The 55,109-nt window shown below is 61.2% G+C and carries 57 protein-coding genes and 2 pseudogenes (1 of these 59 cut by a window edge); 28 read left to right on the forward strand and 31 right to left on the reverse strand.

The features are described 5' to 3' along the window. A protein-coding gene (locus tag PQ627_RS01565; protein WP_274258063.1) for an aldehyde dehydrogenase family protein crosses the window boundary here: on the reverse strand, positions 1 to 191 show its start. Its footprint begins 1,219 nt before the window's first position; only the first 191 of its 1,410 coding nucleotides appear in the window; the start codon lies at positions 189 to 191; the stop codon falls past the left edge of the window. Beyond that, positions 184 to 1,230 (reverse strand): homoserine dehydrogenase, encoded by a 1,047-nt coding sequence (locus PQ627_RS01570; RefSeq protein WP_274258064.1) that lies wholly within the window; start codon positions 1,228 to 1,230, stop codon positions 184 to 186. The genes PQ627_RS01565 and PQ627_RS01570 overlap by 8 nt, the downstream gene beginning before the upstream one ends. A gap of 277 nt (positions 1,231 to 1,507) precedes the next feature. Here PQ627_RS01570 and PQ627_RS01575 point away from each other — a divergent pair, with 277 nt between their 5' ends. The 3 genes from PQ627_RS01575 to PQ627_RS01585 all read left to right on the forward strand — a co-directional run bounded on the left by PQ627_RS01575 (position 1,508) and on the right by PQ627_RS01585 (position 4,980). Then, the gene (locus PQ627_RS01575) at positions 1,508 to 2,953 is read left to right on the forward strand and encodes an amino acid permease (RefSeq protein ID WP_274258065.1); all 1,446 of its coding nucleotides are present in this window, start codon (positions 1,508 to 1,510) and stop codon (positions 2,951 to 2,953) included. Positions 2,954 to 3,021: 68 nt separating this feature from the next. Further along, positions 3,022 to 4,176, forward strand: coding sequence for an alanine racemase (gene alr / locus PQ627_RS01580; RefSeq protein ID WP_274258066.1), 1,155 nt, complete (start codon positions 3,022 to 3,024; stop codon positions 4,174 to 4,176). 33 nt (positions 4,177 to 4,209) lie between these two features. Then, positions 4,210 to 4,980, forward strand: a complete 771-nt coding sequence (locus PQ627_RS01585; protein WP_274258067.1) for an IclR family transcriptional regulator — start codon at positions 4,210 to 4,212, stop codon at positions 4,978 to 4,980. On the opposite strand, the gene PQ627_RS01590 is transcribed toward PQ627_RS01585, so the two are convergent. The 4 genes from PQ627_RS01590 to PQ627_RS01605 form a co-directional block, all read right to left on the reverse strand. Beyond that, entirely contained in the window at positions 4,977 to 5,735 is a 759-nt protein-coding gene (locus PQ627_RS01590; protein WP_274258068.1) for an IclR family transcriptional regulator, read from the reverse strand. The two genes, PQ627_RS01585 and PQ627_RS01590, sit on opposite strands and share 4 nt — an antisense overlap. Positions 5,736 to 5,799: 64 nt before the next feature. Continuing rightward, positions 5,800 to 6,528 carry a cyclase family protein gene (locus PQ627_RS01595; protein WP_274258328.1) on the reverse strand — a complete coding sequence of 243 codons (729 nt, stop codon included), beginning with the start codon at positions 6,526 to 6,528 and terminating at the stop codon, positions 5,800 to 5,802. Between the two features lie 8 nt (positions 6,529 to 6,536). Further along, positions 6,537 to 6,998, reverse strand: a complete 462-nt coding sequence (locus tag PQ627_RS01600; protein WP_144658617.1) for a hypothetical protein — start codon at positions 6,996 to 6,998, stop codon at positions 6,537 to 6,539. A 127-nt stretch (positions 6,999 to 7,125) separates the two neighbouring features. Continuing rightward, on the reverse strand, positions 7,126 to 8,067 hold the full coding sequence (locus tag PQ627_RS01605) for a LysR family transcriptional regulator (protein ID WP_144658616.1): 942 nt from the start codon (positions 8,065 to 8,067) through the stop codon (positions 7,126 to 7,128). 120 nt (positions 8,068 to 8,187) lie between these two features. On the opposite strand from PQ627_RS01605, the gene PQ627_RS01610 reads away from it, so the two are divergent. Genes PQ627_RS01610 through PQ627_RS01620 form a run of 3 tightly spaced genes read left to right on the forward strand, consistent with a single transcriptional unit; the run spans position 8,188 to position 10,822 of the window. Then, positions 8,188 to 9,180, forward strand: a complete 993-nt coding sequence (locus tag PQ627_RS01610) for a DUF1852 domain-containing protein (protein ID WP_274258069.1) — start codon at positions 8,188 to 8,190, stop codon at positions 9,178 to 9,180. 20 nt (positions 9,181 to 9,200) lie between these two features. Continuing rightward, positions 9,201 to 10,247, forward strand: a complete 1,047-nt coding sequence (locus PQ627_RS01615) for a methionine synthase (RefSeq protein WP_274258070.1) — start codon at positions 9,201 to 9,203, stop codon at positions 10,245 to 10,247. 2 nt (positions 10,248 to 10,249) lie between these two features. Next, positions 10,250 to 10,822: a flavin reductase family protein gene (locus tag PQ627_RS01620; protein ID WP_144658613.1), complete on the forward strand. Its 573-nt coding sequence runs from the start codon at positions 10,250 to 10,252 to the stop codon at positions 10,820 to 10,822. Positions 10,823 to 10,939: 117 nt separating this feature from the next. Here the strand turns inward: PQ627_RS01620 and PQ627_RS01625 are convergent, their stop codons facing one another. Then, positions 10,940 to 11,251 (reverse strand): putative quinol monooxygenase, encoded by a 312-nt coding sequence (locus PQ627_RS01625; protein WP_144658612.1) that lies wholly within the window; start codon positions 11,249 to 11,251, stop codon positions 10,940 to 10,942. 274 nt (positions 11,252 to 11,525) lie between these two features. On the opposite strand from PQ627_RS01625, the gene PQ627_RS01630 reads away from it, so the two are divergent. The 5 genes from PQ627_RS01630 to PQ627_RS01645 all read left to right on the forward strand — a co-directional run bounded on the left by PQ627_RS01630 (position 11,526) and on the right by PQ627_RS01645 (position 13,846). Further along, positions 11,526 to 11,876 (forward strand): hypothetical protein, encoded by a 351-nt coding sequence (locus PQ627_RS01630; RefSeq protein WP_274258071.1) that lies wholly within the window; start codon positions 11,526 to 11,528, stop codon positions 11,874 to 11,876. A 47-nt stretch (positions 11,877 to 11,923) separates the two neighbouring features. Then, positions 11,924 to 12,544: a PAS and ANTAR domain-containing protein gene (locus PQ627_RS01635; RefSeq protein ID WP_274258072.1), complete on the forward strand. Its 621-nt coding sequence runs from the start codon at positions 11,924 to 11,926 to the stop codon at positions 12,542 to 12,544. A gap of 81 nt (positions 12,545 to 12,625) precedes the next feature. Then, entirely contained in the window at positions 12,626 to 13,174 is a 549-nt protein-coding gene (locus PQ627_RS19960) for a TetR/AcrR family transcriptional regulator (RefSeq protein ID WP_400418427.1), read from the forward strand. After that, positions 13,171 to 13,521: a DMT family transporter gene (locus PQ627_RS01640; RefSeq protein WP_274258073.1), complete on the forward strand. Its 351-nt coding sequence runs from the start codon at positions 13,171 to 13,173 to the stop codon at positions 13,519 to 13,521. Before PQ627_RS19960 ends, PQ627_RS01640 begins: the two co-directional genes overlap by 4 nt. A 1-nt stretch (position 13,522) precedes the next feature. Further along, complete coding sequence (locus PQ627_RS01645; RefSeq protein WP_144658607.1) at positions 13,523 to 13,846, forward strand: DMT family transporter; 324 nt, start codon at positions 13,523 to 13,525, stop codon at positions 13,844 to 13,846. A gap of 37 nt (positions 13,847 to 13,883) precedes the next feature. On the opposite strand, the pseudogene PQ627_RS01650 reads toward PQ627_RS01645, so the two are convergent. The 5 genes and pseudogenes from PQ627_RS01650 to PQ627_RS01670 form a co-directional block, all read right to left on the reverse strand. After that, positions 13,884 to 14,171: pseudogene (locus PQ627_RS01650) on the reverse strand (FCD domain-containing protein); the annotation flags it as partial. A 35-nt stretch (positions 14,172 to 14,206) separates the two neighbouring features. Continuing rightward, complete coding sequence (locus tag PQ627_RS01655; RefSeq protein WP_274258074.1) at positions 14,207 to 14,629, reverse strand: Dabb family protein; 423 nt, start codon at positions 14,627 to 14,629, stop codon at positions 14,207 to 14,209. A 7-nt stretch (positions 14,630 to 14,636) separates the two neighbouring features. After that, entirely contained in the window at positions 14,637 to 14,777 is a 141-nt protein-coding gene (locus tag PQ627_RS01660) for an SDR family oxidoreductase (protein ID WP_274258075.1), read from the reverse strand. A 65-nt stretch (positions 14,778 to 14,842) separates the two neighbouring features. Beyond that, on the reverse strand, positions 14,843 to 15,247 hold the full coding sequence (locus PQ627_RS01665; RefSeq protein WP_274258076.1) for a FadR/GntR family transcriptional regulator: 405 nt from the start codon (positions 15,245 to 15,247) through the stop codon (positions 14,843 to 14,845). Positions 15,248 to 16,293: 1,046 nt separating this feature from the next. Next, on the reverse strand, positions 16,294 to 16,743 hold the full coding sequence (locus PQ627_RS01670) for a DUF1003 domain-containing protein (protein WP_274258077.1): 450 nt from the start codon (positions 16,741 to 16,743) through the stop codon (positions 16,294 to 16,296). Positions 16,744 to 16,935: 192 nt separating this feature from the next. Between PQ627_RS01670 and PQ627_RS01675 the strand changes: the two genes are divergently transcribed. Next, complete coding sequence (locus PQ627_RS01675) at positions 16,936 to 17,706, forward strand: SDR family NAD(P)-dependent oxidoreductase (protein WP_274258078.1); 771 nt, start codon at positions 16,936 to 16,938, stop codon at positions 17,704 to 17,706. Between the two features lie 73 nt (positions 17,707 to 17,779). Then, positions 17,780 to 18,013 carry an SHOCT domain-containing protein gene (locus PQ627_RS01680; RefSeq protein WP_274258079.1) on the forward strand — a complete coding sequence of 78 codons (234 nt, stop codon included), beginning with the start codon at positions 17,780 to 17,782 and terminating at the stop codon, positions 18,011 to 18,013. Between the two features lie 13 nt (positions 18,014 to 18,026). On the opposite strand, the gene PQ627_RS01685 is transcribed toward PQ627_RS01680, so the two are convergent. Together PQ627_RS01685 and PQ627_RS01690 are read right to left on the reverse strand one after the other, a co-directional pair. Further along, positions 18,027 to 20,432: a phosphoketolase family protein gene (locus PQ627_RS01685; RefSeq protein WP_274258080.1), complete on the reverse strand. Its 2,406-nt coding sequence runs from the start codon at positions 20,430 to 20,432 to the stop codon at positions 18,027 to 18,029. Then, positions 20,432 to 21,577 carry an acetate/propionate family kinase gene (locus PQ627_RS01690; protein ID WP_274258081.1) on the reverse strand — a complete coding sequence of 382 codons (1,146 nt, stop codon included), beginning with the start codon at positions 21,575 to 21,577 and terminating at the stop codon, positions 20,432 to 20,434. Before PQ627_RS01690 ends, PQ627_RS01685 begins: the two co-directional genes overlap by 1 nt. Before the next feature lie 158 nt (positions 21,578 to 21,735). Between PQ627_RS01690 and PQ627_RS01695 the strand changes: the two genes are divergently transcribed. Further along, positions 21,736 to 22,542: a universal stress protein gene (locus tag PQ627_RS01695; protein ID WP_274258082.1), complete on the forward strand. Its 807-nt coding sequence runs from the start codon at positions 21,736 to 21,738 to the stop codon at positions 22,540 to 22,542. A 49-nt stretch (positions 22,543 to 22,591) separates the two neighbouring features. Here PQ627_RS01695 and PQ627_RS01700 read toward each other — a convergent pair whose 3' ends face one another. Then, complete coding sequence (locus PQ627_RS01700) at positions 22,592 to 23,128, reverse strand: pyridoxamine 5'-phosphate oxidase family protein (RefSeq protein ID WP_274258083.1); 537 nt, start codon at positions 23,126 to 23,128, stop codon at positions 22,592 to 22,594. 147 nt (positions 23,129 to 23,275) lie between these two features. On the opposite strand from PQ627_RS01700, the gene PQ627_RS01705 reads away from it, so the two are divergent. Both PQ627_RS01705 and PQ627_RS01710 read left to right on the forward strand, forming a co-directional pair. Next, positions 23,276 to 25,876, forward strand: a complete 2,601-nt coding sequence (locus PQ627_RS01705) for a cation-translocating P-type ATPase (protein ID WP_274258084.1) — start codon at positions 23,276 to 23,278, stop codon at positions 25,874 to 25,876. Between the two features lie 51 nt (positions 25,877 to 25,927). Beyond that, positions 25,928 to 26,383 (forward strand): universal stress protein, encoded by a 456-nt coding sequence (locus tag PQ627_RS01710; protein ID WP_274258085.1) that lies wholly within the window; start codon positions 25,928 to 25,930, stop codon positions 26,381 to 26,383. Between the two features lie 15 nt (positions 26,384 to 26,398). On the opposite strand, the gene pta is transcribed toward PQ627_RS01710, so the two are convergent. Beyond that, complete coding sequence (gene pta / locus PQ627_RS01715; protein ID WP_274258086.1) at positions 26,399 to 28,468, reverse strand: phosphate acetyltransferase; 2,070 nt, start codon at positions 28,466 to 28,468, stop codon at positions 26,399 to 26,401. Between the two features lie 169 nt (positions 28,469 to 28,637). Between pta and PQ627_RS01720 the strand changes: the two genes are divergently transcribed. Further along, complete coding sequence (locus tag PQ627_RS01720; RefSeq protein WP_274258087.1) at positions 28,638 to 29,060, forward strand: pyridoxamine 5'-phosphate oxidase family protein; 423 nt, start codon at positions 28,638 to 28,640, stop codon at positions 29,058 to 29,060. Here PQ627_RS01720 and PQ627_RS01725 read toward each other — a convergent pair. From PQ627_RS01725 to PQ627_RS01740, 4 genes are read right to left on the reverse strand one after another with little or no spacing between them, the layout of a single operon-like run. Next, the gene (locus tag PQ627_RS01725; RefSeq protein WP_274258088.1) at positions 29,005 to 30,942 is read right to left on the reverse strand and encodes a heavy metal translocating P-type ATPase; all 1,938 of its coding nucleotides are present in this window, start codon (positions 30,940 to 30,942) and stop codon (positions 29,005 to 29,007) included. The genes PQ627_RS01720 and PQ627_RS01725 overlap by 56 nt on opposite strands. Next, positions 30,935 to 32,002, reverse strand: a complete 1,068-nt coding sequence (locus PQ627_RS01730) for a zinc-dependent alcohol dehydrogenase family protein (protein WP_274258089.1) — start codon at positions 32,000 to 32,002, stop codon at positions 30,935 to 30,937. Before PQ627_RS01730 ends, PQ627_RS01725 begins: the two co-directional genes overlap by 8 nt. Positions 32,003 to 32,026: 24 nt before the next feature. After that, complete coding sequence (locus PQ627_RS01735) at positions 32,027 to 32,491, reverse strand: pyridoxamine 5'-phosphate oxidase family protein (RefSeq protein ID WP_274258090.1); 465 nt, start codon at positions 32,489 to 32,491, stop codon at positions 32,027 to 32,029. Positions 32,492 to 32,551: 60 nt separating this feature from the next. Continuing rightward, entirely contained in the window at positions 32,552 to 33,019 is a 468-nt protein-coding gene (locus PQ627_RS01740; protein ID WP_262278324.1) for a pyridoxamine 5'-phosphate oxidase family protein, read from the reverse strand. A gap of 135 nt (positions 33,020 to 33,154) precedes the next feature. Between PQ627_RS01740 and PQ627_RS01745 the strand changes: the two genes are divergently transcribed. Further along, positions 33,155 to 34,864 carry a sensor histidine kinase gene (locus tag PQ627_RS01745; RefSeq protein WP_274258091.1) on the forward strand — a complete coding sequence of 570 codons (1,710 nt, stop codon included), beginning with the start codon at positions 33,155 to 33,157 and terminating at the stop codon, positions 34,862 to 34,864. Between the two features lies 1 nt (position 34,865). Here PQ627_RS01745 and PQ627_RS01750 read toward each other — a convergent pair whose 3' ends face one another. Further along, positions 34,866 to 35,561 carry a response regulator gene (locus PQ627_RS01750; protein ID WP_262278323.1) on the reverse strand — a complete coding sequence of 232 codons (696 nt, stop codon included), beginning with the start codon at positions 35,559 to 35,561 and terminating at the stop codon, positions 34,866 to 34,868. Between the two features lie 230 nt (positions 35,562 to 35,791). Between PQ627_RS01750 and PQ627_RS01755 the strand changes: the two genes are divergently transcribed. The 3 genes from PQ627_RS01755 (at position 35,792) to PQ627_RS01765 (ending at position 38,594) form a co-directional block, all read left to right on the forward strand. Further along, entirely contained in the window at positions 35,792 to 36,154 is a 363-nt protein-coding gene (locus tag PQ627_RS01755) for an SPW repeat domain-containing protein (RefSeq protein ID WP_262278322.1), read from the forward strand. A gap of 81 nt (positions 36,155 to 36,235) precedes the next feature. Then, on the forward strand, positions 36,236 to 37,618 hold the full coding sequence (locus tag PQ627_RS01760) for an MBL fold metallo-hydrolase RNA specificity domain-containing protein (RefSeq protein ID WP_274258092.1): 1,383 nt from the start codon (positions 36,236 to 36,238) through the stop codon (positions 37,616 to 37,618). A gap of 112 nt (positions 37,619 to 37,730) precedes the next feature. Then, positions 37,731 to 38,594, forward strand: a complete 864-nt coding sequence (locus PQ627_RS01765; protein WP_274258093.1) for a universal stress protein — start codon at positions 37,731 to 37,733, stop codon at positions 38,592 to 38,594. 18 nt (positions 38,595 to 38,612) lie between these two features. Here the strand turns inward: PQ627_RS01765 and PQ627_RS01770 are convergent, their stop codons facing one another. The 4 genes from PQ627_RS01770 to PQ627_RS01785 all read right to left on the reverse strand — a co-directional run bounded on the left by PQ627_RS01770 (position 38,613) and on the right by PQ627_RS01785 (position 41,871). Beyond that, positions 38,613 to 39,467, reverse strand: coding sequence for a universal stress protein (locus PQ627_RS01770; RefSeq protein ID WP_274258094.1), 855 nt, complete (start codon positions 39,465 to 39,467; stop codon positions 38,613 to 38,615). Between the two features lie 37 nt (positions 39,468 to 39,504). Beyond that, positions 39,505 to 39,948 carry a pyridoxamine 5'-phosphate oxidase family protein gene (locus tag PQ627_RS01775; RefSeq protein ID WP_274258095.1) on the reverse strand — a complete coding sequence of 148 codons (444 nt, stop codon included), beginning with the start codon at positions 39,946 to 39,948 and terminating at the stop codon, positions 39,505 to 39,507. Next, on the reverse strand, positions 39,945 to 40,484 hold the full coding sequence (locus PQ627_RS01780; RefSeq protein WP_274258096.1) for a flavodoxin family protein: 540 nt from the start codon (positions 40,482 to 40,484) through the stop codon (positions 39,945 to 39,947). Before PQ627_RS01780 ends, PQ627_RS01775 begins: the two co-directional genes overlap by 4 nt. Before the next feature lie 64 nt (positions 40,485 to 40,548). After that, a complete protein-coding gene (locus tag PQ627_RS01785; protein WP_274258097.1) occupies positions 40,549 to 41,871 on the reverse strand; it encodes a GAF domain-containing protein in 1,323 nt (440 codons plus the stop codon). Between the two features lie 512 nt (positions 41,872 to 42,383). Here PQ627_RS01785 and PQ627_RS01790 point away from each other — a divergent pair. The 4 genes from PQ627_RS01790 to PQ627_RS01805 all read left to right on the forward strand — a co-directional run bounded on the left by PQ627_RS01790 (position 42,384) and on the right by PQ627_RS01805 (position 44,132). Beyond that, positions 42,384 to 42,686, forward strand: coding sequence for a DUF3040 domain-containing protein (locus PQ627_RS01790; RefSeq protein ID WP_274258098.1), 303 nt, complete (start codon positions 42,384 to 42,386; stop codon positions 42,684 to 42,686). Next, complete coding sequence (locus PQ627_RS01795) at positions 42,683 to 43,147, forward strand: universal stress protein (protein WP_274258099.1); 465 nt, start codon at positions 42,683 to 42,685, stop codon at positions 43,145 to 43,147. Before PQ627_RS01790 ends, PQ627_RS01795 begins: the two co-directional genes overlap by 4 nt. A 155-nt stretch (positions 43,148 to 43,302) precedes the next feature. Further along, on the forward strand, positions 43,303 to 43,431 hold the full coding sequence (locus tag PQ627_RS01800) for a hypothetical protein (protein WP_274258100.1): 129 nt from the start codon (positions 43,303 to 43,305) through the stop codon (positions 43,429 to 43,431). A gap of 230 nt (positions 43,432 to 43,661) precedes the next feature. Further along, entirely contained in the window at positions 43,662 to 44,132 is a 471-nt protein-coding gene (locus PQ627_RS01805; protein ID WP_274258101.1) for a pyridoxamine 5'-phosphate oxidase family protein, read from the forward strand. A gap of 156 nt (positions 44,133 to 44,288) precedes the next feature. On the opposite strand, the gene PQ627_RS01810 is transcribed toward PQ627_RS01805, so the two are convergent. Both PQ627_RS01810 and PQ627_RS01815 read right to left on the reverse strand, forming a co-directional pair. Next, positions 44,289 to 44,750, reverse strand: a complete 462-nt coding sequence (locus tag PQ627_RS01810) for a universal stress protein (protein WP_274258102.1) — start codon at positions 44,748 to 44,750, stop codon at positions 44,289 to 44,291. A gap of 885 nt (positions 44,751 to 45,635) precedes the next feature. After that, positions 45,636 to 45,809, reverse strand: coding sequence for a hypothetical protein (locus tag PQ627_RS01815; protein ID WP_274258103.1), 174 nt, complete (start codon positions 45,807 to 45,809; stop codon positions 45,636 to 45,638). Between the two features lie 414 nt (positions 45,810 to 46,223). Here PQ627_RS01815 and PQ627_RS01820 point away from each other — a divergent pair, with 414 nt between their 5' ends. Beyond that, positions 46,224 to 48,707 (forward strand): hypothetical protein, encoded by a 2,484-nt coding sequence (locus tag PQ627_RS01820; RefSeq protein ID WP_274258104.1) that lies wholly within the window; start codon positions 46,224 to 46,226, stop codon positions 48,705 to 48,707. A gap of 343 nt (positions 48,708 to 49,050) precedes the next feature. Beyond that, positions 49,051 to 49,770 carry a GntR family transcriptional regulator gene (locus PQ627_RS01825; RefSeq protein ID WP_274258105.1) on the forward strand — a complete coding sequence of 240 codons (720 nt, stop codon included), beginning with the start codon at positions 49,051 to 49,053 and terminating at the stop codon, positions 49,768 to 49,770. Here PQ627_RS01825 and PQ627_RS01830 read toward each other — a convergent pair. Together PQ627_RS01830 and PQ627_RS01835 are read right to left on the reverse strand one after the other, a co-directional pair. Beyond that, the gene (locus PQ627_RS01830; protein WP_274258106.1) at positions 49,747 to 50,271 is read right to left on the reverse strand and encodes a DUF5943 domain-containing protein; all 525 of its coding nucleotides are present in this window, start codon (positions 50,269 to 50,271) and stop codon (positions 49,747 to 49,749) included. The genes PQ627_RS01825 and PQ627_RS01830 overlap by 24 nt on opposite strands. After that, the gene (locus PQ627_RS01835) at positions 50,271 to 51,266 is read right to left on the reverse strand and encodes a dipeptidase (protein WP_274258107.1); all 996 of its coding nucleotides are present in this window, start codon (positions 51,264 to 51,266) and stop codon (positions 50,271 to 50,273) included. Before PQ627_RS01835 ends, PQ627_RS01830 begins: the two co-directional genes overlap by 1 nt. Before the next feature lie 331 nt (positions 51,267 to 51,597). Between PQ627_RS01835 and PQ627_RS01840 the strand changes: the two genes are divergently transcribed. Then, the gene (locus PQ627_RS01840; protein ID WP_274258108.1) at positions 51,598 to 52,875 is read left to right on the forward strand and encodes an MFS transporter; all 1,278 of its coding nucleotides are present in this window, start codon (positions 51,598 to 51,600) and stop codon (positions 52,873 to 52,875) included. A 570-nt stretch (positions 52,876 to 53,445) separates the two neighbouring features. On the opposite strand, the gene PQ627_RS01845 is transcribed toward PQ627_RS01840, so the two are convergent. Next, a complete protein-coding gene (locus PQ627_RS01845; protein ID WP_274258109.1) occupies positions 53,446 to 54,381 on the reverse strand; it encodes an HIRAN domain-containing protein in 936 nt (311 codons plus the stop codon). Between the two features lie 531 nt (positions 54,382 to 54,912). Beyond that, positions 54,913 to 55,077: pseudogene (locus tag PQ627_RS19965) on the reverse strand (DUF4236 domain-containing protein); the annotation flags it as partial. Positions 55,078 to 55,109 lie beyond the last annotated feature (32 nt).

Consider the following 55,109-nt stretch of genomic DNA (forward strand, 5'->3'; position numbering starts at 1 on the left):
AGGATTCTGCCCCGGTCGTTGCGGGAGAGCGCTGCCGATGCCTTGGCTCCGGTCCGTGCGGTGGCAAGTACATCTGCCACGTCGTCGAGGTCAGTGAGTTTGATACTGCCCACTGTGCGGTGGTCGAAGGGACTGGTGACGTCCAGGATGCCGGTTTCGGTGGGAAGCACTGCGGTGAGGGTCTCAGACATGGGAATCAACTTTCTTGGCTGCGTGCATGGCGATGATGTCGGAGAGCAGTGCATAGGCGGTTTCGACCCTTCCTGCGCCGGGGCCTGAGATCGTTACCGGGCCTAACAGGTCCGTTGTGATAGAGACGGCGTTGGTGGCACCGGAGATACCCGCCAAGCCGTGATCCAGGGGCAACGCCATAGGTTTGACTGAAGCCGACACGGTGCCGTCGGTGTTCCTGATTGCTGATCCAATCAGCTTCCATCGACGCCCCTCCGCAGCCGCCTTGGCGATGTCTGCAGGGGTTAGGGAGGAGATGCCTTCGCGGCTGACGTCCTCGAGTGTGATTCCGGCTCCCAGCAGTTCATTGGCCAAAATCAGCACCTTGAGTTGGACGTCGAATCCTTCTATATCTGCAGTGGGGTTGGCTTCTGCGTAACCGAGTTCCTGCGCTTCACGAACGGCGGACTCCAGGTCGAGACCTGCTTCCATTCGGCCCAACACGTAGTTACAGGTGCCGTTCAGGATGCCCTCGAAGCCCTCGATGGCGAGCCCGGTGAACATCTGCTTTGCGAGCCTGATGACGGGGGTGCCACTCATGACAGCACCTTCAAACTCGAACCTGGCTCCGTTTGCCGTGGCCAGGCGGGTCAGCTCCCGTCCCTGAAGCGCCACGGGGCCCTTGTTGGTAGTGCAGACGCTCTTGCCGGATTCCAGCGCCCAGCGGACGTGGGATACGGCTGGTTCCCCGTCTTCCGGGTTGGTGAAGGTGGCTTCACAAATAATGTCGGCCGTGCAGTTGCGGATTACCTCCTCGTTGTTGGTGTCCCGCGATCCCCCGTGGTCTGCGAATGTTTCACCGGCCCGGAGGTGCAACGCCATGTCGAGGTCGATTCCGCCGGGGACCATCAGCGAGCCCAACCGAAGGTCCGTGATGGCAACAATCCGCAAACCGAACCCGAGATCCGCGCGGAGTTCTGCACCGCGTTCGTGGACGATTTCGGCAAGCGTGCGGTTGACTCCGCCGAAGCCAATGAGGGCGAGATCGTAGGTGGTCATGGTGCTCCTTTGAGGTGGTGTGGCTTGATGAGTCAATCCTGCGGTGGCCTGGTGTCAGCGCGGCCATGTCGATATGGCAAAGAGCCTGGTCAGTCTGACCATTCGGCGGACATCTTGGGAGAGAGCGGTCCATAATCGTGCGTTATAGACATTCACAGTTGTCTTTAATGACCATTTAATGATGATGTGTGTTACCTTCATCACTACGGACTTCAGCGGGCGATACCCAGCCCGCCCGGCTCTTCCCCTTCGCATCCGTCATCGACCGGAGAATCACATGGAATCTTCAACACCCCTCCAATTGGACCAACAGTCCGAAACACCCGGCACCGAACCTGCCCAGAGCGGACTTCGCAGGTCTATGGGCACCAGACACCTGATCATGATTGCGATGGGAGGCGTGATCGGGTCAGGGCTCTTCCTGAGCTCCGGGTACACGATCTCCCAGGCAGGCCCGTTGGGCGCCGTCATTGCTTACCTGGTGGGCGCGTTCGTCGTTTACTTGGTCATGGCCTGTCTTGGCGAACTTGCGATCGCCTATCCGGTCTCCGGGGCGTTCCACATCTACGCCGCAAGATCAATCGGACCGGCAACGGGATTCACCACCGCCTGGTTGTACTGGCTCTGCTGGGCCGTTGCCATCGGTTCGGAGTTCACGGCATCAGGATTGTTGATTCAGCGCTGGTTCCCCGATGTCGAGGTTTGGGTCTGGTGTCTTGTCTTCGCGGCAATCCTCTTCGGATTCAACGCGGTCTCTTCACGGTTCTTCGGTGAATCCGAGTTCTGGTTTGCCATCATCAAGGTGGGCGCGATCATTGGCCTCATCATCCTCGGTGGTGCAGCCCTCTTTGGCTTCCACCCGCTATCCACTTCGGGCAACCATCCGTTCCTCCTTGAGAACTTCAACACTTCCGCCGGCCTATTTCCCAACGGATTCACCGGTGTCCTGGTGACTGCCCTTGCAGTCTTCTATGCCTTTTCAGGATCCGAACTGATCGGTGTCGCGGCAGGAGAAACGGCTGATCCATCCCGTAACATCCCCAAGGCCATGCGGAGCACCGTCATTCGTTTGCTGATCTTCTTCGTTGGCGCCATCGCTGTCATCGCGGCAACGGTCCCCTACGACCAGGTAGGCCTGGACGAAAGCCCCTTCGTTACGGTGTTCTCTTCCGTGGGAATTCCTTTTGCCGCAGACATCATGAACTTCGTCATCATCACCGCCCTGCTTTCGGCCGGCAACAGCGGTTTGTTCTCCTGCGCCCGCATGCTCTACTCCCTGGCCGACGAGGGCCACGCCCCGCAGGCATTCAAGAAACTGACCAGCCGGGGCATTCCCCTGATCGCACTCTCCGTTAGCATGCTGGGTGGCCTCGCATCCCTCATCAGCAGCGTCGTGGCCCCTGAATCCGTCTACCTCGCGTTGGTGTCCGTGGCCGGTTTTGCCGTAGTGGGCGTGTGGATGTCCATTGTGGCCTCCCACTTTTTCCACCGGCGTGCGTTTGTCCGCAACGGCGGGAAGGTGACCGAGCTCGCCTACAAAGCTCCGCTCTATCCGGTGGTGCCGATCCTTGCCTTCGTCCTGTGCCTCGCTTCCCTCATTGGCATTGCCATGGACCCGTCCCAGATCGCAGCCCTGTACTTCGGGATTCCATTCGTGGCCGCCTGCTACCTGTTCTTCCGGCTTCGGTACAGCGGCAGAAGCCGCAAGGACCAGTCGGCCTGACCCCTTCCATCCTCCGCGGCCGGGCAACTTGTTGCCCGGCCGCGGAGCCGTCTTCAAAGGAACCCACCATGTTGCATCCGGCTCCCCCAGTACGCCGCACAGACAATCTCGCCAGCTGGTTGGAGGTGGACGGAGACGCTTTCGAAGCCAACGTCCGTGCAGTGCGGGAACTTTTGCGCGACCGTGCCAGCCTCTGCACTGTCATTAAGTCCGACGCGTACGGGCACGGGGCGGAGCTCCTGATGCCGGCGCTCGTGCGGTCCGGCGTTCCTTACATCGGCGTAGGATCCAACAGGGAAGCCGCAATTGCCAGAAGCCACGGATTTACCGGCAAGCTGCTGCGTGTCCGTGCAGCAGCGCCACAAGAGATCGCGGCCGCCGTCGGGTATGGCGTGGAAGAACTGGTTGCCGACCCCCAAAGCGCATGGGAGATCAACCGGATCGCAGCTGCTGCCGGGCGCGTTGTCCGCATCCATCTGGATATCAACTCATCGGGCATCAGCCGTCACAGCCTGGATGTCTCCAGCGCATTGGGGCGGGCAAGCGCAGCGGGAATACTGAGTCACGGGAACCTGGAACTCGCCGGCGTTATGACGCATTTCCCGCTGGACGACGTTCGGGACATCGAAGCAGGCCTGGTCCGCTTCCAGGAGCAGGCGACGTCCATCCTTCAGGCCGCCGGGATCCCACGCGAGCAAGTCCTGCTGCATGCAGCAAATTCCTACGCAACGCTCAACGTCCCCTCCGCATTGCTGGATATGGTCCGGACAGGCGCGTTGCTCTACGGAGACTCCGACCTGCGTCACCCGGGATACCGGCGCTGTTTGGCGTTCAAGGCGAGGATCGGCTCGGTGAACTGCTATCCCGCTGGAAGCAAAGTGGGGTACGGCCACCTGCACACGCTGCGCTCCGAGGCACGGCTGGCCACCGTCACTGCCGGGTACGGTGACGGCTACAGGCGTGCGCTTGCGATGGGAGGCAGTGTGCTTGTCCGGGGACAACGGGTTCCCGTTGTGGATGCGGTCTCCATGAACTCGATGGTGGTGGACGTTTCCGACGTCGCAGACGTCTGCCCGGGTGACGAAGTGGTCCTCTTCGGCCGCCAAGGCAGCCAGGAGATCACGGTGGATGAGCTGGAGTCTGCCAACGGGAACATCCTGGCCCATCTGTACACCGTGTGGGCGGGCGGCTCCCGCGTTCTCGCCTCGGAGGCGGCCATGTGAGAATGGCTTGAGCTTTCTGAAAGGAGCCGATCCGTGGATCTACCATCCGAAGCCTCGTCTTTGGCCCAGGGCCTGCGCTTGGTGCGGTTGGTGGCGGACCGGGAGAAACAGGGCAGGCAGTTGCTGGGAGTCTCGCAATTGGCCGCCGAACTGGACATGGAACAGAGCCGCGTGTCCCGGCTAGCCCAGGAGCTTTGCGATCTTGAATTGTTGGAGCGGGAAGACCGGGGACCCTTCAGGGTGGGCCGGCGCTTCTTCGCCCTGGCTGGTTCCCTCAACCGGAACTGGGTCAAGGAGTCGAAGGCGGAGTTGGAAGAGCTGGTGGCCGGTTTTGGTCTTCGGGCCCGCCTCTCCGTCCGGGACGAAGTGCGGGTGCAGCTCCTGCGCTCCTCAAGTAACAATGCCGCTTTCGGTGGTTTTGCCAAGCCTGGAATGGTGACACCGGTTTGGTGCACGGGTGCTGGCAGGGCCCTGCTGTGGGATCATGACGCCGGCGCCTTGGACTCGTTGCTTAGGGACGTGAACTTCATTGGTGTGGGTGGACCGGCCGCTGCCCACTCTCCGGCCGAAGTCCAGGAACTGATGGCGCGCGACAAACCGGCAGGATACGTCTTGGCGACCGAAGAATATGAGCACGGTGTGTGGGAACTGGCAGTCCCTGTGCGCTCAGCCCGAGGAGAAATCCTTGCAGCGCTCAGCGTGCTGGGCAGCCGGTCCGGAGCAGAACCGGACATTGCGGTGGTGGCCGATGCCCTGCAGGCCGCGTCCAAACGTTTGGGCTCGGCACACGGGCAGGTTTATTAGACTCCCCCGACCCGGGTTTCGAGCCAGTCGCGCCACGAAGCCAGTACCAGTGCATGCTGATCCCGCTGGGGTTCCAGCCGCGATTTTGGGCCAACTATCTGCAGCGCTGCGGCCACATCACCCTTGAAGTCACGGATGGGCGCAGAGAGCGAATAGAGGCCCGGTTCGGCCTCCTCGTCGACAATTGAGTATCCCCTGCTTCGGGCGCCTTCCAAGCGCTCAAGAAAGTCGTCCACGGACGACGGCGTGTTGGGCCCGTGCCGGACGAACTCCACGTTCTGGAAGATCCTCCGCACCTCCTCTTCGGGTGCGTCCCACAGGAGGGCCTGGCCGGCGTCGCTGCAGTAGGCAGGGTAAGGGCGGCCGAGCCAGGAACCAACAAGGTTGGCAGCGGGAGGTACGTGCTCGGCTATGGTGACGGTGCTGTTTCCGCTGAGGACACCCAGGAAGCAGGCCTCGGTGGTCTCGGCCGCCAAACCTTCCAAGGCTGCGAGGCCATCAGTCCGCAGGCGTTGTTCCGTCACCAGTTGGGCGTCGGTGAGCAACGACCAATCGAGGCAGTATGCCCGGTCCGACGTGCGTGCCAGGAATCCTTCCTGGAGTGCTCCTTTGAGGCTCCGCGAGACCTGGCTGCGGTCTTTGTCCAGGCGGGCCGCGACTTCGGCGACCGTACCGCCGTCGTACCCTTCGGTGTGACGCTCGCCGACGGCGAGGATGGCCATCATGCCGCGGCCCATGCTGGAGGTCTTTGACATTTCTCGATTCTAGCCAGTCCGCGGCCAAGGTCGCCGCAGGCAAGAACGACGGCGACCTGCCGCCTCAGTGGATCGCGAAGACGCGGGCGGGGAATCCGCTTCCGCCCAGCGGCTTTGCCCAAGTGGCTATGACTGCGGCTCCGGACTCCGGCAGTCCGTCCAGGTTGGCGAGGAGTTCGATCTGCCACTTGTCCTTGGCCAGGATGTACGTTTCAAGGCTGAAGTCCTGGCGGGATGTGGAAAGGCCGGGGTCGGTATCGGTCTGTTCGTGTCCGATCGCCGCTGCGTTGCGTTCTTCGACCAGGAACTCCAGGACTTCCCGCGACCATCCCGGCGTGTGGCTGATGCCGTCTGAATCCCGGTTGGCCATCTCTTGGGCATTGGGCCAGCGATGGCTCCAGCCCGTGCGCAGCGCGACGAAGGATCCAGCCGGGATCTTGCCATTGCGCTCCTCCCAGGCGTCAATGTCGGTCAGAGTGGGCGTTGCATCGGCGTCGACAGCCGCGCGGCTGGCGATGTCCAGGACCACCAGCGGCAGCACCATGTCCTGGACCGGCAGTTGGTCCAGGGTGCGGCCGTCCCGGATGAAGTGCGACGGCGGATCGACGTGGGTGCCCCACTGGCCGACGATTGAGTACCTGTGTGCGGTGAAACCATCGCCCTTGTCCATGTCGAAGAGGGCTTCGCGTTGCTCATCGGGAAACGCCGCAAAGTGTGGCTGGCCAGGGTGGAAGGCGTGGGTCAGGTCGGTGAAGCTCCTGTTGGCGAGCAGCGGTGCCAATTGCTGCCACATCGAAGTGCTCACGAGGCGATCCTTTCCTGCAGGATGTTCGCAGCGTTGGAGGTGCCAGCGCTGGTGGAAACGCTAAGCGGCCCGGAGACTTCAATGACGGGAACCTCCCAGGGATGGATGTCCACGATGCGCTGCACCAATCGCTGGACGGTTGGTTCATCCATGGCGGCGTCGAAGTAGGAGGTGAAAACGAATGTGGGCGAGATGGTCCGCTGGCCGACATGGCCCAGCGTTGGATTCGCGCCCTCCGCTACGGTGAAGCCCTCAAAACCGGCCGAGGATTCGAAGACATGGTGGTAGTTCCCGAAACCGCCGAGTTCAGGGGAAGACTTGAGGGTGTCCAGAAGGCGGGCGATACCAGCGTCCGCTTCGAGGGCGCTGGGCTCCCCCTGACCAAGGCGGGTCATCGTCTCCACCGAAATGGGCCAGTGGATGCGCAGCTTCCGAACACTTTTGAGTTCAATGATCACGGTTGAATTCCTTGCTTGAGGGTAGATGCCAAGGATCATCGTGACATAGGCGACTGTGCATTACAAGCATCTGAAGATGTTAATAGTGCACATTCACCATTGTTGGCGTCTAGCCGCTCAACTGCTCTCAGTCCAGGAGCGCTACGCCGAATTCAGCGACTACGGCCCGCAACTCCTTCAGGTAGCGCTGCGCTTGGTCGGTGAGCGGAATCGCGGCGTGGCCGATCCAGCCGATCTCGATGCGTTCGTCAACGTCGAGCGGGATGGCGACGATCTCCGGGTCGAGCTCGCCGCTGATGATGCCAGTTGAGATCGTGTAACCGTGGAGCCCGATCATGAGGTTGAAGATCGTCGCACGGTCAGAGACCCGGATCTCCTGCTTACTGGACAAAGTGGAGAGAATCTCCTCGGCGAAGTAGAAAGAGTTGTTCGCACCTTGGTCGAAGGTCAGACGCGGCAAACCGGCGAGATCGGCGAGAGTCGCCCGCTCTTTTGAGGCAAGCGGGTTCTTACGCGAAACGAAAATGTGCGGATCGGCGAGGAAAAGAGAAGTGAACGCGAGCCCGGATTCCCGGAGCAGCTTGTCGATGACCTTCCGGTTGAAATCGTTTCGGTAGAGGATGCCTATCTCGCTGCGGAGCGTCCGGACATCCTCGATGATGTCCCAGGTACGGGACTCACGCAGTGAGAACTCGTATTCGGCCACCTCAGTGGCCTTGACCATCCGGACGAAGGCATCCACCGCGAATGAGTAGTGCTGCGTTGAGACCCCGAGCAGACGGCGCGTCGGTGGCCTGCCAAGGTAGCGCTGCTCGAGGAGAGCGAACTGCTCGACGACCTGCCTCGCGTAGCCGAGGAACTCCGCCCCGTCTGCGGTGAGGGTGACCCCGCGGGCGGAGCGCACCAGAAGCGCACGTCCCACCCGGGCCTCAAGGTCCTTCATCGCGGCGGACATTGTCGGTTGCGCTACGTAGAGAAGATCGGCAGCGGCGGAGATCGACCCCTCGGCTGCAACTTCTATGAAGTACCGGAGCTGCTGCAGGGTCAGTCCACTGGAAAGCTGTGCCATAGGCAAAGTCTATATGAATGCATAGTAACGCTGAGTTACCCGATACCCCGGGGAAGGTTGCACCATTGATACATCCCCTTCTGAAAGGCCGTCTCCGGCCATCATCAACGGATTGGCATCATGGCAGACGACTTTACCTTCAGCATCACCACCACCCGCTTCGACGAGGACTACTCGCCGTCGGAAGGCTCCCGGATCACGACGAACTTCGCCAACCTGGCACGCGGCGAGCACCGCCAGGAGAACCTCCGCAACGCCTTGACCATGATTCGGCGACGTTTCAACGATCTGGCAAGCTGGGACAACCCGGACCGGGACCGATACTCGCTCGAGCTTGAGATCGTTTCCGTGCAAATAGAATTCACAGCGGAAGGTACGGACCGGCAGTTCCCCCTGTTCGAGGTTCTCGACATCCAGATCGTCGACCAGCTGAACGGGGTCCGCCACCAAGGGATCGTAGGGAACAACTTCTCCTCCTACGTCCGTGACTTCGACTTCAGCGTTGTACTGCCGGCGGCCGCAAGTGACTCGGGCAAGCCCACCGTTCCCGAAAACTTCGGCGATCTCCACGGCAAACTGTTCCAGCACTTCCTCGATTCCCCGGCGTGCCAGGAGCGCTTCCCGCAGCCGCCCGTAGTGTGCATCAGTGTCTCCACGAGCAAGACGTACCGGCAAACGGAGAACCGCCACCCGGTGCTGGGCGTAGAGTACCAGCAGGACGAGTTCTCGCTGACCGACGCGTATTTCGCCAAGATGGGGATGCAGGTCCGATACTTCATGCCACGCGGCAGCGTTGCGCCGCTCGCCTTCTATTTCCGCGGCGACCTCCTCAACGACTACTCCAACCTGCAGCTCATCGGCACCATCAGCACCATGGAGACGTTCCAGAAGATCTACCGCCCGGAAATTTACAACGCGAACTCCGCCGCCGCTGCAATCTACCAGCCAAGCCTGGGCGAGCAGGATTACTCGCGGACCCAGATCGCCTACGACCGCGTCGAGCGCAGTCAGCTCGCGGTCACTCAGGCGAAGTACACGGAGGAACACTTCATCACGCCCCACAAAGATCTGCTGGATCAGTGGACCGCCCAATACCCCGCTCTCGTCAACTGACCCACGGAGAATCGTCAATCATGAACACACTTTTGCCCACCACCGTTGTCGGAAGCCTGCCGAAGCCATCGTGGCTCGCACAGCCGGAGACCCTTTGGTCCCCGTGGAAGCTGGAGGGAGATGCGCTGGTCGAGGGCAAGCAGGATGCGCTGCGCATCGCCATCCACGAACAGACCCGACGCGGGATCGACATCGTCAGCGACGGCGAGCAAACCCGCCAGCACTTCGTAACGACCTTCATCGAGCACCTGGCCGGGGTCGACTTTGAACAGCGCAAGACCGTGCGCATCCGCGATCGCTACGACGCGAGCGTGCCGACCGTCGTCGGACCTGTGCGCCGCGAGCGGCCGGTATTCGTCGAAGACGCAGAGTTCCTCCGCAAAACCACGGACCAGCCAATCAAATGGACTCTTCCCGGCCCGATGACGATGGTGGACACGCTCTATGACGACCACTACAAGAGCCGCGAGAAGCTGGCCTGGGAGTTCGCCGCGATCCTGAACGAGGAGGCGAAAGAACTGGAGGCGGCCGGCGTCGACATCATCCAGTTCGACGAGCCAGCGTTCAATGTCTTCCTCGACGAGGTCAAGGACTGGGGCGTGGCGGCGCTCGAGCGAGCGGCAGAAGGACTGCGTGCGGAGACCGCCGTGCACATCTGCTACGGCTACGGAATCAAGGCGAACAATGACTGGAAGGCGACGCTCGGCTCACAGTGGCGGCAGTACGAGGAAACGTTCCCGCTGCTGCAGAGCTCCAGCATCGACATCATCTCGCTCGAGTCCCAGAACTCCCATGTGCCTATGGACCTCATCGACCTCCTCCGCGGCAAGAAAGTCATGCTCGGGGCAATCGACGTCGCAAGCGAGACCATCGAGACCCCGGAAGAGGTCGCCGACACCCTCCGCAAGGCCCTGCAATTCGTCGATGCGGACAAGCTCATCCCCAGCACCAACTGCGGCATGGCACCGTTCCCCCGGGATGTCTCACTGGCCAAGCTGAGTGCTCTCAGCGCAGGGACGAATATCATTCGCGAGGAACTGGCCGTCTCCGCCACCAGGGTGTCATAACGATGTTTCACGCCTACCCCACAGACACGTGGCTGGAGGCTCCGAAGCAAAGCTTCCCGTCTTCCCTCACGGCCGACGAATTCAAGGCACTGTTCCGTGGCCACCCGGGAGGTGTCGCCGTCGTCACGGCGGATGCCGGCGAAGGTCCGGTGGCACTGACGGTATCGTCGGTCGTCTCGGTGAGCGCTGATCCTCCGTTGCTGATTTTCTCGGTCTCGGCACTGTCCTCTGCGTCGAAAGTGCTTTCGCGCGCCGAAACCGTCGTCGTGCACCTGCTGGACGCGCACGACGTCGATCTGGCCAAGTTTGGAGCGACGCCCGGCGTTGACCGCTTTGACCAGACGCACCGGTGGTCGGCCCTTGCAACCGGCGAGGCGGTATATGACGATGTCCGCGCCTGGGTGCGCTGCGCCGTCATCAATCGCATGGAGGTGGGGACCTCCACAATCATCGCCGTTCACGCGCTGGAGTCCCGCGTAATGCGTGACGTCCAAGCGGGCGAACCTGGCGACGCCCTGGTCTACCACAACCGTTCATGGCACCGTCTGGGCGAGCACTCCAGGCTTGAAGCCTGAGCGGCGTGCGGAGTCCGGGACCGAAAGCCTAACGGCTCACGACGGCGGGAGGACAACTCCCGCCGTCGGGAGGCAAAGAAGCTGTCATCGAAGTCATGCAGCGCGTCAGCCGCAGCCTTATACGCTTTCACCGGGTAGCTTGAAGGCGAGCACGTCGACGTTCTGAATGTTGGGTTCGACGCTGAACAGCTCTGCCCCCTGAGCGGCAAGAGCTTGCCCGACACCCCCCGACAGGTGGGTCTGGCGGGCTTCGTCATCAGGGAACACGTCGAAGACTCCGAAAGTCGACTCGTCGAACTGAAGTGCAAACCATGCGCGCGTGCCTTCCTCTTGTTCAACGATGGAGCGCGCGCTGCGAAGAAATTCCGCGACTTCCTTTTCCTTGCCGGCCCTGGCTTTCAGGGTCACCAACAATGCAACTTCAATCATTTTCCTGCACCTTCCGAATCTGGACGATTTCCTACTGCACGACGATTCTCATGACGAGTCATCGTGGAACGGTATTGCTGCGAAGGTGGTGCGTGGCCTCCCAACTTATCGAGGGAGCGGCGAGACGATCTGCCCAGTTTCCCAGTGATCGCTGGTCACTACAAGACACACTGGGTAAACGAGTCAATGCGGATGGACGGCATCAACGCGAGCTGTAACTGAGGGGCATGTCGGGACTATTGACCCTGAGCCGGCGTCAAGATAGCTTGACACCATGACTGACGGGCCAGAGTCAATCCAGCGGGATCCCGACAAGCCCGACATCTACGACCCACTCAAGCTCTGGGAAGACTTCACCGCAGACGAAGCCTCACGCGAAGTATCCGCCCTGGAGGCCCTGCGGGTGAATGCACGATCTGTTGACCGGCTTACCGCCAGGCGCTGGTACGTCATGAAAGCAGCCCGGGAGGCCGGCGCGACGTGGTCCCAGATCGGTCAGGCGCTCGGGGTCACCAAACAAGCGGCCTATGACTTCTACCGCCGAAAAACGGAAGAGCAGGAGAAGTATGCTCACGATCCCACAGACCCCGCAGCCGCCCGCGCCGTTCTGGAAAGCGATCCCTAGACGTGAAAAAAGCGTCGGTGGCGGTCATGGCTGAAAGGGATGGCCGGGTGTCAGAGGGACGTGTCTCGTACGGATTTCCGCTGCCCGACGGTGAGGTGTGCCCCACGGGCTCGTTTCGACTCTCGGTGCATACGGGCAAGTGCAAGTGGTCCGATGGATTGTTCCGGATCCACGCCTACTCCAGGGGTGAAGTTGTCCCCACGAAGGAGCTGATTCTGGCGCACAAGCACCCGGAAGACCGGGATGCGTCCAGGCGGTTTATCGCGACACTGGCCCGGGACGGCGGGCAGGGATCGAACTTCCACCGCATCATCGACAGCAAAGGCAAAGAACACCGGGTCCTGACGGTTGCCGAGGCCGACCGGAACAAGGACGGGCAGGTCGCGTCCATCCACGGGCTCATGATTGACCTGACGCGGGCGATAGCGATTGAAAGTGGTCATGCTGCCGCCGCCGCCCTGGTCAACGCCTACGCCAGCCGGGGAGTCATCGAGCAAGCCAAAGGCATCCTCATGGCCAGCTTCAACGTCGGCCCGTCAGCGGCATTTGACCTCCTCTCACGATACAGCCAGAACACCAACACGAAACTCGCTGTACTCGCTGCAGGACTCGTTGCCGCAGCTGAACAAGGGCGCATCCAGGAGGTTCTACGAGGGTGGGCAGCCTAGAGCTCCCCTCGTTTATCGCGACTTTCTCTCTGATGGCCGTCCTGATCCAAACTTTACCGTCCGGATGGTAAAGTAACGAGCGTGCGCGAGAACCAACGGCCACGAATATTGGACGCCGGACTAAGAGTGGCCGGCACCCTCGAGGGTGCCGCTATAACGCTGGACAAAGTGGCCAGGGAGGCTGGCGTTAGCAAGCCTGGGCTCATGTATCACTTCCCAACCCGTGACGCCCTCATGAGCGGCTTGGTTGAACACGCCGCCCTCCAAGTAATCCAACGGATGTCAAGGTTCCTAGCCACTGAGCCTCAAAAGGCTTCTTTGACCGAACGCTACGCCGCCTACATCAAGACTGCCGCCGAAGGGCAGAACGCCCGCGCTGAATGGGCCTTATGGTCCCACTCGGCTTACATTCCGCAATTGCAAGAAGCATGGAAACGCCACTTGGGTCCAATGCTCGACCTTCCCCCGGAGACGCCACATGAGCAGCGCATAAGACTGAATACAGCCAGGTTGGCAGCCGAAGGGCTCTGGGCGGCACAGGCCAGTGGCGTTCTTGCCCCCAACGAAGGGGACAGAAAGGCTGTTGTTGCGCACTTGCTCGCCTTGACACAGGGAAGTGGATTGACATGAACAAGTGGCTGTTTTTGGTGATTGCAATCTTCAGTGAGGTCAGCGCATCGCTGGCCCTAAAGGCAGCTCTTGAAGCACCCGCTTGGTATGCCGTGGTGGTTTGCGGCTACGCGGGAGCATTTGCCCTTCTCACGGTTTGCCTGCGCCTCGGCATGTCGATCAGTGTGGCCTATGGCGTCTGGGGCGCCGGCGGGGTCACCATGACAGCCCTGGCATCCGCTTTACTCTTCGGCGAGGACCTCACTTGGCTCATGGGCCTGGGCATGGCGCTGATTCTCGCTGGTGTTTTAGCCGTTGAAATTGGGTCCCATCAGCCCGAACGCATCGCCATTCCGGAAGAACAATAAAATGGCGTGGCTTTATCTCTTCTTGGCCATCTTCACCGAAGTTGCTGCGACGATGTCTTTACGTGCCTCTGAAGGCCTGAAGAAGAAGCTGTGGGCCATCCCCGTGGTGGCAGGCTACACCAGTGCCTTTGCCTTTCTTAGCCTGACTTTGGCCGAAGGCTTTCCCCTTGGGGTGGCCTACGGGATCTGGGTAGCTTGCGGGGTTGCACTCACTGCTGTTTCGGCCCGGATCCTTTTCAAGGAGCCGCTGACTCCCCTGATGGCCGCGGGCATGGTGTCCATAGGAATCGGAGTACTTCTTGTGGAACTCGGCTCACATCACTGAGCCACTCAGTTTCCGTGATGGCCCCGCGGGGTCGGTTTCAGTGCTTATTCATGGCATTGATGTGCTGGGCGAGGTAGCTCAATCCGTCTTCCATTTTGGACTGCCAGCTCAGGGTCGCCGCTCGGAGGTCAGCGGCATCGATGGCTTCGAAAATGGCGGTGTTCTGTTCCAGGAGCTTCTTCGGTGAAAAGGTATACCTCGCGCCGAGGACAGCGAAGTGCATGAACGCCTGCTTGGTGAGGGTCTCCATGATCGCCGGTAGCCTGCGCAGGCCGGAGGACTCGAACAATGCAGTCTGGAAGTCCATATCCAGGTGGTGGGCCCTCGCGACGTCGTTTCGCTAAGTCCCCTCTCACGGGGTCACCCCCGCTTTACGGGAAAGTCAAAGACGAGAACGCCGTCTGGCTGCAGGTGCGGACCGACGAACTGCTTGAACTCGTGGTGCGCTCGGTCAAAGCAATCAGGATCAGTGATCAGTGGCTCACCAAGATAGTAGTTTCTGTCTCCTTCTGAGCCGAACGTGACGATGAAACCTTGCTCGAGCCCGCGGTGAAGGCCTTCCGGGCTGTTCTGGGGGCCGGACTCGATACTGAGGATGTACGTCTGTCCGCCCCTGGTGGACGTCCGCAGGGCATGAAACCGGTCTTCGATCTCCTGACGCTGGGCCTGGGATGTTGTCTCACGGAACTGGAACAGGACAATGTGCTTGATCACGCCTGGCCGGTAATGGGGCGCAGTGATGACGGCGTCACGTGGGGCTTCCGGGGTTGGTGCTTCTGTCAATGCATTCCTACTTTGCTGTCAGTCCGCCGTCGACGGTGAATATGCCACCGGTAGCGTATGCGGAATCGTCGCTGGCCAGGTAGACCATGATGCCTTCGACATCTGCGGCAGTGCCAGCCCGCGTCGAAAGGACCTCGCGAGTTGGCATTTGATGACAATGCCTGGGCCAAACATTGTCATCAAATGCCATCTCGCGCGGGGGCGGAAGGCGATTTACTGGGCGGCGTCAAAACCGGCCAGCAGGCGCCGCGAGGCAGTGGCCATATGCGAGCGCATGGTCGCCGAGACGGCTGAAGAGTCACGGGCCACGAGTGCTTCGTAGATAGCTGTGTGTTCGCGCAAGGCGGCCTCGGCATGGCCCTCATCGGTTAACGCGCGGTCCACCCAGATCCGCAGCAGGGAACGGATGCTCTGAAGAAGTTCCTCCAGGACCGTATTTCCAGAGGCAGCGGCAATCTCCCGATGGAACGCCGCATCGGCCTCGACGAAGGCTGCCAGGTTGTCCAAGTTCTTCTCCATGGCGTCGAGGTTGGCACGCATACGGTCCAGGGCTTCATCGGTGACGCGCGCGGCGGCCAACTCCACTGCCTGGACTTCCAATCCGCTTCGCAGTTCCACGAGCTCCCGAGGCCACCCGTATCCTGGGCTCCGCCCACGTGGGGACAGGCGCGCAGGACATCTTCTGGGAAGACGAAGGCGACCTCGGAGACCATAGCGGACCATTTCATCGAATGCGCCAGTGTAAACGCTGGCCGCGATTAGACGCCAAGTCGAGCGTGCGACGGCGGGAGGTTACCGCCGTCGTCCGCTCTGTTTGTGTTGGTGCCCCGCTGGGGTTAGGCGAAGGCGTCAGCGAGCCACTCGGCCACTTTGCCGGACATTTCGCGACTGGACCAGGCGCGAAGGATAACGAAGGCTAAAGCATCGCTGGTTTACGCTCGACAGCTTGAACGAGGACCGCGCGCCGTGGGCCCCACCCGCCGGCCTTCCGAAACCGGATGCTCCATCCGGCGCAATTCGTTCGGTTCGAAGCGCATCAGAACTGAGCCGTCCTGACCCGGGTTGTCCAAGTCAGGTTGTGCACAGAGCCCCCACTCATGAGGAGGTGCAGGCCAGCCACAACCTTGAACCCGCGCCCCCACAACCAAACAGGCCCACCGGCGGCCAGGCACATGACGGCACCACATCCGAGAGCGTGTCAACAAATGTCCATACCTAAAAGCAATAACCCCTCTGACGAGGGGTTATGCCGTGCCCGAGGTGGGACTCGAACGGGATTCCCGGCCTTGGTAGCACTGGGAAGTGGCGGAAACCTGCGGAATCCGGGCCAGTCCGGAGGTTGCACAGGCCAGTCCGGGATGGAAAGTGTGGACAATGTCCACACTTCTTTTCTTGCTCGATCGAACACCGAAAAGAGCCACTTGACGCACCCCGGAGCTCTCAAAGCCCTGCGTCAGGAGCTCGACGCTGCGGCATCTGCAGTCTTTCTGTTGGACGTTACCTTTTGGTCCGCGCGAAGCCTCCAGCCACGACGAGGCTCCGCAGCCTCAAGGCCATGACTCCCGCAGGTCGGTCGAACACCCCAAACGCGACGTAACTCGGCCCGCCAGAACGACGTACGGCTATCGACTCGCCAGGGCAAGCCTATGGGAGGCATATCGGCTTTACGCGTCGGCAACCTCGCACTCTAAGTCGGCGTCTGGCGCTTGGCTCCGTTCCAAGAGTGTCCGGATGCCCTGCAACATCTCCATCTGCTGGTTGTTGATGGCCATGAGCCGTTCTATCTCAATCTCCGCTCGGACATCGGTTTCGTAGTCATGCAAGGCCATGGCGGCTGCTATGGCGTCTTGCCGTTTCGCGGCGATCAACAGAATGGCACCCTGAAGCCCCGCCAGCATGGACAGGAAAAGGTTGAGCAGAATGAACGGATACGGGTCCCAAGCCTGCGTAGCAAGCAGATAAGTGTTGACTCCTGCCCAGCCGATCATGAACAGCACGAACAGCCCAACGAAGGTCCAGCTGCCCATTCCATTCCGGAGGACATCTGCTGCCCGTTCACCTCGAGTAAGGCCCGCCTTGTGCTGTCCGTGCCAGGTCTTGTTCCGGTCAGTCATGCGCACAGCGTATGTTCCTGGACCCTACGTCTGGTACGGCCGAAAGACCTTGTCTGTGTCAGCCCTGCACCAAGGACTTTCAGCACTTGTCCCTCTCACGCGGGATGCCGAGGCTGGAGGCAAAGGGATGCCGCAGTCTGATCATGGCACCCCTGCAGGGATCCGGATTGCCTTACGAGGAGGAGCAGTTAGATGCCCACGTGGAATGAAGTTGTCACACCGGGTCGGTTCGACGGACAGACCGTAATCGTCACCGGAGCCGCCTCCGGCATAGGCCGTGCCACAGCCTTGCGCGTAGCCCGCGAAGGTGGTCGGGTTATCGCCAGTGATCTCAGCGAGGAGGGACTCAAACAACTGACCACGGACCATCCGGACTTGGATCTCATATCCGTGGCCGGGGACATCAGTAACGAAGATGCCGTGCAGCAGGTCATAGCAGCGACGGACGGAAAGGTTGATGCTTTGGCCAACGTGGCCGGCATCATGGACAGCTTCCAACCCGTCCATGAAGTCGATGACGCCACGTGGGAACGCGTCCTGAACGTGAACCTCAACTCGATGATGCGCCTCATGCGCGCCGCCCTGCCGCTGATGCTGGAGGCAGGCAGGGGTTCGATTGTGAATGTGTCATCAGAAGCAGGCCTGCGGGGTTCAGCCGCGGGAGCCGCCTACACCGTATCGAAGCACGCGGTCATCGGACTGACCCGCAGCTCGGCTGTGATGTATGGGAGGCGCGGCATCAGGATAAATGCCGTCTGCCCGGGCGGGACCAGGACAAACATCCACGCGGAGTTCAACTCACAACTGGCCGTGGAAGTCCTGGGGCCGCTGATGCAAACAAATGTGACACCCATCGCGGAAGCGGAAGAACTCGCGGCGGGCATTACCTTCCTGCTCAGCCGCGACGGAACGAACATCAACGGTGCCGTGCTGCCCTCGGATAACGGCTGGGCTGCAATATGAACAAGCCATCGCGACGGCATGAGGCGAAAGGGTGCAGGACATGATGTGGGGTTATGGAATGGGTAACGGTTGGATGGTGATATGGACGATTGCCGGACTCCTTGGCTTGGCGCTGCTCATCCTTATCACAGTGCGTCTGTTTAACAACGGCGCCTCCAACGCCGGCAACCGACAGGACCCAAAGTTTGCGCCGCCCGTCAGCGGGCGAAGCACAGCCCGTTTGATACTCGACGAGCGCTTCGCCCGTGGCGAGTTGACCGCGGAGGCTTACCGGGAGAACCTGCGGATCCTGGGGGACGGCAACTGACCTGACCGGCGGTTCATTCCTCCGGATCAGACCACACCCAGTCCCTTACCTCGGGCATGTCCTCAAAATGTTCGCGGATATAGTCTCCATGCGCCGCGAGCATGGTCCGGCAATGCTCCCTGAGCTCCTGGGTTCCCTCTGGTCGGCGTGCCGACCGACGCAGAGCCTCCATGACCAGGTGGTACCGGCTCACTTCGTTCAGCACCACCATGTCGAACGGCGTCGTGGTGGTCCCCTGTTCGTTGTATCCGCGGACATGGAAGCGTTCAGGACGGGGCCTGCCGTGGAGCAGTTGGTGGAGGGCACGTGCGTAGCCGTGCCATGCCATCACCACATCCACATCGGCCGTGAACAGTCGTTCGAACCGGTCTTCGGAAAGGCCATGTGGATGCGATTCAGCCGGCGTAAGGGCCATGGCGTCGATAACGTTAACCACACGGATCCGCAGCGCCGGGACGTGCTTCCGCAGGAGCCAGGCGGCGGCCAGCATCTCTTGGGTGGGTACGTCACCGGCGCAGGCGAGTACGACGTCGGGCAGCGAACCATCCGTTCCGGCGACGGCTGATTCGTTGCCCGCCCATTCCCATACTGAAGCCCCCGCTGCTGCATGTTCGCGCGCTTCATCCAGACCAAGGAATTGCGGATGTTCCTGCTTGTCGATGACCACAAGGTTGACGTAGTCCTTACTGCCGAGCACGTGCTCGGCGACGGCAAGGAGCGAGTTCGCGTCGGGTGGAAGGTAAACGCGCACCACCGAGCCGGAGAGGGACAGGACAGAGTCGATGAGGCCGGGCCCTTGGTGGCTGAAGCCGTTGTGGTCGTTCCGCCAGCAGGTGGAGGTGAGAAGGATGTTCAGGCTCGGTACCGGTTCCCGCCATTCAAGCTCACGGGAGTGCTGCAGCCATTTGGCGTGCTGGATGGTCATCGAGGCACTGACCATGGCGAACGCTTCGTAACTGGCGAAGAGCCCGTACCTGCCGGTCAGCAAATAGCCCTCGAGCCACCCTTGGCACAGGTGCTCGGACAGGACTTCCATCACCCTTCCGTCAGGAGACACGTGCTCCAACGCACCGTTTCCTGCCTCGGGAACCACCAGGCAGCGGTCGGTAGCTTCGAAAACGGCACCCAGCCGGTTGCTGTTGGTCTCATCCGGACAGAACAACCGGAACTTCGGCGAATCAGCTGTTTCCACGTAGATGTCCCTGAGCATTTCCCCCAATGGTTTGGTGCTGTTGATCATCGTCTGACCCCGTGGGTCTGCCCGTACCTCGTAGCGGGCGGCGTCAGGTACCTGAAGTGCACCGCGGCCAGCGCCCCGCGATGCGGGCAACGCCCCCATGCGGAAGCCGCCGTCGGGAACCAATGCTTCCAGTTCGGGGAACAGCCTGCCGTCGTCGTCGAACAACTCTTCAGGATGGTAGGAGCGCATCCAGGCCTCCAACTGGGCCAGATGGTCCGGGTTTTCCCTGACCGCGGGCAAAGGCACCTGATGGGAACGGAAGGTGCCTTCCACCTGGTGGCCGTCCACTTGCCGGGGCCCAGTCCAACCTTTGGGCGTACGGAGGATGAGGGCCGGCCATCGCGCCGGGCCCGTGACACCGTGCTCGCGGGCGTGGGACTGAATTGCCCGAATGCTGGCAAAGGCAGAGTCCAAGGCCCCCGCCAAGGCAGGATGGACAGTTGCGGGATCGTCACCGGAGACCACCACCGGATCCCAGCCATGGGCCCTTAGTAGGGCAGCGACGTCGGCATCCGGGCGCTGGCCCAGGACGGTGGGGCCTGAGATCTTGTGTCCGTTCAAGTGCAGGATCGGCAGAACCGCGCCGTCCCGGGCCGGGTTGAGGAAGTCCGGTGCTTTCCAGGAGCCCTCCAAGGGCCCGGTCTCCGCTTCGCCATCGCCAACGACGCAGGCGACGATCAGGTCCGGGTTGTCCATGGCAGCGCCCGTGGCGTGCATGAGTGAATAGCCCAGTTCCCCGCCTTCATGGATCGAACCGGGCGTAGCGGGGCCCACGTGGCTGGAGATGCCTCCGGGCGTGGAGAACTGCCTTACGAGCCGTCTAAGTCCCTCGTGGTCCTGGCTGACTTCGGGATAGGTCTCTGAGTAGGTGCCTTCCAGGTAGGTATTGGCCACGACGGCGGGTCCGCCGTGACCGGGGCCGGTCACGAACAGTACGTTCGCACTCGTCCGCTGGATCACCCTGTTCAGGTGGGCGTAGATCAGCGACAGGCCCGGGCTTGTTCCCCAATGGCCCAGGAGCCTGGGTTTGATGTGCGCGCCTTGAAGCGGTTCACGAAGAAGTGGGTTCTCCTGCAAATAGATCTGGGCGACTGTGAGGTAATTGGCCGCCGCCCAGTATCTGTCGAGCAAGCCGAAATCTTCCGACTGCTCCACAGTGCCCTTGTCGTCAAAGCCCATCACTGTCCTCTTTTCGTCTCGTTCCCGGTCAACAAGGCAACTGTTGAATTGGCAATGGCACGCTCTTCGTCGCTGGGAACTACCAGGACGCGGGCATGTGAAGACTTTGTCCCAATGTCCCGGATACCCCCGGCCACTGTCTGGTTCTTCCCCTCATGCAAGGCGATCCCCAAAGGCCCGAGCCAGGACACTGTGGCCTGGCGGTAGAGAGCCGAGTTCTCGCCAATTCCCCCGGTAAACACCAACGTGTCTGCACCACCAACCACCATGGAGTAGGCAGCGATGTACTTGGCCAAACGGTAGCTCGCGACCTTGAGGGCCAGAACCGCAGTGGGATCGCCGTCTTCGACGCCCTTTTCGATCCGTCGCATGTCCGGGGTGCCTGCTAAAGCCATCAGTCCCGAACGGTGGTTCAGGAGTTCGTCGACCTCGTCCACGGTCGCTCCGGCTCGTTGGAGCAACACCGCAGTGGATGGGTCCAGATCACCTGATCGCGTCCCCATGACCAGCCCTTCCAGCGGCGTCATACCCATTGATGTGTCCACGCTTCGGCCCTGTTTTACAGCGGTTACTGACGCCCCATTTCCAAGGTGGGCCACCACGGCATTGAGCCTTTCCGTTGGCAGGCCCAGGAACGTGGCTGCGTCCTGGCACGCCATTGCCACGGAGATTCCATGGAACCCGTAACGCCGTACAGGCTGGTCCGAATAGGCGTCCTGGGGAATGGCGTATCGGGCTGCAAAGTCCGGGATGGTGCTGTGAAAGCCCGTGTCGAAGACGGCGACCTGAGGTATTCCGGGCCAGTGCTGCACGCAAACGTCAATGCTCTCGGCGCTGGCGGGGTTGTGGAGAGGCGCCAGCGTGCCAAGTGTTTTGATGGTCTCAACGACTCCTGCTGTGACCCGGACGGGTCCGTCGAAGTGGACGCCGCCGTGGACCACGCGGTGCCCGACACCATCCGGCTTGCCCGTGCTTTCGTCCACTTCGTCCAAGACCTCGGACAGGGTGTTGAGGCGGTCCTGATGCTGATCAGTCCAGCCAACATGGCCTGAGGCGATCACTTCCTGGGTTTCGTTGGCGGAGTTGGTTTCCCGTACCTGATATTTCAAGGACGACGAGCCTGGGTTGAGCACCAGTATGCGCATGCAGTCTTTCCTCCCGACGGGGCCATGGACAGGACAAGCACTCTTCCTTGGACACTAACGCACCTGACACCTCAGTGTCAGGGCCTTCGGTCCCTTGCGAACCCGGACGGTCAGGCACAGAGTGATCCGCAGAGGGAGTCCAGGCGGAAGGGAAGTCAATGTCAAACATGCACATACTGGCCGCACTCAATGGCTCGGACGGCAGCGACACCGTGGCAGGCTGGGCGGCCGAACGGGCACAGGCCCTCGGCGCGGACGTCACCCTGGTGCATGTCACTCCTCCCGGCTGGGCTTTCCGAAGCCCTGAAGAGAATGCATTGGCCAATAAAGGCGCGGAAGACTTGCTCAATAGCGCAGCGGATCGCCTCGCTGTCTCCTTTCCAGGTTTGGAAATATCCTCGAAGGTTATTTCCGGGGAACCGGGACAGACCCTGGCGGGTCTCTCTGCTAGCGCGGGGTTGCTTGTAGTGGGAACGGATCGGAGACCCGGCGCGGAGGGGCAGGGCTACGGATCCGTGAGTTTCCAGATTGCAGTGACCAGCCGTTGCCCCGTAGCGGTCATACCCCACCACTTGAGCCGGCCGTCATTTGGTGTAGTGGTCGGCGTGGACGGGTCGAGGGACTCGGTCAGTGCCTTGGAGCTGGCGGCCGGCGAAGCACAACGAATCCGCGAGGAGCTGGTCATCGTCCATGCCCTCCCCACAGCCGAGGCGGAGCGCATTCGGAACGATGTTGTTGCAGATTCCGTCGAATGGGTTCACGCGCACTTTCCCGAAGTCAACATCCGTGTTCGAGTGGATCCTATCCATTCCGCTGCGGACGCTTTGGCTGCAGCATCCTCTGATGCCAAACTGTTGGTCATTGGCCGAAAGGGCAGGGGCGGGCTTCGCGTACTGCTGGGGTCGGTAGCCGAGCGTGCACTCCTGAACGTCCGATGCCCAACGCTCCTGGCGCTTCCCGCGTGAAGCAAACCAGCCCAGCGATCGATAGGCCGCTGGAACATCGACGACGTAGTTACCGGACGCCGCCGCCGTCGTGAGCTGTTGCCCTTGGCTCCCTCGCGGGCCCCGTGTCGCCCGCACTGCCGCTATCCTCGGCCGACGACGGTTCCACTGGCGGCCACCATTTGGCCGGCGGCGCAATGACGAATCGGCGTCCGCTGATTTCCGACGGCGTCACCCTCACCAGGATGTCCTTGTGCCCGGCCTGCCAAGGCGACAGACCTGAGTCCACCGCCTCCTGGATTTCCTCAGGTTGTTCAACAAATTCCGGGCGGCCTTTGAGGATGACGCTCCACGCAACCGTGCCGTAGCGGTTGAAGCCATCGGCTTCGATGGCAAGCAACGGGTGTTCACGCAGCAGTTGGTGTTTGGTTCCTTCGCCGATCCGGAAGAGGAGCGTACCGAATTTCGGGACGTAGTTCACGGGAAAGATTTCCGGGACATCCCCGTTGACCAGCGCGATCCTGCAGGTGGCAGTCGATTGCAGATACTTCCAGCAGTCATGGATGCTGAGTTCTTTGGTGTCTTGTGCCGCTGCCGTGTTCTCCATGCGGCGAGCCTAACGCCGGCTGCAGTCGGTGGGTAGGGCTGAAAGACCCGGTCATGCAGAAGTCAAAGGCCCAGTGTCCTTTGGCCCTACCCTCCTGGTGCCGGGTCGGAGGAGTCTGTCCTCGAACAGGTCCGCCGTGGAGGAGTGATGACCGTCCGCAACATACCCCAAGCCCCGTTGCCTGAGGCTCCCAATGTGGAGGGCCTCAGTTCCCTCGCGGCCAGAAACCTGCTGGCCTCGCTCGGTCCGAATACGCTGCCTGTGGCACGTGCAGTTCCGCAGTGGAGGAAACTTCTTGGAGAGCTTACGCACTTCTTCGCCCTGATGCTCTGGACTGCGGCTGCTTTGGCCTACATTGCCGGGATGCCGCAACTATGCATCGCCATCATTGTGGTGGTCATCGTCAATGGGGTTTTTGCGCACATTCAGCAAGAACGCGCCCAGCACGCGGCCGAACGGCTGCAGAATCTGTTGCCGGCGGACGTGACGGTGCGGCGTGACGGAAGGCTGCAAACCGTCCATGCCAGTGAGCTTGTTCCGGGCGATGTGCTCGTCCTTAAGTCCGGAGACAAGCTTCCGGCGGATCTGAAGTTTGTTGCTGCGTCCGGTTGTACCGTGGACGAGTCCATGTTGACCGGCGAAAGCATGGCAATCCCCAAGGCCATGAACGATGAAGGCTGGGGCGGCACCTTTCTGGTCAACGGCGATGCCACGGCGTTCGTGACCGCGACGGGTGCCCGCACAAAGCTGGCTGAGATCGCCGCGTTGACCAGCGGCACCAAGTCACCTCCCACTCCCCTGACGTTGGAACTTCGAAGAATTGTGCGGGTGGTGGCAACAGTTGCTTTGGCCGTCGCCGGCGTGTTTTTCGTGGTGTCACTTCTGGTGGGCATCCAGTGGCGGGACTCGTTCCTGTTTGCCATCGGAGTAGCGGTGGCCCTGATTCCGGAGGGTCTGCTCCCCACGGTCACACTGTCCCTGGCCATGGGTGCCCAACGGATGGCCGACCGCAAGGCCTTGGTGCGGAACCTGGAGGCGGTGGAGACACTGGGGTCAACAACTTTCATCTGCACCGACAAGACCGGCACCCTGACGCAGAACCGGATGAACGCCGTCGAGGTTTTCACCTCTTCCGGGTTGGTGGGGATCGAGGGAGACGGCTACGGACCCACTGCTGTGATCAGTGGGGCGGAGGTCGAGGCCGCCCTGGCGGTGGCCTCGTGCGCCCGAACCGCGTCCCAAGGCCGGGCAGTGCTGCGCGACGGCCAATGGTCTGCCGACGGTGATCCCATGGAAGCGGCGTTGGACGCGTTGGCACAGCGGCTCTCGAGCGGTGACCGCGTCGCCGTCGAACCGGTCGGGCGCTTCGCGTTCGACGCCGATCGTCGTCGGGAATCGGCGCTTGCGGGCAACACTCTTTTCGTCAAAGGTGCTCCGGAATCGGTCCTGCCGCTGTGCGGGGGCTCGGCGGCAGGCATGTCCTCCGTGGCAGATAGCATGGCGGCCCGTGGGCTGAGGGTGCTGGCTGCGGCCCAGCGAACCCTCCCCGGAACACCTGACGAGTGGTTGCGGGGCGGCCCCGCCGAAGCCGAGCAGAACTTGGAATTCCTGGGGTTGATTGGCCTTCATGACCCGCCTCGACCGGATGTTCGGGAAGTAATCGCAAAAGCGCGGGCAGCCGGTATCCGGATTGGGATGATCACCGGTGATCATCCCGCGACAGCCGGTGCCATTGCTGAGGAAATTGGACTCGCCGGTCCTGACAAGTGGGTGGTCCAAGGCGCAGACCTCCCCGAGGACGAGCAAATGCTCGGCGCACTCCTGGATCGCGACGGGGTGGTGGTCAGCCGGGTTTCCCCCGAGCAGAAACTTCGGGTGGCAAAGGCGCTGCAGTCCAGGGGCCATGTGGTTGCCATGACCGGAGACGGGGTCAATGACGGTCCTGCATTGCGCCAGGCCGATATTGGTGTGGCCATGGGCCTTAGCGGCACGGATGTGGCACGGGAAGCCGCCGACTTGGTGCTCTTGGATGACCGTTTCGCCACGATCGTGCGGGCCATCGAGCAAGGCCGGGCCACATACGCCAACATCCACCGGTTCCTGACCTACCATTTGACGGACAATGTGGCCGAACTGGCACCATTCGTCATCTGGGCCCTGTCCGGCGGACAGTTCCCGCTGGCCCTTGGCGTCCTTCAGATTCTTGCCTTGGACATCGGCACTGACTTGCTGCCTGCCTTGGCTCTTGGGGCGGAGCAGCCGGGCAAGAAGGTGCTTCAAAGGCCTCCTGAAAAGCGACATCTGATGGACCGTCAATTGATGCTCCGGGCTTTTGTCATTATGGGGCCCACGGAAGCGTTGGTCTCCATGGCTGCCTTCACTGTTGAGCTGTTTGCCGGCGGATGGTCCCGTGGCAAGCCTTTGGACATGTCCTTGCCGATGGAGGCATCGGGAGCTGCGTTTGCCACGGTGGTGCTGGGTCAGATGGCCACGGCATTTGCCTGCCGGAGCGCTACAGTACCTCCTTGGAGGCAGGGTTGGTTCAGCAACCGTCTCCTGCTTTGGGCCATTGCGGCCGAACTGACAGCGCTGGCCGTGTTCCTGTATGCCCCTCCGCTGGCACAGATACTGGGCCAGGCTCCCCCAACTGTCCTCGGGTGGAGCGTGGGCGTTTTCGTGATCCCGGCCGTCTTGGCCGCAGACTGGGCCTACAAACACTTGCGGCACCGCCACCCGCAGCGATCCTGAAGGTGTCCTTTGGCCCTAGTGAGCCGTGGCCTGTACCGACAAGCTGGTCCCATGAATTCAAAAAACACCGCAGCCCGGGTGATCGTGGGTGTCGATGGCTCGGACTTTTCGTCAACGACGCTGGAAATGGCCGGACGTATGGCACCTGCCTTCGGGGTACCAATAGAGGTGATTACCTGTGTCGGAATGTCCGATTACTACCTGTCCTCCCGTTTGGAACATGAGCTGACGCGTTTCACCTCGGAACTCGAGGACACTGCCAGACGCCTCGTTGATGAGTCGCTGGTGAGGGCATTCGGAGATTCACCCCCGGCGGGCTTGAAAGTGACAGTGAAGTTCGGCGAGCCAGCCAAAGTCCTGGTGGAAGAGAGCCGTCATGCCCGGTTGCTTGTTGTCGGCAGGCATGGAGCCGGCGGTTTCCTGGGGCAAGCGATCGGTTCAGTGAGCCGGGCCTGCGCAGCCCACGCCCACTGCCCGGTGCTCGTGGTCGCTGCCGACGACGAATAGCCCGGACCAGACGCATCACCCCTGGGCCTGGACTGCCGTGATGGCAACGGTGTTGATGATGTCCTCTACGGTGGATCCTCGGGACAGGTCGTTAATGGGCTTGCGGAGTCCTTGAAGAACTGGGCCGACGGCGACCGCACCGGCAGATTGCTCCACCGCCTTGTAGGTGCTGTTGCCTGTGTTGAGGTCGGGGAAGATGAACACGGTAGCCTTTCCCGCCACTGCTGAAGAGGGAAGCTTGGTGCTGGCCACGTCTGCATCCACCGCTGCGTCGTATTGGATGGGTCCTTCTACGGGCAAGTCTGGCCGCGCTGCTTTCACCAGCGCCGTGGCACCCCTTACCTTGTCCACGGATGTGCCGGCGCCGGATTGGCCTGTGGAGTAGGACAGCATCGCGATCCTGGGTTCGACGCCGAACCTCGCTGCGGTATCTGCAGACGCCACCGCGATGCAGGCCAACTGTTCAGCGGTTGGATCAGGAACGACGGCGCAGTCTCCGTAGACAAGGACTTTGTCCGGAAACAGCATGAAGAACACCGAGGAAACGACGTCCCTGGGATTCCGTCCTTTGACGAACTCAAGGGCGGGTCGGATGGTATTCGCGGTGGTATGGGTTGCACCGGAGACCATTCCGTCGGCCAAGCCGAGATGGACCATCATGGTTGCGTAATAGCTCGGCTCGAGCATCACTTCCCTGGCGCGTTCGAGGATCATCCCTTTGTGGGCCCTCAACCTGCAGTACTCACGCGCAAAGCGCTCCTCATCAGGCGATGCCACGGGATCGACAATGGGTACATCGGCGATGTCCAGGCCGTGGGTGGTGGCCAACGCGCGGATTGCGGCAGGGTTTCCGAGCAGTGTCAGCCGGCACACATCACGGCGCCGCAGGATTTCAGCCGCCCTAAGGATACGAAGGTCCTCCCCTTCCGCCAGAACGATGTGCTTTTGGTGTTTGCGAGCCCGCTCAATCAAGTCGTTGAAAAAGCGCAGCGGTGTGATGGCGGAGGGGCGGGGCAAGGCAAGTTGTCCCAGGAGTCCGGCCTCATCGACCCTGCGTGACCAGATCCCTAACGCAGCAGCGATCTTGCGGGTCTCACCGGTATAAATTTCACTGCGGACCGCCAAAGCCCGCTGCGCAATTGCAGACAGGTCCCTCCGTGAACTGAAGACCGGGAAGGGTGCGCTCTCCAGCAAATTCATGACCTTGGGCACGGGCCGCAGGCCGTCGGTCAGGATGATGCCGGCCGGGGCCGCCTTATCCGGTGAGAGCGCCGAAGCAACGCACGCCAGAATGACCTCTGTACGGTCCCCGGCAACCACCACCAAGTCTCCACTGTCCAGTACGTCCAGGAAGGCGTCGGCGTTCATTCCGGCCACCCGGACTTTCCGAACGTCCCTGTCCCGTTGCTTGCTGCCTGTAATGGCCCTTAGTCGGAGCGACGTTGCTATGTCGGCGACCGTTGGGGTCGAGATCCCGGGGACCTCTGGGATGATGAAACACGGTATGTCCGGGGCGGCCATCTTTACTGCCGCTTCCACGAGGGATTCGGTTCCAGGCTCCACGCGGTTGACCACCACAGCAAGCACGGAACAGTGAGCTGCGCCAAACCGCCGGAGGGCCGAGGCTACTGCTTGTCCGGCCTGGCTGGGGCATCGGCCCCCTCCGCCAACGACGGCCATCACGGGCAACCCCAGATTGCTGGCCAACACCGCGTTAAGTTCAAATTCACGTTGTGGATCATGTCCCCGCAGGTCCGAGCCATCCACCACTATGGCGTCACACGCCAGTGACATGCGACTGAAAATTTCCAGGGCTCCGGCCACCAACCCGTCCGCGTGCTTCCATTCCATGCCGGTCATGGCGGCGGATAGTGAGGATCCGCCCCTGCACTGCGGGGCGCCCAGCTGGTAAAGCCGTCTAAGCAACAACACCACAGGGTCCTTTCGGATGCTCTGGCCGTTGACCAGCGGGCGGAATACACCCAGATGCCCCACGTGACGATGGAGCATGTCAGCAAGGCCCAGGAGCACCAACGATTTGCCGGTCCCGGGGGCCTCGGAGGCTACGTAAAGGCCCTGAACCACGGTTTCCTTCTTTCTTTGTGTCCGCGGGTTATCGTGGCCCCGGAAACGTCAAGGGGCCGGGGACCTTGGACCCTGTTTGCCGGCGGTGCCCCGCCCATAGGATCGCAACCAAGAAGGCGAAGGCGAGGACTCCCTCCGCCGCCGATTCCACACCAGGAGGAACACAGTAATGGAAACTGACGAACGGCCCGGCACCGTCTTGTCCGATGATGAGTCGTGGAAGGTCCTGCAACGAAACCAACACGGCCGTTTGGCGGTGAGCGTGCTGGGCGAACCTGATATCTATCCGCTGAACTTCATCGCCGACCAAGGCAGGCTGTTGGTTCGGACCAATCCGGGAACAAAGCTCGCAGAATTGACCGTCAATGAACGTGTGGCGTTCGAAGTGGAGGAGATCAGCGACGGCGAGGCCTGGAGCGTGGTCCTCAAGGGCACTGCCCGCGTCATTGAGTCCCAGACGGAGATCGACGAGGCCGAGAAGCTGCCGCTCAAACCGTGGATTCCCACCCGCAAGTACACCTACGTCGAAATTCGCCCTACGCGGGTCCATGGCCGGCACTTTGAGCTTGGTGATGAGCCGGAGCGGTATTAGGTTCCGGTTTTCGGGACCGTCGCCGGTTGCCGTGCTTTGGCCCTTCCAACGCCCTCAGGGCGTTAAGGATGGTTGCCAGATCCACGAGCTCTTGGAGCAGCGCCCCGGCAACCGGAGGAATAAGGCCCAAGGAAGCAACCACCATCAGGACCAGGCTGAGTAGAATTCCCGTCCAGATGCTGGTGCGTGCAACGCGCAAAGTGCGCTGACCGACGTCGACCGCCACCGCAACCTTGGCCAGATCATCAAGCATGATGACCACGTCGGCTGATTCGCTCGCGGCAGTGGCGCCACGCGCCCCCATGGCGATTCCGACGTCGGCCGCGGCCAGGACAGGCGCATCATTGATGCCGTCGCCCACCATCATCACCGGCCGGGCGGTCAAAGCCGCCACGGCTTTGACTTTGTCTTCGGGCAGGCATTCAGCCAACACTTCTCCCATGCCGGCTTCTGTGGCAATGGACCGGGCTGTGCTCGCGGCATCTCCGGTCAGCAAAAGCGCCTCACGGATACCGAGGCCGCGCAGACGTGCCAGCGTGGCTACGGCGTTAGGCCGCAGGGGGTCACTCATGATCAGGCTGCCCGCGAAGCGGCCGTCCACACCCACGTAGACGGCAACTTGGCCGCCCTTGAGTGAGGACAGCTCGAAGCCCTTCGTATGTTCGCGGACGAAAGCGGGCTTGCCCACAATTACTTGGCGTGCCCCGACCTGGGCGGCAACGCCGTGTGTTGCCTGTTCGGTGGCATCGTTTGCAGGCAGCAGCCCTAAGCCTCGATCCTGCGCCGCCGCCATCACGGAGGCCGCGAAGACATGCGAGGAATACTGTTCCGCCGAGGCGGCCAACTGCAGCAGCAGATCCGCCGGCACAGATGCAGGCACGGCCGGCCGGACTTCCACGAGCAGGGGCCTGCCTTGGGTGAGCGTCCCGGTTTTGTCGAAGACGGCCGTTCTTACCTTGCTGAGTTGCTCCAAGGTGCCGGCGTTCTTGATGATGACCCCCGCCTTCGCCGCCCTGCTGGTGCCGGCAAGGAATGCCACAGGGGCAGCGATAAGCAAAGGGCACGGAGTAGCGACTACCAGGACCTCAACGAATCGAACAGGATCCCCGCTGATGAACCATGCAGCACCTGCCAGTACAAAAGCCGCAAGGGTGAATGGCACAGCATATCTGTCTGCCAGGCGGACGGTGGGGGCCCTGCTGGCGGCTGCTTCTTCGACCAGTGAAACTATCATGCTGTAATGCGAGTCCTTGGCGGTGGCTGTTGCCCGCATGCGCACGGCTTCGGACCCGTTGACGGAGCCGCTGAGCAGCGAACCGCCCCGCGACCGCTCCACGGGAAGGCTCTCCCCGGTCAAGGCGGACTCGTCGAATGTTCCGGCTTCAGACAACAGTTCACCATCCACCGAGATAGTCTCCGCCGGCTTGACCAATAGCACGTCGCCAGGGTTTACGGCCTCTACCGGAATGTCCAGGATGGCGCCTGTCCCGCTTTCGCGGTGCGCAATCCGTGGAGATCGCGCGAGCAGTGCGGTCAGTTCCCGGGCGGCGCGGCCTTGGGCGTAGTCCTCCAGGGCCTCGCCTCCAGTCAACATGAGCACTATCACCAGGCAGGCGATATATTCGCCGACGGCGACCGTCGCACCAATGGCGGCAATTGCGAGTAGGTCGATGCCCCAGCGTCCGCGGAAAAGGCCCTTGATCATGGACCCTGCGCGATACAAGGCGACCGAGAGCGCGTAGATGGATGCCACCCCCTGCGCCGCCCCGCCCTGCCCGCAGAGAGACAAAACGGCGACCACGGCGCCTACCAGGACCGTAGTTCCAACGAGCGGATAGCGCAGGGCCAGACCGATAAACCCCGGTGGGTTGCGGTCAGTCACGGACGTCCCTGGACAAGACCACTTTCAGCGCCTGCGTTTCGCTTGCTTGGGCGAAAGTTTCGTAGGCATCCATGATCCGGTGCAGCGGGAAGTGATGGGTGGCGAATTTCCCGGCGGGAAGTTTGTGCTGGGCAACCAGGCGCAGCAGCATGGGTGTGGTGTTGGTGTTCACCAGCCCCATGCTGATGTTGATGTTGCGGATCCACAGGTCCTGCAGCGGCAATTCTGCAGGTTTGCCGTGCACACCGATGTTGGCCACGTTTCCTCCGGGCCGGACCAGCTGCAGGCACATGGCAAACGTTTCCGGGAGCCCCACCGCTTCCATGACGACGTCCACGCCGGAGCCGTCGGTAAGGGAAAGGGCCTCATTCAACCAGCCGGGATTGCTCGGATTGATGGTGTGGGTGGCTCCGAATTCCGCAGCGCGGGACAAACGGCTTTCGTTGGGATCGATGGCGATGATGATCGAGGCTCCGCACAGCCCCGCTGTTGCCATGACAGCCAAGCCGATAGGTCCGGCTCCTACGACGGCGATGATGTCGCCCGGGGCTACCCGGCCATCGAGGACGCCGATTTCAAAAGCGGTTGGCAGGATGTCGGAGAGCATGGCGGCCTCGTCATCACTGACGTTTTCGGGAACCTTGTGCAGTGAGTTGTCTGCATAGGGGACGCGTACGAATTCGGCCTGGGTCCCGTCGATGAGGTGGCCGAAGATCCATCCAGTGCCGGGCTGCCCCTCATCCCCCAGGCAATGGGAGAACAACATCTTCCGGCAGTTGCTGCAGTGTCCGCAGGACTTGATGCAAGAGATGATCACCCGGTCGCCGGGCCTGATACCGCTGACCGAGCTGCCCACCTCGGTGACAGTGCCTACCCCTTCGTGGCCGAGGATCCGCCCGGGCTTCACTGCCGGGACATCTCCTTTCAGGATGTGAAGGTCTGTTCCGCAGATGGTTGTTGTGTCAATGCGCACTATCGCGTCCGTGGGTTGGCTGATCATTGGATCCGGAACGTCCTTCCACGTTTTCGTTCCGGGCCCGTCATACACGAGGGCCTTCACTGCATCGCCTTTCTGCCGTGCCCGTCAGCGGAATGACTCCCTGCGGGCGTCGTTGAGTGGTGCATCCCAAACATCGGGACGGGTAGTGGTAAAGCGCCTTCCCGTGATGGATTCCGGGGTCAGCCTGACGTAATGGTTTTTGCTTCCGGGTTGCCATGGATCCAGACCAAGTGCGCCAACTTTTGCGAGTTCGTGATGCTCAAGGATCACCGCCGCCCGACCCCTGGCCACGACGCTCCAGGCCTGGGATGCAAGGGCTTCATACCCGTCGATTTCAAACGCGCAGGGCGCCGTCATGGCACTCCAGTACTTGGTTCCGGCACCTGTGCGGAAAACGATCCCGTCCTGGTCCAGGACGTAGTTCACCGGAAAAACGTCCGGATGTCCCTCGGCGAGGACCGCGAGCCGGCCTACGGATTGATGACTGAGCAGATCCCAACATTCTTCGGGGTCAAGTCGTTCGACGGCTTCCCGGGGTGTCTTTTCCATGGCATGACGCTAACGTCGGCGGACCGACGTCGTTAGGGCCGTAGGTCCTAACGACGCCAGCTATTCGAGACCAGCGCGGGTGGCGTCGTCGAGCGGACTCCACCACGTCAGCGGCTCCGTGACCTTGAAGCGCCGCCCGGTCAGGGAGGTGGGGACGATGCGGATGAAGTGGTCTTTGCGGCCGGCTTGCCAGGGGAAGAGCAACAAACCCACGGTGTCCAGGACATCCTGGGTGAGTTTGATGCTCTCGGCCTTTCCCTTGAGCACCACGCTCCACGCCACCCCGGAAGCGGCGTCCACGCCGTCGGCCTCTACCGCCACGGGAGTGGCACCCAAGGTTGCGTGGAGCTTGGTGCCTTCTCCGGTCCGGAAGACCAACGTGCCGTGGTCCACCTTGTAGTTGATCGGGAAGATGTCCGGATGGTCGGTGTTCCACACCGCAAGCCGCCCCACTGACACGCTCCGGAGCTGCTCCCAGCACTGCTTGATGTCGAGGGTTTCCGTTTCGGGTACTGCCTTGTTGGTCATGGTTTGACCGTAAGGGCGTTCAGGGCAGCAGGACAGGGTAGAAAGACCCGTGTCCAGGTGTCGCCAGCCTCCGGGAGTCCAGAGTAGTCTGTCCACGAAGACGCCCAGCATCCAGCCCGCTTTGGGAGGGCAATGATGAACCACCCGTCCGGCCCATCAGCGGAGGAACACCAGCCCTCCAAGGTCCCCCTGGAGGAACTGCTCCGAAATTTCATGTCCCGGGCCGGGGAATTGCTCATGGCCGAGGAACGAACCCGGGGGCTGCTGGAAGCCGTGGTGGCGGTGGCCGGCGACTTGAGCCTCGAAGCAGTACTTCAACGCGTTGTGGAGTCCGCGCGCCAGCTGCTCCAGGCACGGTACGCGGCCCTGGGCGTCATTGGCGAGGACAAGGCACTGAGCCACTTCATCACCGTGGGCATGGACGAGGATCGCGCCCGGCGCATCGGTCCCCTTCCAACCGGGCACGGAGTGCTGGGCCTGCTGATCACCGAACCGGCCCCCCTCCGTCTCCACGACCTGCGGGAACATCCCCGGGCCTATGGTTTTCCCGAAGACCATCCCCCGATGAAGTCGTTCCTGGGCGTCCCAATCAGGGTCCGGGACGTGGTCTTTGGCAACCTGTACCTTACGGAAAAGGAAGATGGTGGTGACTTCACGCCCGAAGACGAGGACCTCGCCGTGGCCCTTGCCGCCGCAGCCGGCGTCGCCATTGAAAACGCGAGGCTCTATGAGGACGGGCGCCGACGCACGGCGTGGCTTGAGGCCTGCATGGCCGTGACCGACCAACTGCTGGACCGCGATCGGGAGGACAAGCCGGTGGAAGCCATCTTGGACATCGTCACGGAAAGTGCAGCGGAAGAGACCGGCAGTTCCCTGGCAATAGCCTTGGTTCCCGCCAGCAGTGGCGCCTACGCTGTGGCGGCGGTCAACAACCGGAGCGGCCCGGATCCCGTTGGCATGCTGTTTTCCGTGGGTGCACCGGTAGTGCGCAACATCATCCTTAGCGGATGCAGCATCGTCGTTGAAGATACTTGGAACCTGCCCGGCATAAGTGGAAGTATTATCCAACCCAAGGTGCTGGTAGTGGATCTCAGCGCCCAGGGGACACATTACGGCTTGCTGGTCCTGGCCAGGGACAGCGACGCGGGAGAGTTCACCTCGACAGACACTGAAATGGCGTCCGTGTTCGGTTCCCACGTGGCCATGGCACTGGCCCTGGAAAAGATCCGCCGTCTCCGTGAACAGTCGCTGGTCTTCACCGACAGGGACCGGATAGCCAGGGACCTACACGACCTTGTCATCCAACGGCTTTTCGCGGCCGGCCTAAGCATCCAGAGCCTCCGGCGCTTCACGGCCGACCCGTCCGCGCCGGAGCGGATAGACGGGATAACCGATGAGTTGGACACCAGTATCAGGGACCTGCGCGATACGATCTATTCGCTCGGTGCCCCTTCTCCTGGCCGCGCCCCGCTGAGCAGCCGAATCCTTGAGAAGGTCCGTTCAGGCGCGGCTGCCCTCCCCTATACACCGCATCTGACGCTGACGGGCAGGGTTGACGCGTTGGAAGACGAAGCCGTCATCGAGCACCTGCTGGCGGTCATTTCCGAGGGGCTTAGCAATGCCGTCCGGCATTCGGAGGCACAAACGATCGCTGTTTCCGTTGTCGTCGCACCGGACTCACTCACCGTCGAAGTGAGCGACGACGGCCGGGGCTTCGACAACGCCGTTCCCGGAAACGGGCTTGCCAACATGGTGGAACGGGCGGTTGGACTCCACGGCTCCTGCACCATCACCAGCAGGCCGGGCGAGGGAACCACTGTGACGTGGTCCGTCCCCTTGGCGTGACTCAGCCCAAGGTTCCTCTTTCCCCCTCTGGAGCGTGGGCCATGAAAACGGCAGCCTGTGTTCGGCGCTCGAATCCCAATTTTGCCAGCAGGGATGATACGTAGTTCTTAACTGTCTTTTCAGCCAGCACCATCTCCTCCCCGATCTGCCTGTTGGTCAAGCCCTTCCCCACGAATTCCAAAACCCTGCGTTCCTGTGGAGTCAATGCCGCTACCCGCGGATCCGGCCGCTCAGGTTCGGTGAGCCCTTGGATGATACGCTCGCGCACGGTGTCGTCGAAAAGGGATTCGCCATGGGCTGCCCGGCGCAGCGCACCCAAAAGGTCAGTGCCGCCGATTTCCTTAAGGATGTAGCCGGCCGCGCCGGCTATGACTGCACCCCGCAAGGCCTGCTCATCGTCGTAGCTGGTGAGGATCACGCAGTTCAGCGCAGGGTCCACCGAGCGCACGTTACGGCAGACCTCGATCCCGGTGCCATCCGGCAACCTTGCGTCCAAAACAGCTATGTCAGGATGCAAGGCCGGAATGCGCCGCGTTGCTTCCTCAGCCGACCCGGACATCCCCACCACCAGGAAACCTTCGTTTTCGAGCAACTCCTGGAGGCCCCGACGGACCAACTCATGGTCGTCGAGAATGTAGACCCTGAGAACCTGCCCGGCGTTGCCGGTGTTGGCAACGGGCACCTCCTGGACATTCATGACGCGCTCCTGTCCGGCGCATGGTGGCGCCTGTGAACTCCGTCTGCGTTGCGGACTGTGTCGATTCTGAACCACTCGCGCCTACCTTACAAGGGACCAAGGGCCCGACCACGCGCGGTGACTTTAGGCCCTGTTGCTGCGGGGGCCGGGCGGGGAATGTGGAAGTACGGGATACCGGAAACCAAGCGCAAAGGGCGCGTCCGGGCATCCACAGAAGGAGCACGATTTCCATGAAGCGATGGACGCGATGGCAGGACTGGGTTGTTGCCGCCGCAGGTGCCTACACGGCATTGTCGGTCCTCTGGACTTCCCAGACAGGATCGTCGACGGCGATCATGGTCACCTTGGGCATCCTGCTGATCGCAGGCGCAGCAATCAACCTGGCCATGCCGGGCATGCCGGCTGTTGAATGGGCGCAGGCCGTTATTGCCGTGGCACTGCTGCTGGCCCCTTGGGTGGGCGCCTTCACTTCGGCTACGGGGGCCGCGTGGACCGCCTGGATCGCCGGCGCTGTAGCTTTGGTGGTCACGGCCCTGGCCATCAGGCCCAGCACCGAGGAATACCGGCATCACCACGTTGCGCCGGCACCTTGACAGGCGGCAATCCGATCCGGCGCCGCTGCCGCTGCGGCGTCGGATCGCCCTGTGCCAGTGGCCGGCCCGGAAGGAGTTGTGATGGTTGGAAACAAGGCCGTTCTTCGATTCCTCGGTGCAACTGACACGGTAACGGGATCCCGCTACCTCGTCGAGTACCAGGGCACCCGCCTGTTGGTGGACTGCGGCCTCTTCCAAGGCTACAAACGTCTCCGGGAACGCAACCGCAGACCGTTCCCCGTCCCACCCTCGGAAATCGATGCGGTCCTGCTGACACATGCCCACCTGGACCACACAGGCTACCTTCCCCTCCTGGTCAGGGACGGCTTCCGCGGCCCCGTCTACAGCACCGAAGGCACGAGGGAGCTTTGCAGGCTCCTGCTGCCGGACAGCGGGCACCTGCAGGAAGAGGAAGCCCGCCATGCAGAACACACAGGCTCCTCCATCCATGATCCCGTCTTGCCCCTCTACACTGCCTTGGACGCCACCCGATCCCTGCAGAGTTTCCGGCCCGTGGATTTCGATTCCCCTGTGCACATAGGGAATGCCTTCGAGGCGGTCTTCGTGCCGGCCGGGCACATACTTGGCGCGGCCCAGATCCACCTTAGCGCCGGACAGCAGTCGATTCACTTCACCGGAGACCTGGGCCGTGCCGACGACCCCCTTATGAACCCGCCCCGGCCCCTCGAAGCCGTCGATGTGCTTGTCACGGAGTCAACGTATGGCAACCGCAAACACCCGACGGGCGATGCCGGAAAGGAACTGGCGGAGGTGGTGTCCCGGACGGCCAAACGCGGCGGGATGGTCCTCATTGCCGCTTTCGCCGTAGGCAGGGCTGAAAGCCTCCTCCTTCAACTGGCCAGGCTTAGGCAAAAACGTGCCATCCCGGAGATTCCCATATACCTGAACAGCCCCATGGCCATTGACGCGAGCTACATGTACCAGCAGCACCCTGAAGAGCATCGGCTCAAGCCAGAAGAGTTCAAGGCCATGTACCAACTGGCCACGATGACCAGAAGCGTTGACGACTCCAAGCTCCTCAACCTCAGGGGAGGTCCCATGATCATCATTTCAGCGAGCGGCATGCTCACGGGTGGTCGGATCCTGCACCACATGGAAGCCTACGGCGGAGACGCCAACAATACCGTGGTCCTCAGCGGCTACCAGGCCGGGGGAACCAGGGGCGCGGCCCTCGCCGCCGGAACCCGCGAGATGCGGATCTACGGACACGATGTTCGCATCCGGGCCGAAGTAGTGCAGCTGGAGGGGCTAAGCGCCCACGCAGATGCGGACGCCATCATCAGCTGGATGCGCACGGCGCCACAAGCGCCCCGCATGACTTATGTGACGCATGGCGAAGCTGAAGCCTCCGAGGCCCTGCGCCTTCGCATCAAGCATGAACTGGGATGGAAGGCCCGGGTTCCGGAGTACCTGGAAAGAGTCTTGCTCGACAACCCCCACTGACGCGCCATTGCGGGACTTAGGGCCCTAACCTTTCCGCTTGCGGCCAGTCAACACTGGAGAAACACAACCCCGGCGACAGGTTCGGGGAAACTTCGAAGAATCAGGATCAGTCATGAGAGAGGCCATTGTCGTCGGTGTCGGCGATTCTCCGAGCAGTGAGGCTGCGATGCGTTGGGCCATGCACCGGGGGGCTGCCCTCAAGGTGCCCGTCCTGCTCGTGCACGCAGTGGATGACAGGTGGGCGTACGACGCCGTCGGCTACAACGATTGGATCCGCAACTCGGGCGCGGCCCTTCTGGCAGACGCCAAAGACCGGGCGGCAAAAATGGAGCCTACAGTGACCCTCAGTACTGACCTGGTTTCGGGGGCACCCGGGTACTCACTGAGGAAGAAGTCCAAGAAGGCTTCCATGGTGGTTATCGGATCCGGACACAGCTGGGTGGGGGGTTCCCTCACCGACCGCGCCCTGCAAGTTGCGGCGGTGGCCCAATGCCCTGTAGCCGTCATCGGTGAACATGACCTGGGCAGCCGGAAGGGTGTGCTGGTGGGGGTGGACGGCTCCGAAGAGTCCGTCCAAGCCGTGGCTTTCGCTGCCGCCGAGGCAGACCGGACGGGACAGGAACTTACCGTACTGCACGCGTTCCATCTGCCTGACCCGTGGCTGAGCCGGGGCATGCCCGGGGGCAACTTCAGTAGTCTCATCGAGCAGGAGGAACGTGTTGTACTTGCCGAAACAGTCGCCGGTCTGGCCGACACTTACCCGGACCTGACGGTCCATCAAGTCCTGCAGACGGACAGAAGCCCTGCCGAGGCCCTACTGACGGCTGCGAAGACCGCGGCCCTCCTGGTTGTCGGGAGCCGTGGACGTGGCAGCTTTAAGCGCTTGATGCTGGGATCCACCGCCCACGCCGTACTGGCCAAACTTCCATGTCCCACCGTCATCACCCGGGTAAAGCCAGTCAAGCATTCGGGATAATCCGCCTCTTCAAGGCGATCAACTTCCCAAGGTCTGCCCCGTGGCTTGGCGTACAACAAGCACGGGGCAGCCCGCGTGGTGGAGTACTGCGTGCGCCGACGAGCCGATACTTGCACGCACCGAGCCGCGGGCACTGGAACCCACAACTACCATCTGTGCATTGTCCGCCGCAGCCAGGAGTGTCCCGGCCACTGAGACTCCCGTCAGCAACAGATCCTCAATCCTCAGCTCAGGCCTAGTGTTGCCAACGCTCCGGACTGCGGATGCAAGGGTCTCCCGAGCGGCCGCCACATGTTTTGGCGACCGGCTCTCGGCGCGTCCCATGACGTGAGCGATGCGCAGGTCCGCCCGCATCACGGAAGCGAAAAGTGCTGCCTGACCTACAACGCTTTCCCAATACTCGTTGCTGACGCCTACCAGTATCGGGCCGCCCGTATGCCCGTGCTCTCGTATCACCGCCACCGGACACAGCGCAGTCTCTGCCAGCTCAAGACTGACTGATCCAACCAGCAAGCCCATAAACCCGCCCATGCCGCGGCTTCCCACCACCAGCAGCGCAGCCCGGGAGGACAGCTTCCGGAGGTTCTCGGCAGGCCAACCATAAACGAGGCTCGTTGTCAGTTCGAGACCAGGGGCAGCTTCGCGGACACTGGCAACTCCCTCGGCGACGATGGTCTCGGCCGAGTGTTTGGTTGCGGGATCCGCCCCGCCGGTGACCGGGTTGGCCGCGTCGGCAACCTCCGGCCACAATGAGCAGTGCACCAGATGGAGGCCGCACCGTCGGGCCTGCGCATGATGAGCCGCCCAACGAACAGCCTGCCCGGCCTCACGGGAGCCGTCATAGCCCACTACCACCCGGCCGTTGGTGTCCATTGATGTTCCTTGCTGGATGACGCCTTCAGAACGTGGTTCAACTCAGGTGTACATGGCGGCCTGAGATGACGTCCGGCTGGACGCGGATGAAGAGGCTTCGTTCACCTCCGGCCCAGGGCTCGGGCATCGCTTTGCCAAACAGTTGCTTCACCAAACCGGGCTCGGTGACATGGGAGGAAGGTCCGCTGACCAGCACCGACCAGCCTTCGCTGCGGTCCGGCCACGATTGATCAACCTCAAAAGAGGTCTGCATGCGCGCCGATGGTTCGCCAACAAAGCCGGTGGCAGCGGTCCTGAAGTAGATGGCGTGGTCACGTACCAGATAGTGGACAGGAAGAATCATGACCCGTCCGTGATGAACAAAGCCGAACCTGCCCGTCTCCCGGGACCGCAGCAGGTCCCAGCAACGTTCGGGAGTAAGCTCCTCGCTGACGTGCCGTGCTCCATCAAGCCTCGCCGGTTCCATGTTTGGAACGCTCATTTCCGTGCTCCGCGATCCTGCAGGAGTCCTGCCAATTCGCCACCCCAGCGTTTGGCCCGTTCGAGCTCTTCAGGCGCCATGGAGGGTCCTGGAGCAACTTCAAAGCTTTCAGCCGGGGCCAGAACGCTGAATCCCGCCTTACGCAGACGTTCGCTGATGCTTTTTGATGCCTTGCCCGTGAGGAAGGATGGGCCGTGGTTGCGGGTATCGAAGGCGACGGCAAATTGACCCGGCGATGCCGGTTCCATCGCATCCAACCATTCCCGGACCCCAACACTCGTCAGGGCACCAAAATCCACTTCTCCCGTGGCCGAAGCGACATCCAGTGCAGACCGGCGTGTCGATGGCCTGCTCATGCCATGGACGTGCGTGGGGCCGCCCACTATCAGCAGCTCGCAATCAGCGACCCTGTCCGCAGTGACCTCGCCCACGGGAATCGCCCACGCAGACACGGCGCCATCCAGTCCGTGCGCGATCGCTTCGGCAACCTTCTTGGTATTGCCATACATCGACTCGTAAACCACCAAAGCTTTCATGACTGCCCACCTTCCTTCCACGTCAGGATGGCTCATCCAGGGCGGCAATCAACAGGGCCAAAAGTCACAGGGGATCTGCCTGGTCGGGCATCCCTTCGGACCGCAACTCTTCGATGGTCGCACGCAGGGTGCGGATGGTTTGGTTGAGTTCGTCGGAAATAGCGTCCATCCGGTCAAGACCGGCGGGGTCATCAATAAAGCGCTTGAGGTTCTGTATTCCGAGGCCGGCCGCGAACACGCGTTGAATGACCAGGTCATGCAAGTCCCTTGCTATGCGTTCGCGATCGGAGAGAACCATGTCCTGCTGGCGGCGGGCGCTGACCCGCGCGAGGTCCAAGGCAAGACCGATCCGGCTGCTGAAGAGAGCACTCGATGCGAGATCCGTGCGGGTAAAAGTGGCGCTTCCCGGCGAACGCGCCAACATAAGGACACCATTTACTGTTCCACGTTGGCCCAAGGCCGACACAAGGACGGTGCCGAGCTTCTCGGACATGCCGGCTCCAAAGACCTGGGATGAATCCCGAACAAGGCCCGACTGTCCGGTTTCGATTACCGTTGCCACCACGTCAGGGCAAGGCAGTTCCTGCCCCGCGTGTACCCCCTGCACTCCAACAGCAGAGCGGCAACGCAATATCCCATCGGATCCCGGGACGGCGACCACCCCAAGAATGGAATCCGAGGCGTGGACAGCTGCGTCCGCCACGCGGTCGAGGCTCCCTTTGCCGTCGTCGGGCTCGTCTGCAATCAGCTGGCTGGCGAGTTCCATGCCCGCTTCAAGCCAACGCCGCCTGCGGACACTCTCATCGAACAAGCGGGCGTTCTGGATGGCGACACCCGCGGCCGCTGCGAGCGCCACCGCCAAGTCCTCGTCAGCGCGCGTGAAGTCCTGGGAGTCCTTCTTTTCAGTGAGGTACAGGTTTCCGAAGACTGTGTCTCGAACCCGGATCGGCACACCCAGGAAAGTCTTCATGGGCGGGTGGTTCGCGGGGAAGCCTACAGCCTTTGGATGCTTGCTGAGATCGTGGAGACGCAGCGGTTCGGGTTCCCTGATCAGGTGCCCAAGAACGCCGTGGCCGGTGGGGAGGTCACCGATCGACCTGATACCGTCCTCGTCGATCCCTACGGTGATGAAATGGCTGAGACGTTGGTCCTCGCCAATGACCCCCAAGGCCCCATAGGCGGCATCTACTAAGACGCATGCAGACTTCACCACCCGGTCAAGGACTGTTTCGAGGCTCAGGTCCTCGGCAAGGGACACCACGGCTGTCAACAACCCGTTCATTTGCTCTTGCGCTTGCAGAAGCTCGTCGGCGCGCTCCACAAATTCGCGCAAAAGTACATCGACGCGGCCCTTCATTGGAGAAGTCCATCCCTGCTCGCTGTCCATGTTCCAGCCTCCTCTAGCCGGGTCACGGGTACTGTGACTCAGGACGGTGAAAGGGCGCCGCGCACTCCTAAGGGACCGACCGGATCGAGAATCACGCTCAGACACTGACGTTGCCGGGCGGCCCCCTCGTCCTGTGATGCTTTATGGAACTTGAAACCCTAGGGCCCATGATAGCCATGGCCTGCTGCCCCCCGGAAGCGGCTGGCCATCGTTGCTGGCAGTCACGTTTCCGGCATACCTGGGGCTACCGTTATTCGCGCAAAAGGTGATCGATGAGCCCGCCCACGCCGTCCCCTCTGGGAGAGTCGCTGTCCGGAATGCTCGCGCCCTTTCCTCATACGGGCATCGGGCGCTGGCCAACGAAGCGCCATGTGCTGAATCGAGGAATGGATTCCAGACCTGCGGCGGACGGCCCCGGAGGGACTTCGAGGTCCGATGTCCGCTGTGACCTTTGGCCCTGTTTCGCTATCCCGGCTGTGCTCATGCTTGAGGCAGAAGCAGGAGGCATATCGATGGAACTGTCACCTTCCGAAAAACTCGAACTGGACAAGATCGCGAAGGGTCTGGAATCCGATGATCCCAAACTGGCGTCGCTCATGAGCACGGCTGACCTGCAGCGGCACCGGTGGAAGCGCACTGAACGCGGGGTGCTGGTGGCTCTGGGCGGTCTGGGGCTCCTCCTCGTGAGTTTCCCGCTGGGCAGCCTTCCGCTTGGTGTTCTCGGCTTCATATTGATGGGAGGCGGCACCTATTGGGCAACGCTGTTCCTCGTTGACAGCCTTCTCAGCCGGACCGACGGGAAGCGCGCGTCATGAGCAGTCCCGTGCATCCCGGCAGGATCATCGTCGGCGTGGACGGATCGGCCGCGTCCAAGGATGCCCTGCGCGAAGGCCAGCGCCTGGCAGTGGCACTCAACGCACCGCTTGAAGCCTGGGGCTGCTGGGAACTGCCCATAGGTTACGAAGGCTACTTGTCCATGGGGATCGACGGCTTTGCCCACGGAGCTGAAGAAAACATCAAAGAGGCCCTTAGGGACGTTTTCGGTCCGGAACCACCCAAGAATGTGAGCACCCGCCTGGTCCAGGGTTCCGCCCGGGCGACGCTCGTGGAGGGCAGCAAGCACGCCTCCCTTCTTGTAGTAGGACGACGGGGACACGGTGGGTTCCGAGGCTTGCTTTTGGGCTCGGTCAGCTCGGCAGTGGTAGCGCATTCGCATTGCCCAGTGGTCGTTGTCCACACGCAACAAGTACCCTCCCGGAACGAATCGAACCCCTGAAATGTACCCGCAACGGCTTTCGCCGGTCTGGTGCTGGTCAAATAGTGGCAATTGCTGGTTCCCCCGCTGGCTTGTCATCCGAGATCTCATGGTTAGGGCAACGTTGGGACTTGGCGTACCCAGGACGGGGCGGCCTCCTCAGCTAGGAGAACGTCATGCTTTTCATCCTGCTCCTGATCATCCTGGGCCTCGTGGCCCTGACCTCCATTGCCGGCCGTCTGCACGCCGCAGCATTTGTGCTGGTTCTTCGCCGCCGGCGCTTGGCGAGGCTGGCGGCATCGTAGCGGGATACTCCATCCTCGTCTGAATCTTCGTACACATGACGCTGGTTCCGGTCAGTGTCCTGCAAGTGGCCTTCTTTGGCGCTCGACTTGCAGGAATCGGGCTGCTGCTACTGCTGCTGGGAGTCGCATCTTCCGCCCCTGCCGTGCGGGTCAACTTCATAGACAGACCGTCAAAGTCAAAGGGACTTTGGGCCCTATCGAACATACATGGCCGCCCGTAGGATCACGGCATGAACGAGAAAAGCATGGTACCGGATCCCGAAGAGCTGCAACCCGAGGATTGTTGGCGGCTCCTTGCCCAAGCAAACATCGGCCGCCTGTCCGTGATCTCCAACGGCCACCCGGACATCTTTCCGATAAATTTTGCCGTGGCGGACCGGACGCTGGTGTTCCGTACCGGCGTTGGAACCAAACAACACGCCATCGAACGCGACGCCACCGTTGCCATTGAGGCTGACTCCGTCAGCGCCGAGTTTGGTCTGGCATGGAGCGTCGTGGTCAAGGGCCCCGCGACCGCAGCAGGACCTGGCACCCCGGCACTCAACAAGGTCACCCGGGCACTGTTCCCCTGGCAAGGAGTGGGCCAAGACCTCCTGTACGTACTTGCGCCCGTTTCCATCACCGGACGGCGCTTCGACCTCGCGACAGCCCACTCGGCGCAAACCAGACTCAATGACGCCACCAGGGCGGGACTCGAATAGGTCTCTGTGGACAACTCCGCAGCCACCGGTGCGGGGACCGCCCTGGCTGTGCACCACCTCGTCCAGAGAATTGGTGGGCTAACCGCCGTCGACGACTATCCTCCCGGCAGCCAGTCGGACGCCATCTGGGCCCGCAACATCGCTCGTCTGGTCCGCTCACTTACCGGTGCTACCCTCGTGCGCTTCGGGTGCATGGACCACCAGGACGGGGCAATGGGCGTGAGCTACGCATGCCGAACTGACAGATCCAAGAAGGAGACCCCCGAAGCCCCCGTGACCTCTACGACCCACCACCAGCAGGTCGGCGTTGCGGCTCGCTTCGATCAAGCCCTCCCGCGGATGGCCCCGCTCCAACCGTGAAACCACGTTGGAGGGCCGGCCCGGCCCGAAAGCTTGCCCGACGGTTTGCTTTAGGACGTCACCGGCGGCTTCCTCGAAGCGGTCAATGCCCATGGCCACGTAGCCGTCGTACACCCGCGGAAACTCCCAGAACGCCGTCGCCACCACATCTGCCCCGAGCGAAAGCGCAAGCCGCTGCGCCTCACGCAGCGCTGCAACTGAGGCCTCCGAACCGTCAACGCCGACCACGATCCTGCCCAACGGTGCTGCATCGTTCATGAGTGGCCTCCTGCCTGTGCTTTGTCAGGCAATGCTCCCTCTGTGTGACCGCCTGTAACAGGGCCATAAGTCACGGGGGCATACGGAAGGGTTGTGCGTTTTTTGGAAACAACACACCCGTCCCCGCCCGCGGAGCACGGCCGCCGAACACATGTCACGACGACGGTCAGCGGACTGGCGCTGACGACTGTTATCCAGATTCAGAGCTGCCAAATCAATGTTGTTGTGAACGACGCGCTTCGATGAAGCTGTGTGAGCCTAGAAACGGGAACCGGCCATTCCCAACTTGAGGCAGACACCGGTGCGCATAACGTGCACCCTCTTTGGCTGGACAAACGGGTACACAACCGCAACCCCAACGACACACAGCGAGACCGGATACGCGAAAGGTTCGGCAGGACTCCCGAACATGTCAAGCTTTGTCAACACTTAAAAGCAAAAACCCCTCCGAAGAGGGGTTATGCCGTGCCCGAGGTGGGACTCGAACGCGATTCCCGGCCTTGTCATTACTGGGAAGTCCCGGAAACATACGGAATCCGGGCCAGTTCGGCGGCTGTACGGCGCAGTCCGGGGGCAAAGGTGTGCACATTGTGCACACCTTCTTTTGCTGATACCGACAGCCCACGGAACGACGTTTACGACCCGGGAAATATAGCCAGCAACACTGCTCGCCGACGGTACACGGCGGTTACCGGCAAAGCCGAGCAACGATAACCAAGACACTTTCAACAGATTCCCCCCTTTCGATAGTTCATTGCGGTTCGACATTGGCGGCGACATGACTTTGAAGAGCCACCGTGGGCAACATCAACTCCTCGGAAATCCGAACTGTCATGGTGTACGTTGCCGGTCCGCAGCGCGCCATGAGCAACTGCAGCGCGGGCATCATTCAACGGAGTGACACCACAGGGCGCGGTTGGAAACGTGGTGCTCTGCCGCGGCCAACAGGGCGACGTCAAGGATCGTCATTTTCAGGACCGGGATTTCGCCATCGCCTGGCACATCCATGCGCTTGTAAGTCGTTAGCCAGACGAGGCAGTCCCCGTTGGAACGGGCCATATCCTCAAAGGAGCCTGAATCGGCGAACCCTAAAGAGGTCGGCCATGCCGGGTGTCCGAATGCACCAGAGCCACGAAGTAGGTCGTGGACTCGACGAAGACGACGAACCCGAGGTCGCGCCACGGTCTTTGGCCCTGTATACCGACGCTATACGCGCGTGCCTTAGCACCGTGGTCGTCGAGTCAGGAAATTCTGCTGCGAACCTCGTTGGGCCAGATCCCGACGACAAGACCCGCGGGGTGATCCGAGATCCAGAACCGGTTGAGGAAGCTTCTCGATTCCATCACCGAGATATCCCGCCACTGTCCAGGAAAATCTAGATGCACGACCCTAGATGACCAGAACCGAATCGACCAGTGCCCGCGTCTCAATTGGTGGAGAATCCGTGCGATTCCTAGACTACGAAGGTGAAGGATGTCTTCATCATCTGAGATGGCATCCAGTGACGAGAATCAACTTTTGGGGCCAGTAACCTTTGACGGGGGAATTATGGGATTTGACGAGGGCGCCGCAGCGCTGGATGCACTAATTTCCGAGACGGAACGTGGTTCTGAAACGCCTCCCAGAAATGAGGCCGAAACGCGTTTCCACATAATCGACACGGTTCTAACCCAAGTCCTTCAGTGGCCCCGCGACTGGATACACGTCGAGCAGAAAACAGATTCCGGCTACACCGACTACGAATTAGGTGAAGCGGGGACGGTCCTCATCATTGAAGCCAAGAGAGAGGGAACCATCTTCTCTTTGCCCAGCAGTACAACTAAGGGTATCCACAGAATCCCTCCTCTCCTACGCGACTCAAGCAACAAGGAACTAAACGAGGCGATGACGCAGGTCATGACCTACTGTTCCAGCCGGGGCGTTGCCCCAGCGATCGTTACCAACGGTCAGCAGTGGGTCGCATTCCTCGCTAGTCGCACGGATTCCACGGCTCCACTCAAGGGCAAAGCGCTGGTTTTTCCTTCACTTGCCGCTCTTCGGGACGATTTCCTGACGTTTTGGCGACATTTCAGTACCGAAGGCGTTGCTTCCAGGAGGATATATGGCACCTTGTCCGTGACGCGCTCCACACCGCCACCGCCCCTGTCCGCATTGATCCATAACTACCCAGGCGTCAAAAAGCGAAATGCCATGCAAGCAAACCTTCAGGTGTTGGGAGAACTCGTCCTCGAAGACTTCCCAACAAATCCGGCTTACGCAGAGCTTTTTCTAACAGAGTGCTATGCGACGAGCGGCGCTTTGTCCAACTATGCGGAGGTCAGTCGCGAGCTACTGTCAACCAGGTACAACGCAGTCGCCGAAAGTTCAGGCGTATCAAGCGAACCTGTGCAGAAGCGAAAAGGGATTAATGAAGATCTTGCCAAAGATGCAGCAATCGCCGCGCTATCACGACGTCCGATAGTTCTACTAGGGAGTGTCGGGGCCGGAAAAAGTACGTTTATCCAGCGCCTTATTCACGTCGATGCAAAAGAAGTCTTTGATAACGCGCTAACCCTTATGGTGAATTACGGACAGGAGGGAGTTATTGATAATCCGACCGATTTTACCATTAAGGAGATTGAGCGCCAGCTCCGCGATGATCACGCAATCGACATTCAGGAAAAGAAGTTTATAGAGGATCTTTATCGGACGGACCTTAACCGCTTCGATTCAGGAATTTTTGGCTCACTGAAGACAACTCAACCCGGCACCTTCGAGCTGAAACGCATAGAGTTTCTCGAAGACTTCCTCAAGGACCGTTCCGATCACATGGCCCGGGCCTTCGAACGTATATCACGATCACGACGAAAGCAAGTGATCGTCTTTCTAGATAACGTTGATCAGAGATCCCGAGAAGACCAAAATGCTGTCTTCCTTATTTCTAATGAGCTAGCCGCGAAGTGGCATGCAACTGTTTTTGTGACGCTCAGGCCCGAAACATACTATGAATCCGAACGCTACGGAGCAGCTTCCGGGTATCATCCTCGCATTTTTACAATCGCCCCTCCTAGAACGGATACAATGCTCCAGAAGCGGATTGACTTTGGTCTTAAAATTCTCGATGCGAAAGAATCAGGACCGGCCAATCAGGTAGGTTTGTCAAGCGACAATCTCGAATACTTTCTCAAGATGCTCGGCGACAACTTCCGATTCAACCAGCAACTGATTCAGATGATTGAGAATGTTTCTGGCGGAAACATGCGACGGGCTCTCGGATTCGTCACACAGTTCATCGGTAGCGGGCACTTGGATACCGAGAAGATAATTACAATTCAGAAATTCGGCAGCAGCGGATATACAATACCTCAGCACGAATTCCTGCGCTCTCTCTTGCATGGCGACAGCATCTACTATGACCCGAAGGAATCTCCTCTTCCCAATCTTTTTCGTGTCTCACAACCACTGGCTGCGGAACACTTCATTGTTCCGCTCCTGCTGGATTTTCTAGATCGACATGTACAAGTGAAGAACATGAATGGCTACATGGATAGGCAGGCAATTAGCGCCTATTTGCAGAGCCTTGGCTACACGCTTGATGGAATTGCGTCTGCGTTGCAGTATTGCGCTCGGCACAGACTTATTGAGGGCCCGCAGATGGACGCCTCACTCGATCAGTCAGAGCAATGCCGACCTACAACCGTCGGAATATATTCGATGAAGAGACTGCCTGGTCTCTTCGCATACGTTGACCCAGTAATTGTCGACACACCTGTTCTGGATCAGGCCGTAGCCCTTAAAATCGGTGATGAGTTCACGCTAGATGGGCGATTGAATAGAACCACTGCTTTTCGTGAATATCTGGATAACTGCTGGGAAGAAAGTAACTTGCACTCAGCGGGCTGGTGCTGGCCGTCGGTTTCCCAAGCTTTGCACGAGGACGTGGAACGCATCCGCCGGATGTCTCGTAAGAACAAATAGGCAGACAGGCGGCTGCTTTAGGAAAATGCGCGGGGCCGGGGCGTAGAGCGCCTCAGCCCCGGTGCTGGTTGGTCAGATGAACGAGATGCATCTGGTGGATTACGTCAGCGAAGCGCCGAGCCGTCAGCGAAGGTCAACGCAAGTTGCTAGTTCGCCGGCGCCAGGTGGCCCCGGGGCCCCTTACCGCATGTGACGCGGAGCCGCTTCGACCAGCTTTGCTGGCAGTGTGCATCGGTGGATCGCGGCGGGCCTGTCGCTTTTTGTCTGGCACCGATGCTGTAATTGCCGTATACCGCTCTAATACGATGAGGATGGGATAATGGCTGGTCGACCCAGATCGGTGATGGAACGGGCGTACGCCGAGATCAAAAAGCAAGTGATGACGCTTGAGTTAGCTCCGGGCGCCGTCGTGGATGACATGCAGATCAGCGAACGGCTTGGGATCAGCCGGACACCGGCACGGGAGGCTCTTTTCCGATTGGCCTCCGAGGGGCTGATTGTGGCCGATCCAGGTAAGAGCGGGTTTTCCGTCAAGCCGATGGATTTGCTGGATATTTCCAATCTCTTCGAGGCGCACATGGTCGCAGCGCGCGCCATCGGCCGCCTGTTGGCTGTCAGGGCCACCCCGGCGGACATTGCCAAGTTGCGGCGCGCTGAAGCAAAGGTTGTGAAGGCCATTGAGCGGCAACGGCCCGTGGAGGTGGCCTCAACCAACGCGGAATTGCACCGGTTGGAGGCCACCTCGACGCGGAACGGCTACCTGGGAACGATGGCTTGTTCCATTCATGACCAGGGCCAGCGGCTGGGATATCTGGCCTTCGGCGGGGCGACGTCGTGGGATTCGTTGCATGACCATTTCCTGTTGATCCAGCGTGATCATGCCGAGTTGATCGACGCGTACGAAGCGGGGGATCCGGATGCGGCCGAGAGCGTCGCTGCCCGCCATGTGGTGTTGTTCCGTGACAGGATCCTGAGTTTCCTGACCGAAAGCGCAACCGGCCCCATGAGCCTCGGGGGCGATATCCTGCCCTCGATCCGATTAGACGGGGCCCACGCGAAATAGGCCGTAAGGGGCGTCCGTTTCGCCTTCGTGGAACACCTGGTGGGCATGGGTACGCCGCGGATCCCCGGCTTCGGAGAGGATGAAGTCCAGCGCTCCGGCGAACCATCCGGTGAACATGTAGTCCCCGGAACGGGTGCCCGCTTCGTCGGGCCGGTGGAAGACCGAGTGTCTGACTTCAATGGCGGCGGTGGCCGAGGGCAGGTCGAGGTCCCTAATGGTGAACGTGCCCCAGCCGCGCTGGGAGAGCCGGTTCATGTAATGCGCGAACACTTCCACACCTTGAAGGTGGTGGACTTTTGATTCGTGTTCGCACCACGTCCAGGCGGAGGTGTAGCCGGCGTCGTAGAGCAGCTTGGCGTAGCGCTCGATGCCGAGCTCGTTTTCGATGGCCAGGTGGTTGTTGACGAAGAAGTGGACCGGCACGTAGAGCATGGGCAGGGAATCGGTGCTCCACTGCCCGGTCTGTGGGTCGACGTCGATGGGGATCCGGGGCGCTGCCATCATGCTCCCCAGACGTCTTTGAGGACGCGCATCCAGTTTTCGCCCATGATCTTCCTGACCCTGGCCTCGGGGTGGCCGCGTTTGATGAGTGTTTCGGTGAGGTTGGGGAACTCTCCGATGGTTCGGATGCCGAGCGGGTTGATGATTTCACCGAATTCGGTCAGCCGCCGGGCGTAGCCCTTGTCGTGGGTCAGGTATTCGAAGAAGCGCTGGTCCTGGCCCTGGGTGAAGTCAGTGCCGATGCCGATGGAGTCTTCGCCAACGATGTTCATGACGTACTCGATGGCCTCGGCGTAGTCATCGATGGTCGCGTGGATTCCTTTAGCCAGGAACGGCGTGAACATCGTGACCCCGACGAAACCGCCGCGGTCGGCGATGAAGCGCAGCTCTTCGTCCGTTTTGTTCCTCGGGTGCTCCTTCAGTCCAAAGGGCAGGCAGTGCGAGTAGCACACCGGTTTCGATGACTCGAGAATGACTTCCTTGGCGGTCACGGACCCCACGTGCGACAAGTCGCAGAGGATGCCTACCTTGTTCATTTCCTGGACGACTTCCCGCCCGAAACCGGACAAACCGCCGTCGCGTTCATAGCAGCCGGTGCCGACCAGGTTCTGGGTGTTGTAGCAAAGCTGAACGACACCAACGCCAAGCTGCTTGAAAATGCTGATGTACCCCAGCTGATCCTCGAAGGCATGGGCGTTCTGGAACCCCAGGATGATGCCCGCCTTCCCCTCGGCCTTCGCCGCCCGAATATCCGCCGTCGTCCTGACCGGCCGGACAAGTTCGGAGTTATCGGCAATGAGTTCGTTGACCTCCAGGATGTTGTCTACCGTCTGTTGGAACCCCTCCCACACCGAGACCGTACAGTTCGCGGCCGTCACACCCCCTTTCTGCATGTCCAGGAACAGGTCCCTGTCCCATTTGGCGATGATGAGCCCGTCAATCACCACACTGTCCTCGTGCAGCGTCCCCGGGCTGATAGCCGTACCTGTAGTCACGTGAAGGTTTCCTTCCTTGAAGCCGGTAAACGATCGACCGGTGGATTGATAATACGACTCGTATATCAAGATGGGAAGAGGGGGCTTGAAGCGACCTCTTTTTTCTGCCTGGAAAATTCTTGCGGGAGCCTATGGCCAGACAGGCAATCTCGTAATACAGTGCGTATATTCGAATCGAGATGCGGAACGCACTCGCGCCGGCGGACCAGGCTATTGACCCTGGCACTCCCCCAGCATCTACACGGTCCGCCACTGGCGGCCCGACTACAGGAGACGGACGATGTCCACAACGGAGCCTCTTCAAAAAACTGCACCACCAGATCTGAAAGTCATGAAAAAAGTCATCACCGCAGCAGCGATCGGCAACTTCATCGAGTGGTACGACTTCGCCGTCTACGGCTACCTGGCCACCGTGCTGGCCGCGAACTTCTTTCCCGGCGGGAACCCCACCACAGCCCTACTGGAGACCTTCGCCGTGTTCGCCGTCGCGTTCGCCTTGAGGCCGCTGGGCGGCATCTACTTCGGACGCCTCGGAGACAAAATCGGCAGGAAAAAGACGCTGTCGCTGACCGTGCTGCTGATCTCAGGCTCGACAGCATTCATCGGGCTGCTGCCGAACTTCGCATCGCTCGGCCTCTGCGCTCCGGCCCTGCTGGTTCTGGCGCGCTGCGTCCAGGGATTCTCCGCCGGCGGTGAATACGCAGGCGCGTGCGCCTACGTCATCGAACACGCACCGCGGGAACAAAAAGCCCGCTACGCGAGCTTCGTTCCAGTCAGCACCTTCTGGTCGTTCGCGTTCGCGGCAGGCTTCACGTTCCTGCTCTCCCAGGCACTGGGACCCGCTGCCATGGGCGAATGGGGATGGCGCATCCCGTTCCTGATGGCCCTTCCGCTGGGCTTCTTCGGTTTCTACCTTCGCTACAGGCTCGAAGAGACTCCGGTCTTCCAGAACATCGAAGGAAAAGCAGAGGTCGCCCCGTCTCCGCTGAGCGAAACTTTCCGCGAGCACTGGCGGACCATCCTTGCCCTCGCTGGCTTCATCTCGGCCACGGCCCTGTCGTTCTATACCTTCACCACATACATGTCCACGTTCCTGCAGGTGGTGGGCCATCTCAGCCAGCCGCAGGCGCTGCTCTCCAGCTGCATCTGCCAGGTCCTGGCCGGCCTGCTCTGCCCCTTCATGGGGCGCCTTTCGGACCGCATCGGGCGACGGAAAACCACCATGGGCGCCTGCCTCATCCTTATTCTTGCCGTGTTCCCGGCCTTCATGATGGGAAGCACCGGCAACCTGGCCGTTTCCATCCTAGGCCAGCTCCTCCTGGGTATCGGCGCGGTCCTGACCGGCATCGTCACAGCTGTACTGATGTCCGAACTCTTCCCCACCATGGTCCGCTACACCGCGTCGGCGGTCACCTACAACCTCGCCTACACCGTCTTCGGCGGAACAGCGCCGTTCGTCGCCACCTGGCTGATCGCCGAAACCGGTAACAAGCTCGCTCCCGCCTTCTACCTGGTGGCCGTCTGCCTCATGGCACTCTTTGCCAGCAGCCGCCTGCCCGAAACATCCAAACGATCACTGAACTGGGAAGCCGAAAAAGCAGCTCCGTAGCTTCCCCGGCGAACCACGCCGCCCTTGCTGAACTGGAGGCCGCCCCACCGTCGGGGGCGGCCTCCCATGTGTCATGCAAACCCAGGATGGCTGCGGTGAGCTAAGCAGGGAAGGCCGCCGTCGCCGCAACGACGTCCAAGCCACGAACCAAGTCCGCCTCGACTCGTGTCACCTCATCTGTCTCGACTGTCACCCTTAGGACGTACGCCCATTACTCGCACACCGAGGCTAACCCATAATTACGCTTCGTACTTTGAACTGTTCAGCTCTCGACTGCCCGCTCGAGGCAAGCTTCTGCTCGGGAAGCAGGCTCACAGTTGGCGCCAGTGGAGTGGGTTCTGCTGTTCAGATCTAAAACCCTGAAGCCGTCATTACGTTGGGGCGGTGGTCGCTGATGACCCCGTGTGGGCACGAATTCCGGAACGATCCAGTGCCGCCAAAAGGAGACACAACCGGCATAGTGTCCACACCCCTCCGGCAGGGCAAATACTCCGCTCATGCTTCGCAAGCAGATAGCCTCCTGCGGACTCGGGCCAGCTGCCCTCACAGACGTCCGGCGCCCACCCAGCGTCACCGCCTATACGCAGGCGATACTTCGTAGTGGGCTGCCCACGGCTTCAAGGCAGGTACGGGATGCGGCCCCGTAGCCAGCCAGTCGTTGCTGATGTCAGTTGCTTTCGCTGCGTGGAGGACAAGTTCGGCGGCGAGGGCTGAGCCAGTGATTTTTGCGTATGCGACGGCGGTTTCGCCGATCCTCTCGGTGTGTTCGAGTAGTGGAAGCAGGTGCGCGGAGGTGACGTTGCTGAGTTCCCCGACTCGTTTCCCATCGATCCGTACTTCAACGAAGGAGCGCTCGTTACCGTTCTTCAGGGTGCGGATTTCTTTATGGAGGCTGACCAGCAAGAGGCCGGCGCCCGTTGGTGGCACGTGATTCGACAGGACGTCGAAGTGGTTCTCTTCCTTGAGCACTTGCATTGCTGTCCCCCACGGAACAAGGGTTGTCACACCGGCAGGGGGCGCGTTGAGAGGTGCTATCAGCTCAGGTTCAGGTAGTGCAAGGGTGACCCTGGACCGTAGCTGGCTACCGTCGTCGTAGGCCCAAATGCGGGCCGAAGCCACAACTGCCAGGCCACTGGCAATGACCCTCCTGACGGGCTGAGCAAACCGCACGGCGTCGTCCCGGCGAAGATAGCCCAAAACGTTGTTGTTCCAGCGAACGCTGATCGCACTCGAATCGTAAGGGTTGTCCGGCTCGGCAACGAGCTCCACCGAGAGGTTTTCGATCTCTGCATCCCGACCCACACCCACCTGCGCTCCGCTAGCCCGCAGAGCAGCCCGGATGCCCTGCCCATATGCGTGTTCGCCGACGACTTCAATGTTCGGCCATACCGGGCGTCCGAGCGAGACGGCGTAAGTCTTCGTGATTCTGGGCGTAGGCGATACCACGACCTCCTGGCCAGGAATCCATTGTTCCGGCAACGCGTCCTCGGCGGCTACAGGTTGCACAAATCCGTGTGGGCTCGGGATCTCGTGAGGGACTGGTAAGGGGTGAACTGACCAATGTTCGTCTTCCCATGCCTGCCTGGTACGTCGCCGCTTCCTCAAGAGAAAGACGAACCCTACGATTCCTAATGTCAGAACGAATCCTGCGGGCGACGAGAACGTAACGACCAACAAAAGAAGACCGAAGAGAACCCACTTCGCGATGACGCCGGCCTTTTCTACGGCCGGAACGCCCCGGCCGCCGCTAGTCAACTTCCCCGGATCCTGACCAATATGGGCAAGTACCCGCGCAGCCTGGCCGACAGTAAGGTGCATGAGACTCGGACGCTTGCCCGCGGCGCGGCCAACCGAAGCCCGAACGAAGTCCCGCTGAAACCTCGACGCCGGCGCAGTGCCATCGGGCGCAAGCAGCCCCCGCCAGTCCTCGTCGCTAATGACCTGGCGGACCTTCATGGCACCAGAAGGGCGAGACGATTGGCCAGCTGATGATGCACGAGAACGGCGGCGCGTAGTGCTCGACACGTAAGAGACCCCCGTTCCAGGAACCCTCACCGTGCTCGTTGTACGACCAAACGCAGTCTTCGTAACCCGTATCGGCCCAGCTCCGATGCTCGCGCTCACACCCCGCTTTGACGCAGTGACCCGCACCGGCCCAAAACTCTTCGACTTCCGATATCTAAAACCCAACTCTGCCCCCATAAATATGCACACGAAAGACTAATTTCCTCGGT

This window comes from Paenarthrobacter sp. AB444 (assembly GCF_028736865.1).
Classification (GTDB): Bacteria; Actinomycetota; Actinomycetes; order Actinomycetales; family Micrococcaceae; genus Arthrobacter; species Arthrobacter nicotinovorans_B.

Coding starts and splice junctions, on each gene's coding strand:
- PQ627_RS01570 (WP_274258064.1), bottom strand. CDS start 1,230: ATGACCACCTACGATCTCGCCCTCATTGGCTTCGGCGGAGTCAACCGC.
- PQ627_RS01575 (WP_274258065.1), top strand. CDS start 1,508: ATGGAATCTTCAACACCCCTCCAATTGGACCAACAGTCCGAAACACCC.
- alr (WP_274258066.1), top strand. CDS start 3,022: ATGTTGCATCCGGCTCCCCCAGTACGCCGCACAGACAATCTCGCCAGC.
- PQ627_RS01590 (WP_274258068.1), bottom strand. CDS start 5,735: ATGTCAAAGACCTCCAGCATGGGCCGCGGCATGATGGCCATCCTCGCC.
- PQ627_RS01595 (WP_274258328.1), bottom strand. CDS start 6,528: ATGTGGCAGCAATTGGCACCGCTGCTCGCCAACAGGAGCTTCACCGAC.
- PQ627_RS01605 (WP_144658616.1), bottom strand. CDS start 8,067: ATGGCACAGCTTTCCAGTGGACTGACCCTGCAGCAGCTCCGGTACTTC.
- PQ627_RS01610 (WP_274258069.1), top strand. CDS start 8,188: ATGGCAGACGACTTTACCTTCAGCATCACCACCACCCGCTTCGACGAG.
- PQ627_RS01615 (WP_274258070.1), top strand. CDS start 9,201: ATGAACACACTTTTGCCCACCACCGTTGTCGGAAGCCTGCCGAAGCCA.
- PQ627_RS01620 (WP_144658613.1), top strand. CDS start 10,250: ATGTTTCACGCCTACCCCACAGACACGTGGCTGGAGGCTCCGAAGCAA.
- PQ627_RS01625 (WP_144658612.1), bottom strand. CDS start 11,251: ATGATTGAAGTTGCATTGTTGGTGACCCTGAAAGCCAGGGCCGGCAAG.
- PQ627_RS01630 (WP_274258071.1), top strand. CDS start 11,526: ATGACTGACGGGCCAGAGTCAATCCAGCGGGATCCCGACAAGCCCGAC.
- PQ627_RS01640 (WP_274258073.1), top strand. CDS start 13,171: ATGAACAAGTGGCTGTTTTTGGTGATTGCAATCTTCAGTGAGGTCAGC.
- PQ627_RS01645 (WP_144658607.1), top strand. CDS start 13,523: ATGGCGTGGCTTTATCTCTTCTTGGCCATCTTCACCGAAGTTGCTGCG.
- PQ627_RS01660 (WP_274258075.1), bottom strand. CDS start 14,777: ATGCCAACTCGCGAGGTCCTTTCGACGCGGGCTGGCACTGCCGCAGAT.
- PQ627_RS01670 (WP_274258077.1), bottom strand. CDS start 16,743: ATGACTGACCGGAACAAGACCTGGCACGGACAGCACAAGGCGGGCCTT.
- PQ627_RS01675 (WP_274258078.1), top strand. CDS start 16,936: ATGCCCACGTGGAATGAAGTTGTCACACCGGGTCGGTTCGACGGACAG.
- PQ627_RS01680 (WP_274258079.1), top strand. CDS start 17,780: ATGGTGATATGGACGATTGCCGGACTCCTTGGCTTGGCGCTGCTCATC.
- PQ627_RS01685 (WP_274258080.1), bottom strand. CDS start 20,432: ATGGGCTTTGACGACAAGGGCACTGTGGAGCAGTCGGAAGATTTCGGC.
- PQ627_RS01690 (WP_274258081.1), bottom strand. CDS start 21,577: ATGCGCATACTGGTGCTCAACCCAGGCTCGTCGTCCTTGAAATATCAG.
- PQ627_RS01695 (WP_274258082.1), top strand. CDS start 21,736: ATGTCAAACATGCACATACTGGCCGCACTCAATGGCTCGGACGGCAGC.
- PQ627_RS01700 (WP_274258083.1), bottom strand. CDS start 23,128: ATGGAGAACACGGCAGCGGCACAAGACACCAAAGAACTCAGCATCCAT.
- PQ627_RS01705 (WP_274258084.1), top strand. CDS start 23,276: ATGACCGTCCGCAACATACCCCAAGCCCCGTTGCCTGAGGCTCCCAAT.
- PQ627_RS01710 (WP_274258085.1), top strand. CDS start 25,928: ATGAATTCAAAAAACACCGCAGCCCGGGTGATCGTGGGTGTCGATGGC.
- PQ627_RS01720 (WP_274258087.1), top strand. CDS start 28,638: ATGGAAACTGACGAACGGCCCGGCACCGTCTTGTCCGATGATGAGTCG.
- PQ627_RS01735 (WP_274258090.1), bottom strand. CDS start 32,491: ATGGAAAAGACACCCCGGGAAGCCGTCGAACGACTTGACCCCGAAGAA.
- PQ627_RS01740 (WP_262278324.1), bottom strand. CDS start 33,019: ATGACCAACAAGGCAGTACCCGAAACGGAAACCCTCGACATCAAGCAG.
- PQ627_RS01745 (WP_274258091.1), top strand. CDS start 33,155: ATGAACCACCCGTCCGGCCCATCAGCGGAGGAACACCAGCCCTCCAAG.
- PQ627_RS01750 (WP_262278323.1), bottom strand. CDS start 35,561: ATGAATGTCCAGGAGGTGCCCGTTGCCAACACCGGCAACGCCGGGCAG.
- PQ627_RS01755 (WP_262278322.1), top strand. CDS start 35,792: ATGAAGCGATGGACGCGATGGCAGGACTGGGTTGTTGCCGCCGCAGGT.
- PQ627_RS01760 (WP_274258092.1), top strand. CDS start 36,236: ATGGTTGGAAACAAGGCCGTTCTTCGATTCCTCGGTGCAACTGACACG.
- PQ627_RS01765 (WP_274258093.1), top strand. CDS start 37,731: ATGAGAGAGGCCATTGTCGTCGGTGTCGGCGATTCTCCGAGCAGTGAG.
- PQ627_RS01770 (WP_274258094.1), bottom strand. CDS start 39,467: ATGGACACCAACGGCCGGGTGGTAGTGGGCTATGACGGCTCCCGTGAG.
- PQ627_RS01775 (WP_274258095.1), bottom strand. CDS start 39,948: ATGAGCGTTCCAAACATGGAACCGGCGAGGCTTGATGGAGCACGGCAC.
- PQ627_RS01780 (WP_274258096.1), bottom strand. CDS start 40,484: ATGAAAGCTTTGGTGGTTTACGAGTCGATGTATGGCAATACCAAGAAG.
- PQ627_RS01785 (WP_274258097.1), bottom strand. CDS start 41,871: ATGGACAGCGAGCAGGGATGGACTTCTCCAATGAAGGGCCGCGTCGAT.
- PQ627_RS01790 (WP_274258098.1), top strand. CDS start 42,384: ATGGAACTGTCACCTTCCGAAAAACTCGAACTGGACAAGATCGCGAAG.
- PQ627_RS01795 (WP_274258099.1), top strand. CDS start 42,683: ATGAGCAGTCCCGTGCATCCCGGCAGGATCATCGTCGGCGTGGACGGA.
- PQ627_RS01800 (WP_274258100.1), top strand. CDS start 43,303: ATGCTTTTCATCCTGCTCCTGATCATCCTGGGCCTCGTGGCCCTGACC.
- PQ627_RS01805 (WP_274258101.1), top strand. CDS start 43,662: ATGAACGAGAAAAGCATGGTACCGGATCCCGAAGAGCTGCAACCCGAG.
- PQ627_RS01810 (WP_274258102.1), bottom strand. CDS start 44,750: ATGAACGATGCAGCACCGTTGGGCAGGATCGTGGTCGGCGTTGACGGT.
- PQ627_RS01815 (WP_274258103.1), bottom strand. CDS start 45,809: ATGGCCCGTTCCAACGGGGACTGCCTCGTCTGGCTAACGACTTACAAG.
- PQ627_RS01820 (WP_274258104.1), top strand. CDS start 46,224: ATGTCTTCATCATCTGAGATGGCATCCAGTGACGAGAATCAACTTTTG.
- PQ627_RS01825 (WP_274258105.1), top strand. CDS start 49,051: ATGGAACGGGCGTACGCCGAGATCAAAAAGCAAGTGATGACGCTTGAG.
- PQ627_RS01830 (WP_274258106.1), bottom strand. CDS start 50,271: ATGGCAGCGCCCCGGATCCCCATCGACGTCGACCCACAGACCGGGCAG.
- PQ627_RS01840 (WP_274258108.1), top strand. CDS start 51,598: ATGAAAAAAGTCATCACCGCAGCAGCGATCGGCAACTTCATCGAGTGG.